Source organism: Anaerobacillus alkaliphilus, assembly GCF_004116265.1.
Classification (GTDB): domain Bacteria; phylum Bacillota; class Bacilli; order Bacillales; family Anaerobacillaceae; genus Anaerobacillus; species Anaerobacillus alkaliphilus.
Genome location: NZ_QOUX01000032.1, coordinates 57,672 through 115,342, shown reverse-complemented (window position 1 = coordinate 115,342; position 57,671 = coordinate 57,672). Strand labels below are relative to the sequence as shown.

The following is a 57,671-nucleotide window of genomic DNA, read 5'->3' as shown; positions in this document are numbered from 1 at the left end:
GTTACAGGTGGCGCTGCATGAGTTTGTCCACTACGAGCTGCCTCTTCAGCTTGACGTTTCCGCTCTTCTTCTAATCGTTTTTGACGCTCCTGCCATGCAATTAGCTCTTGTTGCATCGCTTTTTCCTGAGCAGCAAGAATTTCATCTGCCTCCTCAAGCTCTCCTAATTCAGCATGAAGTTGCCCTTCCTGCGTTTTCAATTGAGCCATCAGACGGTCTTTTTCCTTGCGTTGTTGCTCTAGTGTCGCTTTTAATCCTTCTAGCTCCGATAATTGATCCTCTAATGCAATCAACTCATCTTCCATCTGCGCTTTGGCTGCCTCAACAGCTAGCTTATCATTATGATGAGCTTCTAAGATATTACGGTCTTGCTGAGCAATCGTACTTAAAGCTGAAATTCGATTTACTAGATCACCAAAGCTTCTCGCTCCAAGAATTACTTCTAGATAGTTTACCGATCCACCATTCTTGTACATTGAACGAACACGACTTTTTAATAAATCATCACGTTCAGCAATTCGCTCTTCTAATTGTTGGATCTCAAGCATCAAATCTTCAATTCTCTCTTTTGTACTCTCAATCTCTTTATCTTTTTCACGAATTTGTTGATTTGTTGTTGCTGTTTGATGGTCAATAACTTTAATTTCATCATTCAACAGTTTCATTTTTTGTTCAATTGCTTTAATTTCTTTTTCCTTTTGATCTAGCTCTGACTGATTTTCTTCACGTTCCTCTTGGATTGATTTGATCTTCTTTTTCAAAGTCGAATTTGCCTCAACATGATCAGTTCCAAGCGTCGTTAGAAAACTTCCAGCCGCTAGTAGTAAGATTGTAAAAACAAGAAAAACTCTACGCTTCATATTCCCGGTTTCCTCCTCTAAAAAAATCGAGTTGGTGTCTTGTAATTTCCTCCGTGTCTATACCTGGTGTCTATTAAACTTTTAAAAACTTTCTAACTGATGTCATACTTCCCCAGATACCAATGAAGGCACCAATCCCGATCAGAATACCACTAACTTGATATACTAGAGGGTCCATCGGAAGTAAATCAATAAACATAAATTCTAGTTTTTGACCAACGCCATCATAGAGCTTGTTGTATCCAAATGCTAAAACACCGACTGGAATTAACGAACCAATAACACCAAGAAATAGCCCTTCAATAAAAAATGGCCAGCGGATGAAACCGTTCGTTGCTCCAACAAGCTTCATAATTCGAATTTCTCTTTTACGAGCAATAATTGTTAGCTTAATTGTGTTTGCAATTAGAAACATTGTGGTAAACATTAAACCAATGATAAGAAAAAGTCCCACTTGTCTAGCAAAGCCAGTAAAGGCAAACAGCTGCTCAACAACATCTTTTCCATAACCAACTTCTTCAACATAAGGAAAAGGTTCGATACGGTTAGCAATTCCTTCTGTTTGTTGCGGTAACACAGCTCGTACTACAAACACGTCGTAGAGAGGATTTTCAGAACGAAGTGTTTCAAATATCTCACCTTGTTCTCCCAAGCTTTCGATAAACTGCTCTAACCCTTCTTCTTTCGGAAGATAGGTGACTGTGTCTACATTGGGTACTCGTTCAATCCGTTTACGAAGCTCTTCTTGTTGCTCTGGAGTTGCTGTTAAGTCAATAAAAACCCTAACCTCTACATCTTCTTCAACAGAGGTTGCAAAGTGGTTTAAATTTAAAATTAATAAAAGAAACACACCTACAATTAAAAGCATAATTGCAACGGCACTAATCGAAGCAAATGTCATCCAGCCATTTCGTGCTAGATTTTTGATCCCTTCTTTCACGTGACGAAAGAGCGTTCTACCTTTCATAGCCGTATAACCCCCTTGCCTCGTCACGGGCAATACGCCCACCTTCAATCGCAATTACACGTTTGCGAATCGTATTTACGATTTCTTTATTGTGTGTCGCCATCACAATCGTTGTGCCTCTGTTATTAATTTCTTCTAGTACTTTCATAATCCCCCAAGAAGTGTCTGGATCTAGGTTCCCAGTAGGTTCATCGGCAATTAACAAGGCTGGATTGTTGACGATTGCTCTGGCAATTGCTACACGCTGCTGTTCTCCCCCCGAAATCTCGTGCGGATAAAATCTCGCTTTATTTTTCAGATGAACGATTTCTAACACATTCATCACACTTCGTTTAATCGTTGATCTTGGTTCTTCGATAACTTCTAAGGCAAATGCTATATTTTCATATACAGTTAACTGAGGTAATAGTTTAAAATCCTGAAACACAATCCCAAGACTACGTCGTAAAATAGGAATACGACTTTCTTTTATTTTGCCAAGGTTGAAGTTGTTAACAACAACGGTTCCTTTAGTTGGTTTTTCTTCACGGTACATTAATTTAATGAACGTCGATTTCCCTGCCCCACTCGGCCCAACTACGTAGACAAATTCTCCTTTGGAAATGGACACATCAATACCATTGATGGCCATGACACCATTAGGATAGGTCTTCCAAACATCTTTCATTTCTATCATGGCTTTCACTTCCTTATGTTGTTGCAGAATATCTCTTTATTCTACAAGATCTAGTATTCTATCTATATATATTTTACAGTATTAAACAATTTTGTACAGTAAACGTCTCAAACTTCATTATATCATCATTAATCTACAAAATAAGCTGAAAAATATTACATTTTTATTTCAGGGGAAAATAGTGCTATAACTACAGGTCTTTATAGAGGAGGAAATCTTGACGATCTTTAGAACGACAGCAGTTCCGTTATTTTCTTGAAAAAGACCGTTTTTTTGATTTCGAGGACACAGATTCCGTTATTATGCGTTTTTTGGGACACTTTGCACCCAAAAATAAAGAAATAACGTACCTGGCGGCCGCGAAAATTAGAAAATGATGTTTTTAGCCGATATAACGGAATACATTTCCTCGAACTAAAATTCGAAGCTAAAAAAAATCTTTGGACACCAATTCAGTTTCTGATAACGCGGACAAAGATACCGCTTTTGCTCCTTTTCACAGTGACAAAAATTCACACTTGCCGCGATAACAAAAAATCCCCTAGCATGACTACTAAGCTAGGGGATTTTTTATCTATTTAATTAGTAAACACCAAATCTTCAAAATTAATCGCATTGTCAATGATTTCTTGTGGTATTTTAATAGATTTTATACTATTAATATTACTGAATTTAGCCGTCATTTTTTGCGTCATTTTCAATTTTTCACCATCAATCGCAATTGTTAGTTTTGTGATTACTTCCGAAGTAAGAGGGAAGAATGTTTTTTTATCGTAGTAGGTGACAGCCTCAAATTCGTCAATTGTGATCATATCAAAGATATTAATTTCTTCGTCTTCCCCCATAAGTGGAAGTAGCATATCGAGGACATCTTCCATCATTGCTGCAAAGCCTTCATTTGTAAGCTTCATTTTCATTACATAGTGGTTTTCTGTTTCAACCGCAACAACTTCTTGGAGATAATTGATCATCATTTCATATTGTGCTAGTGGGTCATTGCTTATAGTTGCCGTTAATTCATCTAAGTTAGTAAGGAATTCATCTGGATATTTCACCCACATACCTATTGAAGGGTCATGAATGTAATAACCTTCCTTTGTTAAGTACTCTTCGCTCACTACCTTTTCTCCTAGAAGAGTCATGGTTGAGTTCGTATGCATTTGCATTGGCTCAACAATAAAATCGCCTTTTACCCTAATATTAAGATCTACTTTTTCTCCTGCCATTTCCATTAGCTGTTGAATGACCATCTCAGTTGTGTAGCTGTTTAATGTTACAGAATTTACTTTTTGCATTAATAAGCTTTCTAACGTTGTAATATTCACTGTATGTTTAGCTTGATCCCAAGTAACTTTTCCACTTAGGCCCTCCGCTACAAATCGTAAAGGAACGAAAGTACGATTGTTGATTAACTGTGCTGGTTCAGAAAGCTTTATTTGCTTTCCATTCACAACAGCTACATCACTACCAATTGTTAATTTAATTTTTGTAGATAGCTTTTCTAAAGTGATTGATTGTGTTTTCTGCTCCCACGTTACTTTTGCACCTAGCTTTTCAAAAATCCCACGCAACGGCACTAATGTACGACCATTCTTAATCATCGGACTTACAGCTAATGTTTGAACTTTACCATCAATAACTACTTTTACAGGTTGTTGTGCATGCCCCATTCCTGGAAAAAGTAATGTAAACAACAAAACAAATAATACAGTTAATTTAATTAATTTTTTCATTTCTACCTCCTAGAATTTTTATCATTTCAACCGTCTGCAAAATAAGTTTAATAAGTCATCATATTCCCCCTTTTTAACAACTACTATTATACTCCAGAATCTACCATAAAGTTTCATAATTTTTCCAAAATAAATAATCTCCTACCCACATTTGGATAAGAGATTTGACTACTACTGTTTTGAAATCCATTCAGCAAGGTTCTCAGCGGCTTCACCTGTGATCATATCTTTAGGCATAACCCCAGGACCTTCTTGAATTGCTGTTAAAACTTTTTCTTTTGCTAAACCACTGATTGGGCGGTCTAACCCAGCTCCACCCTTGCTACCTTGTAAGTCGGAACCATGACAAGCAGCACATACTTTGTAGTCGTTCGCAGCTTTTTCAGCGTCAAAACCTCCAGTTGAGGCGGAGTCATTTGCATTTGCACCACCACAGGCTGCTAGTATAAACATCGTACCAAGTATAACAATCATTAATTTTTTCAATTTGATTACCTCCCCAGGTAAAAATCCACTTTTTCTCTCTATACCTTAATACTATTAAGCGGAGTAAGGGATATCAAGTTGAGGAAATGAAAATTTTGTAAACTTTTACTGAGCTGCAATCCAAACGGCTAGGTTTTCTGCTTCTTCTCCAGTAACTAATCTCGCAGGCATAAGACCTACACCTTCCATAATCGCCACATACATCTCTTCTTTTGAAATTCCTGTAATTGGGTATGGATAAGCGCCTCCACCTTGTAGATTGCCACCATGGCAGGCAGCACATGACTTTTTGTAGGCCGCTTGAGCTCTTGCTTCGTCGTACGTATCAGGTAAAGAAATCTCAGAAACATCTAATTGTGCATCTGGAGTATTGCCTCCACAAGCTACTAACAAAAATATAAGGCTTATAAATAGTAATTTCTTCATGTTGTTGTCCCCTTTCAAAAAATAACTATAGTTTAACTATACCGTTTGTTGAACGCTTTACCCAAAAACTTCATGAACGTTTCATGAAAAAAAATCTCCTATCCTATGGATAAGAGATTTTTGGTCGTTTTATTATTGAGCTGCAATCCATGCTGCTAGGTTTTCTTCTACTTCTGCACCGTCACGAACTAAACCTGCTGGCATCGTTCCTTGACCCTCACGTAGGATTGTTAAGATTTCTTCTTTCGTTAATCCTGTGCCTACTAATGTAGGAGCAGATGCACCTTGAAGATTGGCACCATGACAAGCTGCACATGATTGCTTATACGTTGCTTCTGCTGCTGTTGCATCAAATGAACCGGCAACTGCATCTGTTGCTGGTGTTTCTGCTGGAGCTGGAGTAGCAGGAGCTGCTTCATTACCTCCACCACATGCACCAAGAACTAGTGCTGCACCAACTAATACTGTAAGTAACTTTTTCATTTCTAAGACCCTCCCAGGCTTGTTTTTTTATATTCGCAAGGTTTAGTTTGTCCTTGCTTCTTTATTTCTAGTATCAATAGTATAAAATAATTCATGAATTAGCAAGTATTTCCTATTTTATTTCTTGAAGCCTTCCCCTAAAACTTCTGTAGCATTTGTTACAATTACAAACGCAGTTGGATCAATATTTTTAACAATCTGTTTCAATTTCGTGACTTCTGTTTGATTTACGACACACATCAGTACAGGACGCTTGTTATTCGTATAACCACCGTACCCTTCGAGCTTTGTTACACCTCGATCAACGTCTCTTAATAACCCTTGTTGAATATCTTCTTGTTTCTCAGAAATAATTAGGGCAATCTTCGCATAACCCACGCCCAATTGAACGAGATCAATCGTTTTTCCTGTAATGAATAAAGCAATGAGAGCATATAATGCCAATTCTATGTTAAAAACAAGCGCTGAAGTCAAAACAATTAAGCCATCAATGATAAAAATACAAGCACCTAAAGACAAGCCAGTATATTTATGTATGATCTGAGCTGCTAAGTCTGTTCCTCCTGTCGAAGAGTTCGAGCGAAAGACAATTCCTAGTCCAACCCCGACACCAATTCCCCCAAACAGAGCCCCTAGGAGCGGATCCAAGGTTACTGGCTCCATATCTCTTGTTACGAAAACGATTAATGGAATAAGAACCGTCCCCACTAACGTTTTCGCTCCGTACTTGAAGCCACCGAGGAGAACAATCCCCGCAACAAACAACGGTATATTAAATGCCCATTGTGTAAACGCTGGGGTAATTCCAAATACATCATAAACGATCGTACTGATACCACTTACCCCACCCGAAGCAATACGGTTTGGTAATAAAAATAAATTAAATGCTAATGCTACAAACACCGATCCAACCAAGACATGCGCATACTCCCATAATGTCTGTCTTAGCGGAGAGATCGGCTGTAGTAGACCTCTTCGTTTTCCGTTATTATTCATCGTAAACACCTACTTTATGAAATTCATGCCGTAAAAATCCTTCCGTAGTATAACACCTCTCTAAGAAATCTGTAAACGCGACCCTATTAACGCTTTAGCAGAGGAAATTACTTGGTGCGAGGCACTGTTCACTTGTGGTGCCAGGCAACTTTCGTGGACATTTTCATTTTATTGTCCATATGAGGAGGACGATTGTGAGTTTGGACTGTAAAGTACACAATTTGGACTGTAAATGGTCGATTTCCGCTCATAACTGTGTGAGTTTGGACTGTAAATGTCTTAGTTTGGACTGTAAAATTATTTTGCACGTCGAGATTAGTATGAAGATGTTTGTTTCGACTAATTTTTATAATAAAAACAATTGTAAAACAAATTAAAACTAGCTTTTTACAATAAAAAAAGAGCAATGACAGTGTCATTACTCTTAGCTTTTTATTTGTGAGCGTAAATATGCATCAATAAATGGATCGAGGTCACCGTCCATGACTGCTGAGGAGTTTCCAACCTCAAAATTGGTACGATGATCTTTCACAAGACTGTATGGATGGAAGACGTAGGATCGAATTTGGCTACCCCAACCGATTTCTTTTTGCTCACCACGAATTTCGTCTAATTCAGCTTTTTGCTCATCTAACTTCAATTGAAAAAGCTTTGCTTGTAACATTTTCATTGCCCGCTCCCGGTTCTTGATTTGCGAGCGCTCTGTTTGGCAAGTTACAACCGTGTTCGTTGGAATATGGGTAATTCTGATTGCCGAGTCAGTAGTGTTAATATGCTGCCCACCCGCTCCACTTGCGCGGTATGTATCAACCTTTAACTCATCTGGAGAGATATTAATTTCAATATCATCAGGAAGCTCAGGCATGACTTCGCACGAAACGAAAGAAGTATGACGTCGGCCAGACGCATCAAACGGTGAGATCCGTACTAAACGATGTACCCCTTTTTCCGCCTTCAAATACCCATACGCATTGTGCCCTTTAATTAACAGGGTCACACTTTTTACTCCAGCTTCATCGCCAGGTAGGTAATCAAGTGTTTCCACTTTAAACCCTTTCCGTTCGGCCCAGCGTGTGTACATACGTAATAGCATTGATGCCCAATCCTGAGACTCGGTACCACCAGCACCTGGGTGTAATTCTAAAATGGCATTATTTTTATCGTAAGGTTCACTCAATAAAAGCGTCAGTTCAAACTCATTCAAGTCATTAGCAAGTGCTTTCACACCGACTTCCAATTCTTTTTCCAAATCCGAATCTGGCTCTTCTTTCACTAGCTGGTAAGACACATCTAAATCGTCATAGCGTTCCTGCAAGCTTAAATAGTTATCTACCTGCTCCTTCAAACCATTTGACTCATTAATAACTTCTTGAGCCTTTTGTTGGTCATCCCAAAACGTCGGGTCAGTCATTTTTTCCTCAAGCTCCGCAATTCGTTCTTGCTTTACTTCAAGGTCAAAGTGACCCCCTAAAGTCCGCTAATCGCTTAGCCATCATTGTAAGCTCTTGTTTTATTTCGACAAGTTCCATGTAAACCACCTTTTATAATTGTTAATTGTCAATTTTGAATTGTGAATTGGAATGAGGGCTTAGCCTTCGAAGCCTCACCCCCACGATAATTCATAATTCATAATTGATTTTAATTTCTCCCACAACACTGTTTATATTTTTTGCCGCTTCCACAAATACAAGCTTCGTTACGACCAATCGTTTCACCTTTACGAACTGGTTTCTTTTTGTCTGGCTCTTTGCCTGAGCTTGCGTGAACTGCTTTTCCTTCAGCCACTTGCTTACGCTCTAGATTTTGCTCGATTTGTGCCTTCATGATATAGGTTGCTACCTCTTCTTCGATTGAAGCGATCATTTCCTCAAACATCTGGAAGCCTTCAAAACGGTATTCACGTAATGGGTCATTTTGACCATAAGCCCGCAGATGAATACCTTGACGAAGCTGATCCATTTGGTCGATGTGGTTCATCCACTTTGTATCAACAGAACGAAGTAAAATTACTTTCTCAAATTCACGCATTCTTTCCTCTTGGAAGTCAGCTTCTTTTTGATTGTAAGTTTCTTTTACTTTTTCCATGATCAATTCGATCATTTCCTCAGGATCTTTGCCTTTTAGATCCTTTTCAGTAACATCACCTTCATTAAGCACTGTACCCTTCACATAATCAGCAATCGCTTTTACGTCCCAGTCCTCATGAACCTGATCTTCCGGTGTATGAACATGAACATTACGTTCTACCGCAGATTTAATCATATTTTCAACAATGTCACGAACGTTTTCAGACTCAAGAACTTCTAAACGCTGCTTATAGATGATCTCACGTTGCTCACGCATAACATCGTCATATTGTAAAATTTGTTTACGAGCATCGAAGTTGTTACCTTCCACTCGTTTTTGTGCCGTCTCAACAGCACGGCTGACTAATTTACTTTCAATTGGAGCATCGTCCATTCCAAGTCTTTCCATCATAGCTTTCATATTATCTGAACCGAAACGACGCATAAGCTCGTCTTCCATCGATAAATAAAATTGCGATGAACCTGGATCTCCTTGACGACCAGCACGTCCACGAAGCTGATTATCGATACGACGAGACTCATGGCGCTCGGTTCCAAGAACGTGTAATCCGCCTATTTCTACTACTCCTGCGCCAAGCTTGATATCCGTACCACGACCAGCCATGTTAGTGGCAATTGTTACTGAACCTTTTTGTCCAGCGTTTTCGATAATTTCGGCTTCTCTTTCATGGTTCTTCGCATTTAACACATGGTGTTGAACGCCTTTCTTTTTTAACAAAGTAGAAATTAATTCAGATGTTTCAATGCTAACCGTACCAACAAGCACTGGTTGACCAGTTTTGTGAAGCTCGGCAATTTCATTAACAACCGCTTTAAACTTTGCTTCCATTGTTTTAAAAATTAAATCAGGACGATCGTCACGGACAACTGGTAAATTCGTTGGAACAACCATTACATCCATTCCATAAATATTACGGAACTCTTCTTCCTCTGTTTTCGCTGTACCAGTCATCCCAGCAAGCTTTTGGTACATACGGAAGTAGTTTTGGAACGTAATCGTTGCTAGCGTCATACTTTCGCGTTGGACAATTAATCCTTCTTTTGCCTCAATCGCTTGGTGAAGTCCGTCAGAATAACGACGACCTTTCATCAGACGACCCGTAAATTGGTCAACGATGACCACTTCACCGTCTTCTACAACATAATCTGTATCACGGTGCATAACCACATGAGCTTTTAACGCTTGGTTAATGTGGTGATTTAACTGAACATGCGTTGAATCATACAGGTTCTCGATGCTAAACGCATTTTCAGCTTTTGTTACTCCATCTTCTGTGAGCTGGACATTCTTTGTTTTTTCATCATACGTATAATCAACTTCTTTTCGAAGCGTGCGAACAAAAGAGTTAGCCACTTGATAAAGCTTCGTCGATTTTTCCGCTGAACCTGAAATAATTAACGGAGTACGTGCTTCGTCAATTAAAATTGAGTCAACCTCATCGACTAAAGCAAAATGTAGTGGTCGTTGCGCCATTTGCTCTTTGTAGATAACCATGTTATCACGTAGGTAATCAAAGCCAAATTCATTGTTCGTTCCATATGTAATGTCACACGCATAAGCGTCACGCTTTTCCTCTTTTGAGAGACCACTCACGTTTAAACCAACTGTTAGTCCTAAAAAGTTATAAAGTTGCCCCATCATTTCAGAGTCACGACGAGCTAAGTACTCATTGACAGTAACAACATGTACGCCTTTACAAGTAATCGCATTTAAATAAACTGGAAGTGTCGCTACTAACGTTTTCCCTTCCCCTGTCTTCATCTCCGAGATATTTCCTTCGTGTAGAACAATTCCCCCAAGTAACTGCACTGGATAATGGCGCATATTCAATACACGTTTAGATCCTTCACGTACAACAGCAAATGCCTCTGGCAAAATAGCTTCTAACGATTCGCCGTCTTGGAAACGTTTTTTGAATTCTTCTGTTTTTTGACGTAGACCATCATCTGAAAGCTTGGCGAAGTCGCTTTCGAGAGCTTCGATTTGATCCACAGTCTTTTGCATTTTTTTCAATTGACGTTGGCTCGGATCACCAATCACTTTTTTCAGAAAACCTATCATTTAGACTGCTCTCCTTTACGGGAAAATAAATTCCCTTTCTTTTGTAGAAAAACTTGCGAATATGGTATAAGTAAATAATTTCCTGATTTCAAGACTCCGCTTTAATTTTAACAGTTTAGAGTGTTTGATACAAGGATTGGAGTGTACAAGCTATAGTATGTATGAAAAGAGAGCACAGCTACTGCTGCGCCCTCTATAAATCGTATGTTTATTGTGGTTCAATAATGCCATAACGGCCATCTTTACGACGGTATACTACGTTTGTATCGCCATTTACAGAATTGGCGAATACGAAGAAGTTGTGACCTAGCATATCCATTTGAAGAATTGCTTCTTCAGCGTCCATTGGCTTTAATGAAAAGCGCTTCGTACGAACGATTTCTAGTTCATCTTCATCTTCAAAAGTCGGTACATTTTCCACTTCACTGCGGAACATATATTTTAAACTGCCTTCTTGACGGAATTTTCTATTTACCTTTGTTTTATGCTTGCGAATTTGCCTTTCAAGCTTTTCAACAACAAGATCAATCGCTGCATACATATCAGTATGAGTTTCCTCAGCTCTTAAAAGTAATTGAGGCATTGGAATAGTGATTTCAATGATCTGCTGGTTGTTGATTACTTGCAGGTTTACATGAACTGGTGAAGTTGGGGTCTCGTCGAAATACCTCTCAAGCTTGCCCACCTTCTTCTCTACGTAATTCCTAATTGCTGGAGTTACTTCAATGTTTTCACCACGAATGTTAAAGTTCATATAAACTCCTCCTTTCTCTTATGTATCTAATATTCTACATACCCTTGCCAGAATCCTTTAAAACCTTCTTAATCCTAAAAAAAAATTGGAAATTGTGAACAATACGTTAACTCTTAAGGCTCTTTCCGTAAACTTGTGGAAAAACCACAATTGCTATTAAGATACATGTCAAACAACGAAAACAGCCTAACTGAAACAGCAAACTTATTATTCACTAATAGTTTTCACATATTTATGGAAAAAAAGTCCTATTTAGACCGCTTACCGGTGAAGAATTGGTGAATTATTTTTTTAAATAAAGCTGTTTTCGCAAAGTTTATTGCTTTCGTAAAAATCCCAAAAGCCGGATAGTATGTATTGCTCTTTTCTTTCATAATTAGCTGATATCTTCATCTAGTGTATTTTTCCGATTACTTTAGGGTAAAAAGACAAAATGTTTATGAAAAGAGCCTTTAAATAAAAAACCCTGTCATTGACAGGGTTTTATTGCTCATATTCATTTCCCTTACTTAGTGCTATAGTAAAAAAATTACTTTTTATAATAACTTACCAAATTGGGAATGTGGCCTAGCGCTTTACAACGTTTGCAGCTTGAGGTCCGCGAGCTCCTTCAACGATTTCAAATTCAACTTCTTGTCCTTCTTCTAATGTTTTGAATCCGTCAGAGTTGATAGCTGAGAAGTGAACGAATACATCGTCTCCGTCTTCGCGCTCGATAAATCCAAAACCTTTTTCTGCGTTAAACCATTTTACTTTTCCTAACATACTTACACATTCCCTTCGTGTTTAAAATCATGTGGTAATTCATCCACAATTTAACTATAGCAACGGATGAAAACGTAGTCAAACTATTTTGTTTTTTCAATTTCGACAATTTTCAAACGGCAATTTTACTGTTTTTCCATAGAAATTTTTAACTCAAAAGTTTTTAATCAACAAAATATCCTAAGGAAAAAAACAGCTTTGTCGAAAATTATTTTAACTATTTTACGTATGAAATTGCTTGGCTCCCCATTTGTTGCCAAGCAGCCTTAAATTGTTCCTTTAAAATTGGGCGATTTACTTCTTTTGATGTTGGGTCGTTAAAATAAACGTATCTTTCGTCGAAACCCGTAATAAGCACGGCATGCTGGTAAGGAGTTACCTCAATTTCCCCTGATGGTGTCACTATTTTTTGAAAGGAACTCTCTGGCAAGGTTCTAAATTGAGTATGAATAAGTGCCCAAACAGGAATTCCCTGATGGATCGGATGTAAAATATCTTCAAACTCAGCTCCAGTCATATCCACCATTTTTTCAGGCAAAAAATTTTCTGCTAACTCTAGAATCGGCTTGTGAAAAACACCTATTCCTGGCTGGTTTGTTGAATAGATGTTTCCTACAAACCCGTCATTGGGATGCCCGTAAAAAATCCTCTCACCGTCTCTACTTAATGGTGTTTGATCCTTCCTAATTAATGCAGCTAGTTCTAGCTTGCGCACTTTAACTCCAGCATAGTTTAGCAACATTGTTAAACTAGTGACTTCCGAGCCCCTAGCTAATTCCGGTAACTGTAAGATTAAAGGCACCTGAATGATTGTCGACGGAATATCATTCGTTTCATCCCAAGCCAAGGTTTCGAAGAAATAAACCGGGACAGGACTTCCCAGAGATCTTGAAAAGGCTACTGCCTCTGAGAACGTTGGAAAATAGGTAACCTGATCATTCGCCTTTACAACGTAAGGCTTTTCCTCTGTAATTACTTCTTCTACTTCCTCTTTTGTAAATGGGTTGCCACCCAAATATACGTAAACTCCACCTCCAACAAATGCAAGGAGCAGACTAAAAGAAAGAATAGCTCGACCAACTAGTTTTTCTGTTCCTACCATTTTTGCAATCACATAAATTGCTATAAAAGAAATGACGATAATTGCCCCAATTCCTATATATAAAATGTCCATAAATTCTCCTTATTTTTAAAAAAATCATCTTGTTATTGGATAAATCTTCCGTTAAAATATTCTTAGCTTCGACTCTCTTCTTCAAAAACAGCACTTCCTCGACAATTACTTCTATTTTATCAAACTTTTCATCCTGAATGGAGCTTTTGAATGGTAAAAAAACACCCTGTTTGGTTTCCAGGAGCCATATATCATGTCAGTTGCTTTGGCACGTGGAATGAGAGCATTTTTTTTGATGAAAAGGATTATATTTATTATTTATCAAGTGTAGAAAATGTTCGTTACCAATTTCCCTTTTACCTTCATTCATACTGCCTCACTTCACACCAAGTTCACCTATTAATAGAAACAATTCATGTACCTCTGCAAGATGTGATTACTTCTATTAACTCCGAGTATCTCCACTATTTTCAAGATAAGTATCCATGCTTGCTCGAACCAACACATCATGATTTTGCTACATTAATTGATTCTGTCGCTAGTTTTCTTAAGGCTAGTAGATCAATTCATCTTGCTTCAATTGGTCATAGTCAGGAATTAAAAGACTATCGTTGGAGTAGCTATCCATCCTTTATTAGTAAAATCCCAAACGATCATGTAGTAACTTCAAGAGTTTTAACCTATTTTCAATGTCCAAAAATGGACAATTATGCACTCTTTGTTGAAGGAGAAGAATTTGAAGCTAAATTTATCTATCACTGTTAAAGAGGAGGCTTTTCATGAATCAAGTTATTCTCACTGGTAGACTAGTTAAAGAACCTGAACTACATTACTCTAGCGAAGGAATTGGTGTCACCTCGTTCCACTTAGCAGTTAAACGTTCTTTCAAGAATGCAGAAGGAACATATGAAGCAGATTTCGTACCATGCGTCTCATTTCGTAGAACTGCAGAAAATATTGCAAGCTACTGCGACAAAGGCTCATTAGTCGCTTTATCTGGCCGCCTACAGACTCGAAGCTATGAAAATAAAGACCAAATAAAAATGTACGTAACCGAAGTCATTGTAGATAGTATCGAATTTTTACAAAAGAAACGAACCGACACTCCTAAAGAAAAGGCACTTGCTTAGAGGAGGAAGAGTCGTGCAACGAATTATTATAAATAAACGCCAACACTCTACTATCGAAGCACAGCTAGTCTCATTGAATAAGAAGTACGATGAGTTAAGAAGAAAAATGGAAGAACAACAACTAGAAAATATTCAAAGTGACGAATTATTGTTAAAGTATCTTCGTAAACATCTATAGGACGATAATTGTCGAGGGAAATTGTCCAAAAATGTTGATTTATGTCATTCGTGTGAAATCGTACGAAATACCCAGTAATTCTTGTAAAATTCTGTTGAAATTACTATATTGAACAAATAAAATGAAATCGTATAGAAAACTAAATATCAAAGGAAATTGTAGCAGCAAGCGTATTTTCGACTTAGATCAAATTTCTAATCGCCATACTCAATTACTTGGCCGCTTTCCGTCCTTTAGTACCATAGTCCTCCTCAAACATCCCATCCTCTTAGGACTATGACACTAAGGGACGAAAACAGAACAAGGGTGGGATACTCTTTTTTAAAGGCTCTTTTCGTACACATTGCTCCTGCGGTTACTCGCTTTTTTACCCAATATAATCGAAAAAATACCCTAGATGAAGATAGTAGCCAATAAATTTAGTAAGAAAAAAGCAATACTTACTAAATTAGTGGTGAATTCTTAGTATCTTGTATGAAAATCCAGTTTTTGGTATTTTCGCGAAAACAACAAACTTTTTAAAATTAATAAAAATTTACTTAACAAAAAAATCTGTAGTTGTTATAATTTAATTATAAAATTAGAAGGCACTGCTACCAGAAGGTACAACCTCGTTTCAGCCTAAGAAACCTTGGTTGTTTTTTTATACCTATTTTGCGAAATCGTTTGCACAAAGGTAGTAATGTAGATTATTTCTAATAAGTGTTAATACTAGCAAATGGATATTATTCTAAGGAGGTCATTCCTATGTTATTAGAAGCTATTTACCACCGCCCAAAATCGAATTATGCGTATGCATACGACGAAAACACGGTACATATCCGCATCCGTACGAAGCGTGATGACATGGACCAAGTGTTTCTACTTCATTGTGATAAGTACAATCTTCATGAAACCGGCTTCACAAAAGTTGAAATGAAAAAGATTGCCAGTGATACACTTTTTGACTACTACCAAGCAGAAGCTTCACCTGAGCATCGCCGATTTGCCTATATGTTCCAATTCATTAAAGGGGATCAATCGGTTGGGATGAATGAAGTTGGTTTTGTTACTGACAAGCAATTTGATGATGCAACGGTCTTGTTTGCGACTGGTCTATTTGAATATCCATTTTTAAATGCCATCGATGTCAACAAACCACCGCAATGGGTGAAGGATGCAATTTTTTATCAAATCTTCCCTGAGCGTTTTGGTAATGGTGATACATCAAATGATCCTGAAAACATTGACTCATGGGAAGAAGGAACGCCTGAACGTGATAATTTCTTCGGTGGTGACTTGCAAGGGGTGATTGATCACCTAGACCACTTAGTTGAGTTAGGGATTAATTGTATTTATTTCACACCAATTTTTGAAGCAACAACGAACCATAAGTATGACACGGTTGATTATATGAAGGTTGACCCACATTTTGGAGATAATGACCTAGCGAAAACGCTTGTTGATAAATGTCATGAAAAAGGCATTAAAGTAATGCTCGATGCAGTATTTAATCACTCTGGGTATTTCTTCGGACCATTCCAGGATGTTGTGGAAAATGGTGAAGCTTCCAAGTACAAAGATTGGTTCTATATTCGTGAGTTTCCGGTTGTGGGTGACCCGAAGCCAAACTATCATACATTTGCTTTTACTGGACAAATGCCAAAGCTAAACACTGAGCATCCTGAAGTAAAGGAATACCTTTTAGAGGTTGCACGCTATTGGATCGAAGACATTGGTTGTGACGGCTGGAGACTTGATGTAGCAAACGAAGTTGATCACCAATTCTGGCGTGAATTCCGCCAAGTCGTGAAAAAAGCGAACCCTGAAGCCTATATTTTAGGGGAAATCTGGCACAACTCACTTCCTTGGTTACAAGGAGATCAGTTTGACGCAGTGATGAACTACCCAGTAACAAACTCAATCTTAGAGTTCTTCTGCAAGGATGTCATTGATGCTGAACAGTTTATGGGACGTTTAGACGCAATGTACTTAGCGTATCCGTTAAATGTAAATGAAGTAGCGTTTAACTTGTTAGACTCGCATGATACTGCTCGTTTGTTGACAATTTGTAATGACGATAAAAAGCGTATGAAACTTGCTGCTACATTCCAATTAACGTACATGGGTGCTCCTTGTATCTATTACGGAGACGAGATCGGTATGAATGGTGGTAACGATCCTGATTGCCGCAAGCCAATGGTGTGGGATACAGAAAAACAAGATCATGAGCTATTTGACTTCTATAAAACAATGATTAGATTACGTAAAGAAAACCGCGCATTACGCGATGGTTCATTTAACTTCCTAGAAGCAGCTCAAGGCTCTAAACATATCGTGTTTGAGCGCTCTGCAGATGGTGACCGTTTCGTAATCGTCATGAACGCAGGAGAAGAAGCTGTAGAAGTGACGTTGCCTGAAGGAAGCTATGAAGTAGCAACCGGTAACGGAACTGTGGATGGCGCGAAGGCTTCTGTTGATAAGTTGGAGTTTGTGGTGTTGAAGGCGAGATAAATAATGATTATCCACAAAGAAATTGATTCTTTGTGGATATTTTTTATGTTTTAAACATTACTCTCTGAAAGTAGTGTGCTTAGTACTTAAAGCAAAAACCTCCTAACCATAGGTTAGGAGGTTTAATTATATTTTAACTAGTTCATGAAGTTAACTTTAACTAAGAAGCGCTCTAGAAGTGTCGCCATTTCAGCACGTTGTGTACCTGCTTTAGGAGCAAATCCATTAGGACGTCCTTCAGTAATACCTAGTTGAACTAGAGTAGTTACCGAACTCTTAGCCCACGGAGCTACTTTATCTGCGTCTTGGAACTTAGTTAAATCTTTAGTAGTATCTAACCCGTCCTTATCAAAGTTTACTAGGTTAAGAGCACGTGTAATCATGACAGCAGCCTCTTCACGAGTTACAGGGTCATTGTAACCAAATGTACCATTAGCATGTCCTTTAATAATACCAGCTTCAACAGCAGCCATTAAGTCTTTTGCAAACCACTCAGTACCTTTAACATCTGAGAATTGTCCTTTATAAGTAGCAGTAGTAGATAAACCTAAGCTACGAGTTAATAAAGTAGCAAACTCTGCACGAGTTGTTGTTGCAATTGGATCAAACTTACCGTTAGCTTTACCTTGAACAATATATTTAGAACCTAACTTCTCAATTGTAGCTTTTGCCCAAGCACCTGGTTTCCCAGTAGCTACATCTGAGAATGTTACTTCGTTTTCTACTACAGCATATTTACTGTTAGAGAAGCTCTTAAATACGGCTTTGTCACCTTTGAATACAGAAGGAACAGCTGTAAACGTACCGTCGTCATTTAAACGAACTACAGAAGATTTTGCAGCATTAAAGTTTGCATCGCCAGAAATTTCTCTTTCAAGATATTGACTGAAACGGTTCACTTCAACTGTCTTTTCACCAGCAGTAGCATGAATCTTGAATTCTACTACGTTAGAAACAGTTTTTAATTTATTTTTAGTTACTACACCCTTAGTATCTTCTACCTTGTTTACTGAAACTGTAATTTCAATCTCAGTACCAGCTGCTACACCAAGAGCTGCAGCAAGTTTTGCATTACTAACTTCAGCTACTGGAAGACGTAGAGTTCCTTCTTTCGAAGCTACTTCTACCTTAGCATTAGGGTTCTTCGCAGCAATTACAGCAATTGCAGCATTTGGAATTTTTGCTTGAGCTACTTGTCCAGCTCCAGCTTCAATTGTAACTCTTACAACTTCAACTTTTTCTTGACCTTTTAGTGCTTCTTCAAGCTTACCAGTATCAATAATTGTAACACCTGGAGTTACTGGCGGAAGAATTGGAGCTACCACACCTGGTGCTGGCGTTGGTCCTGGCGGTACTGGCGTTGGTCCTGGTCCAGGAGGTGGCGTTGTACCCGAAGCACTTACCGTTACCTCTTTACTCAACACTTCTAAGTTTAAAAGCTTAGCAGTAACTGTAGTAGTACCTGCAGTTTTCGCTTCAAGTTTGTTTCCTACCACTGTTGCTACAGCTGTATTTGAAGATGCCCATTGAACTTTCGTACCTAATGTAAGATTACTCTCTCCTACAGTAAGATTAAATGTTAGGTCTCTCGTAGTTCCTACTGTAATAGCATCTGAAGCATTTGTAGTTACTTTCCCTCTAACACCTGCTTGAATAACAATGTCACGTACATTATTTTCAGCGTCAACTTCATCTCTAACAGCTCTAGTAATATCAAATAAGTCAGCAACGCCTAATCCTAGGTTTGTGAAAAGGATGCCATCGAATTCTTTATATTTTGCGTTAGTACCATCAACTAGATAGATAACAGTTGCTAAAGCTACTTCTTCCACATTTTGAGCTGTGTTAAGTAGTGTTGCAGCACCTAACTCAATAAAGAAACGATTTTCAAAGTCCACTGCAAAATTAATAACCGTATCAACAGTTACTGCATTACCAAATAATGCATGGAATAGATCTCTATTTTTGGTACGGAAACTATCAATGCTAGCTTTTACATAAACTTCTTTATCACCGACATTTGTAGCACTTAATAATCCTGAAATATCCTTTATAGCTACTAATAATTGTGCTTCAGTAACGCCATCTTTTTCAGCAGCTTTATTGAATACATCTTGTCCAACAATTTCAATCCACTTAGCTTCCTCAAGTTCATCTAAAGCTAAACGAACATCTTTAACAATTGCCTTTTCTTCCGGTGTCATGTAGTTATAAGCAGTCACTAGACGGCTCACATATTGAGCAATTTTCTCATCTTGTGTTAGTTCTGCAGCCTCTACCACCGCTGTCCCAGTTACTGGAGCAAGTGAAGCCAATGGTGTTACAACTAACGCTGTTGCTATCATTACATTAATAGCTTTTTTACTAAAAGGAAACTTTTTCATTCTTTTCTTTCACCTCATAAAATATTTTAATACCCTACATTAAATGTATTTCGGGCTCGACCTACTAAAGTTGGATAAAAGCAATAGAATTGTAAAATGGTATATGTATATAAACCCATTTTCTATTACTATTATCTTAATAGATTGTTAAATAGATAGCAATCTATTTGAAAAGATTCCACTAAATAATATTACTAGAAAAATATTCCTCATAGTGACATATTGCCTAATTTGTCGAATAACTTAATAGACTTTTTCTTCATATACCTTTTTAAGATAATCTTTCTATGAAAAAATAACAAGGTACTAGATGCCCAATATTTGGACTATTTATTGTCGATGATTTGACAAAATTGTAAAAGTACGTTGTTACCTTACACGTTCATCACTATTTCAAAAAAATAAAACCCCGTTAACTAATAGTAATAACGAGGTTTTTACTCTTGAAAAGAAATAAGTTGTGCAACAAACTTCATTTGCGTATCAACTGAAATTTCTTCAAATAATAGCAAGTATAAGAAAGTATCACTTTCGGAATAGCCATTGTCTACTAGAGTAGTTACAAGTTCTTCGTAAATTTTAAGGTACTCCTCTTCCGAAGAGTTATAAATAGAGTCAAATTCATTCATTTGGAAAACTACAAAATTTCGAAATTCATTTGGTTCGGGTATGATTTTCTGAAAATAGGCATTCTCAGCTTTTAGCAACTGCTCGTTTACAGCTTCTTTATAGTTGACAATAACATTCACAAACTGGTCTTCGTAATCTAATATAAGTTCTGAATACTTCAACGCCCCTGAAGAAGTATCTTTCCTATCAGACTGCATAACATTATTTATTTTATTAAAATTTTGACTTTCTGCATAAACAGCCATTTCATTCGCTTGTTGCTTCCAATGAAATTGTCCTGCTAGTATCATAAAAAAAGTAAAACAGACTACCGCTACCAACTTTACATATATCCCCATGGTACACCTACCATCGTTTTAGTTATATAGTTGCCTTAAGCATACAGTTAACATCATAACACAAATTGAAGCTAAGTAGCGGTAATATCATTTTAGTAAATTGCGGTAACCAATTTAGTTTATCGTTACTATGCTAGATGATGCTAACTCTCGATTTTTCGAGTCCATGATTGCTACCTTCACAGAAAGGCCTTCAGAGTCGTCCACGTATTTGCTCGGCAATTCAGCAGCAATTAACCGTGCCGTATGAAAGGTTGTTGGCAAGACATTACCCTCAAGATAAACCTTTGTTTTATATGTGAAGTTTTCTCCTTCTACTAGTATTAAAGGATCAGTTCCACTTTGAATTTCTACATCTTTAATGACTAAAGATGGACCACCTAGTTGATAGTGCTCGCTGACAATATCCCCTTTTTCCTGTTCGTTTAACGCATATACCTCGCCAAAAAGCTGGTCATATTGTAGTAGCGCGTAGTGATTTACCGCCTCAATTGAATGTGTATTTTCTCCTTCTCTAACAGAAAATACATTGCCATCTTCCATAAACATTTGATTAAGATATTTAACTAAAGGAGTTTGTGGTTTGTTATAGTTTTCTAAAAGATAAGGCATTAAGAGTGAACTACTCAACTTTTGATTTCTTTCTTTTGCTTCAGAAAATTTATCCCAAATAACAAATGGAACACTATACATTTTTTCATATTCCTCTTTACTCCATAAATCTAGATTAGCATCGCTAATATAATCTGTCTCTGTATATCCTCTGTAACCTGCACCTAAATAAGGTAAGTGGTCACCAAAAAAAACAACAACGGTGGGTTCTTCAATTTTTTCAAAATAATGTACTAGTAATTGCAACGAGTCGTCTGCGTCTTTAACTCCGGTTGCATACGTATTGATAGCTTTCATCATATCCTCAGAAATATTACCCGTAACAGTTATTCGGTCTTCAGGATAATGCCTCGCGTTATACGGACCGTGGTTTTGCATGGTCACAGCAAAAACAAACAGTGGCTTATCCGCACGTTGATGTTGCTGAATAATTTGTTTTGTCATTTCCTTATCTGAAATAAAGTCCCGACGATACTCAGGATTTTCAAAGAAACTTTGGCTAATAAACCGATCAAAACCAAAATACTCATAAACTTGGTCTCGACGATAAAACCAATTATGATAGTTATGAACAGCTACAGTGTCATATCCATCATTTCTCAAAATAGAAGCAATCGATGGAAGTGGCCTTAAAACGTATTGCGAGTATGGAATCGAACCTTGAGGCAAGAATTGCATACTACTCGCAGTTAATACTTCAAACTCAGTATTTGCTGTACTACCTCCAAAAACAGGAACAATCAATTCACCTGAATTGTGGCTTTGTTGTAAACTACGAAAAAAAGGCATTGGATCCTCATTAAATTCTAAATTAGGAAGCCTTGTCGGGTCCCAAAACGCTTCATTCATTACAATAATAATATTTGGCTTCATATCGTTCGGTGATTGCCCGCTCTCCAATTTACCTAATAGACTTTCTAACGTTTCCTTCGCATATCCCTTCGGTGGTTCAATCTTTAATAACTGTAAGGTATTAAGGAACCCCACCTGCACTCCATTCCTTTGATAAGTAATACTTTGATCCCAAAATACGTGATTGACCTCACCCACCTCAAGCAGCGAAAAAGGCTTTTCAAAATACAGCAAGGAAAAAACTATTAACGGAACCAATAAAACAGCAATTCGTGATCTAACTGATAGTAATTCAGGTCTGAAAAATAGTGGTGTAACTACCAAGAAAATCAAGAAGAGTAATAATAGTACGATATCCTCCCAGGCCATAAGGATAAAATACTCTCTTATATTGGCTGCTTCATTACCCAAAAAGACGTCCCATGGAAGTAATGGCTCTCCCTTTAGACTCATTTTCACCCTACTGATTGTAAAGAGAGTTAGCATGCTAACAGTTACTAACCACAATGACAACCTGCGCCTACCTGTAAGCGCCAAAAGTAGGAACACACCAGAAGTTAAGATTAGAAAATTTAAAAACACTACATATGGTTTTTCAGATATCCAAGTGAAAACATTATTGAAACTAGATCGATGCCATGCTTCGAGTAATAACAAACAGATGAAAACATAAATAATCATAAAAACCTCTCGAATGCCAACTTTCATTCGTTAATCACCTCACTATGATCTGATAACAGATAACATTTATAGGTAATTTGTGGAAGTTATTAACACTTTATACACTTATATTATGGAAGAAGCAGAAGACAGTAATTTTATGTAACCTTACGTGTGTTATCCAGCATGTTTGTCAATACTGCATACTACAACTATTGCTGGAGGGAACTTGTTTTGAAATACTTATATGGCGGTGTACTGATTTTAATTCTAGGATTTGTTGTAGCAGCTGCTGAACATCATTTAAATGTTACTAGCGAGAAATCAACTGAAACTATTGAATTTCAAGCTGAAAAAAACATACCTTTAAATGCGGCAGAGACTCATGGAGTTCCAACAGAATTCTTAGCAAATACTAATAAGGAGTATGTCTCCCCACTTACTAGCGAGCAGATCAAGGAACCTTATCTAGAACAATTTGAAGTTTTACAAGCAGATGCACTAGAAGAAATCTCATCGCTTATTAAAATTGTTTATGAAGATTACGTAACCAAAAAAGAAAATGATGAGCCAATCTCATACTTATATTTTTATAGGAACTACTATCCAAAACTAAAACAATTAGAAGAACAAATAAATCTTAGCTTCACCGATATGTATAAACAACTTGAACAAGAACTTATAAAACAAGGCTACTCAGCAGAAAAAGCTTTACCAATCAAAGAACAATTTGAACAGACAAAAAAAGACCACCTTAAAGAATTAATGGCTCTTGTTACAAATGGGTTTTAAAATAGCAAAAAGTCCAACTAATGTTGGACTTTTTGTATTTTAAGATATTTTCTTAATAAACCCTTTATAATGACGCTTAATTAAGTTACTTTCAATTTGTTTCATTGTATCCAATGCTACACCTACAACGATCAGTAAGCCAGTTCCACCTATTTGTACGGCAGCTGGAAGTTGCATAAAAACAGTGAACACTACTGGAATAAGAGAGATAGCCGTTAAGAATAATGCACCAACAAATGTTAGACGGTATAAAATTCTTGTCACATATTCTTGTGTTGTTTTTCCAGGGCGAATTCCCGGAATATAGCCACCTTGTTTTTTCAGATTTTCTGCCATTTGTTCAGGATTTACCTGGATAAAAGTATAGAAGTATGTGAACCCAATAATTAATGCAGCATAAACGGCAGCACCAAACGGCTTTTGATACGTGAAGTTTGCTGTAATCCAACTTGCAATCGCATTACCATCACCAATAAAGCCAGCAACAGTTGGAGGAAAGATAAATAATGACATTGCAAAAATAACTGGAATAACCCCTGCAGCATTTACTTTTAATGGTAGGTGTGTTGAACCTCCACCTTGAGGACGTCCCGCAACAATCTTCTTCGCATACTGGACTGGAATTTTACGTAACGCTTGTTGAACGTAGATTACACCAACAACAATCAATAACACTACTAAAAGTAGTAAAGCAACTTTAACAATATTTATAAATAATAGGTCGCCAGCATTTTGAATTTGAGTCGCATACACTTGATTGACAGCATTAGGAATTGCCGCTGCAATACCCCCAAAGATAATGATAGAAATACCATTGCCTACACCTTTAGCAGTAATCTGCTCACCTAACCACATTAAAAAGGCTGTACCCGCTGTTAAAACTAAAGCGATAAATATATACTTTCCAATACTAGGATTAGGAATTAATCCTGGCATTAAACGATTAAACCCAATTGACATTCCAATTGCCTGAATAAAACCTAATACAATTGTTCCATATCGAGTAATCTGTGCTAACTTACGTCTACCAGCTTCCCCTTGTTTTGCCCATTCAGCAAATTTCGGAACAACATCCATCTGCAATAATTGTACGATAATTGACGCTGTAATATATGGCATAATTCCCATTGCGAAAATAGAGAAGTTTTCTAACGCTCCGCCACCGAACGTATTAAGAAAACCAAATGCATTCATTTGATCTTGGAATTGTAAAACTTCTGCATTTGCTCCTGGTACTGGAATGAAGGCTCCAATTCTAAAAACTACTAACATGAGTAAGGTAAAAATAATTTTATTTCTTAATTCTCCTACCTTGTAGATATTTCTAATAGTCTGAAACAAGAAGCTACACCTCATCTTTTTTTCATTTTTCTTTAAAAAGTATATTAATATTCTATTAATTACTACTATACCTATATTTTATGGAAATTTCCATAATTATTTGAAAAAAGAAAAAGACCACAGCATCAAAGCTTATGGTCTCCTCCTTTTTAGTAGAAATTAGTTTAGTAAGTTTAATAGATTAGCAATCACTTGAACACTCTCTGCTCTTTGTGTAAAACCAAGTGGAGCAAAGCGGTTATTCGCACGACCGTTTACTAGACCTAAGTGAGCAGCTTGATTAATGTAATCTTTTGACCAGCTACTTGCATTGCTAAGATCAGTAAATGTAGCATCGTTCACTTCAGCTAATTGCTGACTTTGAGCATATTCGTAGGCACGAACAATCATAGTGGCCATCTCTTCGCGAGAAATAGTTTCTTCTGGAGCGAAGCGTGTAGCACTCTTACCGTTAACAATTCCTGCTTGAGACGCAGCAGCGACAGCAGATGCATACCACTTGGTAGAAGCAATATCTTTGAAAGTAACATCATTGCTTGAAGCCTCTATTCCCAACGCTCTAACAATTAATGCTGCAAATTCAGCTCTTGTTACATTACGTGTTGGTGCAAAGTTTTCGGCATCAATTCCTTGAACAATGTGCTTCGCTGACATCTCTTTAATTACATCATGTGCCCAATATCCTGATTTAACGTCCTTAAATTCTTTGTCAAATTCTAGAACTGCATATTTACTAAAGTGTGAAAGTTCAGCAGTAATCTTACCATCCTTAACCTTACCACCTACGTAAACTAACGTTCCGTCATCTTTAATATTGTAGACACCAATTAATTTCTTGTTAGCAGTTTCAGAAACAGCTAGGCTAATCGTAATTGGTTCAGAGAAGCTTGTTAGTTTCGTTACCTTACCATCTTTATCAACTATAGCTAGAGTAAAGTCATATACTTCACCAGCTGCTTTCACTTTTGCTTTTGCTTTCGTTGCAGCTGCATTTGTTAAAGTAGCTACTGTTGCATCCTCAACCTTGTTGAATGAGAAAGCAATGTTTGCATTTTCCTTGCCTTTAGCTAACTCTTGTAATTGTTTTAAAACGGCTCCTGGAACATCTGCAGTTAACTTCTCATTTGTTACTTGTAGTGAGTTCTTGCCATCAATTACTGCAGCATTTGCAGGTAACAATACTTGTTTTGTCCCTTGTGCTACCGGAACAGCAATCTTACCTTTATCAGCTTGTGGATTGTTTACAATTACTTGATCTCCAGGTCTTGGTGTTGGAACTGGAGTAACTGGTGATGGTTTTACTGGAGCAGCTTGCTTAATGACAACAGTCGTTAAGGCATCTACTGTAATCTTCTCACCTGTTAAAGTAAATCCTGTTCTTTCTTTAACTTCAACAATACCAGCCTCGTCATTGTCTACTAAAACAATTCCACCAGATAAATCTTTACCAATTGTAAATGTTCTAGAAGTCATATCAGCATTGACAAATACATAATATGCATCTCCGTTTGTTGCTTGATTGCGGTATGCAATTACTTTGTCGTTGGTTTTAACTTCTGGAGCTTTAATTAATGTTACATTTTGATCTACTAACTGTTTTGAGCCAAGTCTAAATGCATCTGTTGATCTTCTTAATTCAATCAGACCTTGCGTGTACTCACGAGTTACGTTATTGATAGGATACTTTTCAGCATTTGTCGCTTTTTCCCAATCAATTCTGTTAATGATATCTGAAGAGTCATAAGAGTCATGGATGAAGTATGGGTTCTCGAAAGGATTACCATCTTGGTCTACCATGTACGTAGATTTGTATGGCTCCGTTTCAGCTGGAGCTAACCATTGCTTCGTACGACCAAATTCTTGACCAGCATGGATAAATGCTGTTCCTTGTGCCGTTAACACCATTGCATTACCAATTCTGATACGCTTATGAATTTCTAAATCATTTGCAGGAATTGCTGGGTCTTTCTTAATTGATTGTGCAATAACATCATATACAGTTAGATTGTCATGCGCTTCGATATAAGGGACAACATCACCTGGTTGATCAGCCACAAAGTTATGTGGTTGTGCTTTGATGTTATCAAATATTTGTTGAACATTACGTGCACCATCTGTGATAAATCTAGGTTGACCTTCACTACCGAAACCAGATTTTAATTCATTTCTGAATTCATCAGAGAAGCTACCTACCGCTTCTGTGTATTGCATCCAATCTTGGTCAGCTGCTTGAACAGGGTCTCCCTCGTCACCAGCAAACGTTCTCCAACCTTCACCGATCATTACAATGTTCGGATTAATTGCTTTTGCTTTGTCAAATGCAATTTGAATACTTTCGGCATCATGGTCACCCATCATATCAAAACGGAAACCATCAACTTTATACTCATTCACCCAATGAAGGATTGAGTCTACAAGAATTCTTCTTGCCATTTTGTGTGTTGTACCTAAACGGCCACCACCAAAGCTTGTTCTCGACGTACCATCAGCATCCATGAAGTGATAGTAGTTAGGAACTAGGTCTTCAAAGATCCCTACTCTTGCAGTATGGTTGTAAACAACATCAAGGATTACTCCCATGCCACGGCTATGAATTTCGTTAATTAAATTCTTAAATTCTTTTACTCTCAACTCAGGATCATTCGGATTTTCTGAATACATCCCTGAAAGTGAGAAGTAACTGTGTGGGTCGTAACCCCAGTTGTAATTTGTGTTTGTAGATGCATATTCTAGCATTCTTTCACCGTTATTGAATTCATCACTAAAGAAATAACTCATAACTGGTAATAATTGAACGTGTGTAACACCCATCTCTTCAATGTAATCTAATTTCTCAATAAATGAAGCGAATGTACCAAATTGAGCTTTTAGATCATCTGCAATGTTTGGATCAGATGTAAAGTCACGAACATGAATTTCGTAAATGATCGCATCTTCACGTTTTTCGTATCCAGGTATATTAGCAAAATCTAACTTTGGTCCAATCTCAGATAAATCAATGATCGCTGCTTTTCCATAAGGATAAGCATCATTTGCGTCAGCTGAATTCCAAGCCGCCATTGATTTTGCATAAGGGTCAAGCGCTAATTTCGTCTCATCCCCATGAGTAATACTGAAATGGTAGAAGAAACCTTTTAACCTATCAATTCCTGTATTTTCTTTATCAAGCGTTACAGACCAAACACCACGATCGCCAAGAGTCATCGGAATATTTTCTTTTACAACCGTATATTGATCGTCTTTGTCATATAATACGACCGAAACGCTATCTGCTTTAGGAGACCATAATTTTAACGTAGCCGTTCCATCAGCATGAAGTTTGGCACCAAGCTCACCATCGTAGCCGTACATTTCATCGATCAATCTCCAGCCTGCCTTTGCAGATACTGTTCTTTCACCATACGTGATAGCAAATGGGGCTTGATCTAAATCGAATTCACCATGAATTGTAACTCGCTTATCATCCTCAATTGTTATGTTATCAAAAGTTACTGCGCTACCGTCTTTATCCACAATTGTCATTTCCTCTTTCAAAGCATCTACATCCAAACCTTCTGTTTTCGAGAAAACTAAACTAATTTTCTTGTCAGATAGTAATTCCCCTGAAATCAGAGCAATCGGTACTGCACCAAACGGATTTGTGTAAACTTTGTCGTCTCCATCTTTCATAAAGATTTCTTTATATTGAGCCAATAACTCAAATTTGTAATCTCTAGTTTGTGCGCCACCAATTTTATTTACAAAAAGGAATTTGATTTCTTGTGCCGCTTCATTTAAGCTAATGTCGTAGTAAGCACCAAATTTGCCTACACCAGCTTTATCAGTTGCGCCATTTGGCCAACCCTCTGAAGGTGCAACAACATCTCCCCAATTCCATACAGCCCATCCATCATAGTTTTTATCAGTTCTATCATAATGAATACGAACCGTATTTTCAGGAAGCTCTACAGGTTCCCAATAGAATACTTCGTCAGAGCCTTGTTTAATCCAAACTTCATTAATTTCCGATGAGAATAGCTCAACAACTTTATCGCCGCCGTCTTTATCTCCGTTTGTTACGTTTAAAACTAGGAAGCCTACTTTTTGTGCCCCAGTATTTAACGGAATGTCAACATATGCACCATAATCAGTAGTTTGACCTGCAACAAACGGCGTTCCGCCTGATGGCCAGTTACTAGAAGGTTGTGCTACATCAAACCAAGTCCATAAGCCTAAGTTTGAAAAGTTGTTGTCCGTTCTTTGATAATGAACTCTTAGAGTGTCTTCAGGAATTCCTGCTTCTTGATCAGGATTCTTGAAGAATACTTCGTCTGATCCTTGTTTTAACCATATATCAGTTGTTCCCGCTGGTAATTCAAACTCTTTATTACCACCATCTTTATCTCCATTTGTTACATCTAGAACAATTAAACCGAAATCTTTAGCATTTGGTTTAATTGCAATATCAGCATATACTCCATAGCTTGTTAACTCACTACCAAATGGAGTACCTTTTGGCCATTCTTGTGAAGTTGTTACAACGTCTCCCCATAACCATAAGCCTAAGTTTGCATAATCATTGTCTGTTCTTTGGTAATGAACTCTTAATGTGCTTTGAGTTCCTAATATTGTTCCACCTTCAGCTGTAAGAAGGACTGTACCACCTGCAGCCATTGCTGGAATTGTAAAAGTAACTTCGCCATTCTCAGCATTAAATGTATTACCTGAATAATGATCTGTTACAACTACATCTGAAGAACTTACTGCAACTGTAACTTCTTTGGCTTGTTCAGCAACGTTTAAGCCTACATACACAGACTCACCGTTGTAATTTCTTGAGAATAGTTGATACTTCTCTTTATCAGACCCAGCTAATTTTACACGATCACCTTTAGCAAAGATTTCTGAGTTTGCACCTCTAAATGTTAGTAGCTCTTGATAGTGAGAAAGAACATCATTTCCTGCTATCTTATCCCAAGGCATATTTGGTCTATTAGTATAATAAGGATAATTTGCCTCACCAGATAATCCTAGTTCCTCACCATAATAAATAACTGGTTGACCTTTAGCTGTAATTTGTAATGCAGATGCAATTTTTAGTTTCCCTTTATCGCCACCAACAGAACTTAAAAATCCATTCTCATCATGGCTTCCTAAAAATTGGCCTAAAGTTGCACTGTTTGTTAACTTATTATTTCTTGCAACTAGCGTGTTATGAACTTGATCAAGTTGACCATTCGCAAAGTTACGCGCATAGTTTTTAAAATCAAAGTCTAATAACGAGTCCATCATCCCGCTATTTAGATAGCCATGATCATCATTTTGTGAAGCACCCCAAGATTCACCAATCATTTTGAATTCTGGCATTACTTTTGTTAATTCGTTCTTAAATGCCATCCAAGTAGTATCTTCTACGTGTTTTACTGTATCAACACGGAAGTAATCAATGGTGTTTCCTTTTGCTGTGCGAGATTTATTAATCCAGTCTACTTGCCATTGTACAATTTGGTTACGAACTGCTGGGTCTTCTGTAATTAAATCTGGTAGTGAAGCTAATTCACCACGAACTGTAGCACTACCAACATCTTTACCTTGACGTAACATGTCTCTGAATTTTTCACGCTCTGCGTCAGTTGGATAACCTGGAGGACGTTTATCAACAGCTAGTTCGCCGTCAACCATTTTTAATCCATAACCAGTATGGTTTAAAACAACGTCGATCATCAGTTTCATGCCGCGTGCATGTGCTTCGTCAATTAGCTCATGAAAATCTGCCATTGAACCAAAATGCGGATTTAACTTTTCAAAATCACTTGCCCAATAACCATGGTACCCATAGTAAGGCGTGATATAAGGTGTTGTGCTATGACGCACATCGTACTTAATATTTTCTACAATTGGATTGATCCAGATTGTGTTAATTCCTAAATCTTTAAGATAATCTAACTTTTCCGTAATCCCTTTAAAGTCTCCACCTTGGTAAGCACCAGGTAACTTTGTATCATAATTCATTCCATAAGGATCGTTATTCGATGAGTCTCCATCAAAGAAACGGTCTGTTAATAAGAAATAAATTAATGCTTCATCCCAATCAAAATCTGCTTCACCAATAAAAGTACGCGCTTTCACTTCAAGCGTTACTTCACCTTTGTGAGTACCTCCAAATGCGTCAACAGCAACGATTGGTAATTTCTTTTGACCTGCTGTCGTTTTGTGATCAATGTTAAGTGTAACTTCATTTAGTTCAGGATCCACTTTAAGTTTCTTTGGACCACCAACTTCAGTTGCATCAACATATAACTCACGAATTTCAATATCGTCTTTGTTATCAAGATCTACTGTAACAACTGCATTTTGATTGTAGTTAACAGCTTGAGGCGTAACAGTACCAGCTACTTCAATATCTGCTACGATATACGATAACGTTGACTTTCCGTTTACAGTATTGTAAGGATCAGAAACTTCCTTTGTAGCACCATCAACAGTTACTAAATAGGTATACTCATAAGTTCCAGGTGCTAAATTTTCGTATGTGTAAACAAAACGCTCGTTTTTTGCATCGTATGTCATCTCATAAAGAGAATCAGCGATACTCAGCTCAACTTTTGCAATTTTATCCATTTCAAAGTTATTGTATAATCCTTTGTCACGGAAGAAAAAGCTAGCGTTTCCTTCTTCAATTACAGGTGCAGTAACTTCCGCAACTGTATGGAATGGAATTTCACCACTTGTTAAGTAGACTTTTGTTACTAAATCATTCTTTAATAAATTAATAAAACGGTCAGGCTCTACGTCTTTTTTCGCAGTATCCCAGTTATCCGTACTACGTAGTACAAAACCTACTCGGTCAGCGTTTGGACCAACCTCAATTTTCGCAATTGCTTTGCCATCTTTAAATTCAGTAAAATCGATTTGATCGTTTTTAGCTCCGGTACCCCAAACCCATATGTTCCAACCTTCATATTCTGCATCTGGTCTATCGTACACCAAGTGAATATGACGAGTAACAGAACCAGTTGTTCCTGCCGCTGCTACTGCCGGAATATAGCTAGTAAAAACGGAAAACACCATGATTAGTGATAACCAAAACGATAAAACTTTTTGATATTTCTTATTAATCATTCGCCATCTTACTCCCTTCAAATTTTAATGAGTAATTTGCACAGTTTATGAAATCGTTTGCACAACTTTAATAAAAAATACAGATAGTCATTCATTCATAAACTCCTATCCGTGCAAGCGCTGTCATAAACCGCCTAATTCTAAGATACTATGTTTCTCTTAATTAGGCAACATATAAATTATTATAATAGGTAAACTTTTTATGGTTAAAGCTAAAATTATTCAATCCTTTTACATTAATCTACCTTCACTTCTATTGTTATGGTAAAAATGTGCAAACGATGCCATTGTATGTCAAATTAAAAGAGGAACCCTAGTTGGGTCCCTCTCGCTTATTAAAACTTATGAATTAAACGGTAAAGCATCGTAGCTGCTTCAGCTCTTGTTGCAAGATCTTTAGGAGCAAACGTTGTAGATGTTTTACCATTTACAATTCCTAAAGAATTAGCTGCATGAACTGCATCCGTTGCCCAAGAAGCAACATTATCTTTGTCAGTAAATTCTAATTCGCCTTCAACTGTTACACTTTGTTTTGCTTTGAATTCATAAGCTCTTACAATCATAACAGCCATTTCTTCTCTAGTAATCTTACTATTTGGATTAAATTTCCCTGCGCTACCTTGAACAATGCCCACTTCTTGAGCAGCTTCAACTTCTAATGCATACCAAGCATTAGAACTCACATCAGAAAACGTTCCTTGGAATTCACCTTTTTTCAGCTCTAAAACCCTCGCAACTAAGGCAGCAAATTCTGCTCTTGTAATATCAGCGTTAGGAGCAAAAGACGTTTCCGTTTTACCATTGATAATTGAACGAGTAGCTAAAAACTCGATTTCAGCTTTTGCCCAATGGTTAGAGATATCCCCAAACGTTTTTACAGAAGGCGCCTCAGGTGTTGTTGGTGGTTGCGGCGCTGGAATTGGAATGACTGGTCCAGGTCCTGGTTGGACAGGGGCCGGAGCAAGTCTGTGTACATCAATCACCTTTGTTGTTGTATGACCAGCTAGATCAACTAATTCAAATACAAACGTATTATCACCTAGATCAAGGTCTAGTGTTACTGGTATAGTCTTAGTTAACGAACGTCTCTCATACGGAAGACCCATCGTACTATTGAAATACTCTTCACCATTAACTGTAAAACGTAGCTCATCAAAATTGTCCACAATGGTAACATTTAGATTTAATTTCTCTTGCGTTACATTTGCCGGAGGAGCTGTAAATGTAATTTCACCAGGTGTCGAATCTATGAAAATTGTTCTTGCAAACGACATTTCATTTCCAACAACATCCTTTGCTCCAACTGGTACCCGATAGACACCATCATTTTCAAATGTTTTTTCATATGAATACTCATATCGGTTAAGTTCGGCATTAAAAGTGAACTCAATCGGCTCACCATCAACTGTTACTTCAGCAATTGGCGAAGCATTTGTAACATAACCTTTAAATAAAACTGTTTTTGAGTCAAAGATACCAAATGGTTCAGGGCTTTCACCGATAATTACTGGAGCATCATTATCAGTTCCATAGTAAAGTTCAGCAAATCCACCATTACCAGCATAATCGTACGCCACAACTGTAATAGTCGTACCTTCTGCTAGCGCTTCACCGAATGTAAATTCTGTTTCTGCTGGTGAGATTAATAGAACTTCCTCTTCCTCTTCTTCATTCATTGTCATTAATGGTTGGCCATCAACAAAGATCACAAAGTGAGATAACCCAGATCCAGTATCCTCAGATGCCATTGTTACTGCGTTTGTTTCAGCATCGTAACTAGCTGATACTGTAGGCGCAACTGTATCAACCGTTAATTTAAATTTATGACTTTGCCAGTTAGCTCCTGGGAAGTCGATTTTTGATTTTACTTCGTAGTAATAAACACCATCTTCGACAAGCTTGTTGTTGACTCTTCCATCCCATGCAGCATTACTTAAAATTGAATAAGCAGCTCCATTACCACGATCAAAGAAGTGTTTTCTAACATTGTTTTGTGTACGAAGCGTACGAAGTTTCCTACCATCCTCAGCCAAAATGTTGTATTGAACCTCAGATGCATTTCGTAACATCGAGATAATTGGGAATACAGTTGTCTTTTTTGGAGAGAAGGCAAAACGATCATCTGCACCTTCATAACCAACAAATGGATCAAAACCAATGAAGTTAAGGTCTTGATTTAACATCCCGGTATACCCATAGAACGTTTCGGCTGTATACCTAGAAGCATCCACGATTGGAACGTCTCCCCACTGGCCATTAAAGCCTACGAAAGGAACAGATAGTGTAGGATTTGAGTCAGTTGGGTCAACAAATTCTACGAAACCTTCAGCAAAGTAGCCGTTCGGGAATTCTTCTTTTGCTAGACCTCCTGGCCAGCTAAGTTCAGCTTCACTTAAATCAATTTCAAAAGAAACCGTCACCGTTTGGCCTGCTGGCACTTCCACTGAATTTACTTCTTCACCATTTATTTTCGCAACAAAGGTTGTTCCAATTAGTTCAACCGCCTCTAATTCATCTGGGAAATAACCTATTTCACCCCATCCTGCTAAATCAGTTTGTAGCCTCTTTTTAATATCGTAGTTTACTACATCATCACTAAAATTCACTACATTTAACTGGAAAGTTACATTGTCATTAATCTGACGTAATGCTACTTTTGCTTCACCATCAACGGGATTAATTACATAAGCAGGAGTTGAACTCGCTGCATGTAAGTCCATTTGTCCCGCACCTTGACGACGAGGTGAGAAGTAGTTATCCCAACCCATTCCCCCACCTACCTGGGGGTGAGTATTAATAGAACCAATATCTGTTTTAGGTACCGCTGTATTCATCATTAAAATCTTAGCCATTAATGAACGCTCAGCACCTGTTAATTCGAATTCTGTATCAACACGTTCTAGAATTAATGCTGCACCACCAGCTACGTGAGGTGCTGCCATTGATGTACCACTCATTAATCCGTACGAGTTATTTTCAAGTGTTGATAAAATATTTCCACCTGGAGCTGTAATTTCAGGTTTGAAGTCTAGAGTTGAAGGTAGACCCCATGATGTAAAACTAGATAATTTACCAGCCTCAGGGTTTGGGGCTTGAGTTTCATTGCCGTTGAAAGAAACTGTAACCGACTGACCATCAGCCAATAGATCACGTAACATGTCACCATGTGACTTAGCTGCAAAAAGGTGTGGAATAACAATCTCAGGTTCGCTAGCCATATTTAAGTAACCTGCAGCGTTATTGAATACAATAACACCTTTCGCACCACGATCTTGAGCATTTAATGTTTTGTGCGTAAAGTTGATTGCGCCACGTTGAATGAGAACAAATTTCCCTTCAACATCAATACCTTCGAAGTCATCTGGAAGACCTGGATCACGATCCGGAGAACGTCCTAGTCCTGCAAAAACAAGTTCAAACTCTTCTCCCTTGTAAGTGATTGGGTGAGTAGACCCTGAAGACAGGAAAGGAATTAATCCCGTTTCATCACCTGATTTAAAATTAAATGCATCCATTTGAATATACGTATTCTCACTAGAAGCTACTGAAAACGACTCATAAGAAACAGATGGCGTTCCTGTAACACCAATATCTGGATTAGTCATTAGAGGCAACCCATACCCATTCCCTAAGTGTGCTGAGTTACCTGCAGAAATAGAGACAATAACTCCACTTTCTTGAGCACGTCTTACAGCCACTTGCTCTGGAGCAGTTGGTTGTACAAATCCCGCAGTAGATCCTAGAGATAAATTAAGTACATCTACTCCTAATTTTAAAGCATCATCAATTGCCGCAACATATATATCACCATAAGTAGTTGCTAAAGATGGATCGTTACCAAATACTTTTAACGCTAGAATTTGTGCCTCTGGAGCAACACCTTTAATTCCACCATTTTCTTCATCACCGTTTGCACCAGCTGTACCACCTACGTGCATACCGTGCATTGATGCTCCTGGAGCTAAATCACGAATTTCCGTATTTAAATCCATGTAGTTGTACCCGTAAGGAACTTTGTCAGTAAACCAAACTCCTGGTACATCCTCACCATCAACATCTTCTTTGCTAAGTTTAGTTTTTACTCCTTCAGATAAAACGAAATCTCGGTGAGATGGGTCAATACCAGTATCAATAATACCAATTACCATCCCTTCACCAGCATACCCGTATTCATCCCAAGTTTTTTGAGCTTTCACCATTTCTTTACTAAATAACATTTCAGGTTGAGCGACTGGACGCTCATACTCATTAACGATATGTACCTGTTTAACACCAGGTAAATTCTCTATTTTTTTAAGATCACCGTATTTTACAGTTGCACTAAATCCATTCGTTACAGTTGTGAAACTATGAATATAGTTAATATCAATGCTTTGATTTGAAATAGCAGATTTAACTGCATCTTGAGCACTTAGTGCATCATCTGTAATTTTTACTTGTTGAGATTCTGGTAGTTCATTAAATTTAACTCCTGATTGAATAGCGTATGCAATACCAGGGTCTTCATTCATTTCTACTACAATACGAACCTCTTGATAATCATCATAGTGTTTTTCATTGTTTGAAGTAATACTTTGAACACCTTTGTTATTTAAAATATCTACCGATGGACTTTGACTAGGGGTTTTCCCCAAACCATTAGCGGCACTTCCGACAGGTGAAAATGCAAATAGATTTGACAGAACTAGTAAACATACTAATAAGAGACTACAAAAAGATTTTTTCCTTTTCCTATTCAAACTTCTTCCCCCTTAAATTGTAATTATAGATAAAGCTAAAAATTCTCCTCCCCTCATTCTATTTGACAGAATTCTACCATTACCAACTCTATTCGGAATAATTAGTATTTTCTGCCTATATAAACATTATTAGCTTATCTCATTTAAATGTCAATATTTTAGAATAATTATTAAAGGTGAAACGTTTGACAAAATAAGTAGCTTTCTATGTCGACAAAAGACGATTTAGCCTGAAGAATGATTGATATTGCTCTTTTTTGTAGAACTCTTCATCACTTTGTGGTATTAAACTATCTTTAACACTTAAAAAATATTATTATATCAATATAAAACCATTAGGCAAAACAAGTTACAATGAAGAACAGAACAAAAAAGAGAGTGGCCACTAAGACCACCCTCTTCCCAATTAAAACTTATTAATTAAACGGTATAACATTACCGCAGCTTCAGCTCTTGTTGCGTGGTCTTTTGGAACAAACGTTGTTGCCGTTTTTCCAGTTACAAGACCTAAGGCATTAGCAGTTTGGACAGCACTCTGCGCCCAACCAGAAATTGCTTGTTTATCAGTAAATTGTAAAGTACCACTTACTTGCGCTTTCCCTAATTGGTACTCATATGCTCTTACGATCATAACAGCCATCTCTTCACGTGTAATCTTACTATTTGGATTGAACTTACCTGCATTCCCCTGAACAATACCCGCTCTTTGAGCAGCTTCTACTTCAAGTGTAAACCAAGCATTCCTTGGAACATCTGAGAAATTACCACTAAACGTTGATTTCTCTAAACCTAATGTTCTAGTAATTAAAGCTGCAAATTGAGCTCTTGTAATATCAGTATTAGGTGAGAATTGGTCGTCCGATACCCCTTTTATGATTGTACGAGAAGCCATGATTTCAATCCCATCTTTTGCCCAATGCTTTGTAATATCTGTAAACGTTTTGTTAAATTCTAGTACGGCAAATTTAGAGAAATGTCTTGTATTAAATACAAATGTTTCATCTACTAATTTACCGCCTACATAATCCCAGGTAGTATCATTTAAATAGAAAGCCGAAGCTTTACGAGTATCTGTAAATTTCGTTTTATCAACTGCTACACTTACAGTTATCGGTTCTGCAAATTTAGAAATTTTCTCTACAGTTCCATCTAATTTTTCCATTGAGATAGTAAAGTCAAAAATAGGCGATAATAACTTTTGACCTGACATCGCTACTGGTACAGTGATATTTTTATCAGTTAACTCTAGTGTTGTAATAGAAACTTTATTCCCTTTTGCTGCATCAGCAATCCCTTTTAGTGTTTTTGAAGGAATAGCTAGAGAAGATTTCTCACCTTTAATAACAAGTGCTTTGTTACTCTCAGCAACTTGTTTTAATAGTTCAGGCGAAACCTCAGCGCTTACATTACTATTGCCATCTGCATTTAATCCCACATTTATAACAACTTCTTTTTGACTAGGGTTTTGAATTTGCTGAGCAACATCCTCTGGTTTAACAGGAACCACAACTGGCGGTGTTACCGGAACTACTGGCGGTGTCACCGGTGGTGTTACTGGTGGCGTTACCGGCGGTGTTACCGGTGGTGTTACCGGTGGTGTTACCGGTGGTGTTCCACTACCAGATTGAACCACTTCGAATGTTGTTGTAGCAAAAGTGTCAATACCTCTTACCTCAACAGTGTATTGACCAATTTTCGCATCACTTTTAACCACATAGTTAAACGAATATTGTCCATTGCTATTTGTTTTTACTTGTCCTACTCTTTCACTATTGCCTTCAAAGGCTACATGAATTGTTACATCTGTAGATCTTACAGCTTGTCCGTTTAATTTTACTTCACCAGTAATAACTACTGTTTGACCTTTATTGTATGTAGACTTATCTGCAGAAACAGTCACTGACTTTTTATCGAGTGAACCAACAACGTCAAATGTTGTTGTTGCAGTAACTTCACCTGCAATAGCTCTTACTGTATATTTTCCAGCAGAAGCATTAGCAGCTAATGTGAAATTCCTAGCAATTGCTCCACTTGATGAAATATCATTATCATTCCATTGATAGCTATCTACAAGATTTCCCTTTTCATCCCATACAGTAACAGCAGGTCTAGTACCTTTACCAGCCTTACCATCTTTTAAAACCAAACCACTAATCTGTACCGTGCTACCCGGTAAATACTCTGCTTTATCAACATTAACAGTTAAGCTAATATCTGCTGCAAAAGCAAACGGGACTTGGACAAAGAATACGCAAAACGCTAAGAAGATAAATGTAAGTCTTTTTTTCATTGTCCTTCCACCTTTCTTTAAATTGTAAAAATTGATGAAGGAGGGAAGCAGTAACTTCCCTCGTCCCTAAACCTTAATTATTCAACGATAAATGTAACACCTTTATTTGCTTCCGCTAATGCTTTCATTTCCCAACCATTCCAAGCAAATACTTCTACATGGTAAGTACCTTTCTCAAAGCGGTTTAATGATAATTGCATTCCTAAACCGTTTGTAGCACCATTTTCTAGTGTATTAACTGTCATGAATGATCTCTCGACAACACGGTTACTGCTATCAAGAACTTGAATGATCAGCATAGGTCTTTGTAATGCTGTTGGACCAAGATTTGTAATATCAGCCGCTACATAAGCAAAGCCTGTTTGTGTAAATGTAGAATTTGCTTCACCATTTACATCAAGTACACTTACTCCACTGATTACAGCATCATAATTGTAAACTGTGAAAGTAGTTTCATAAGGAGCAACTTCCTTACCTTGAGCGTCTACCCCAGTTACTACTAATGTGTACTCACCATTTTCAGCATACTGACCAGGAGTCCATGCTGCTTGGTATTCAGTTCCAGTTGAAGAGTCTAGTGTAAACTCATCTTCTGATGGAGAAACTACTTTTGCAGACCAAGTGATTTCTTCATTGCTTGTTGCATGAATTACAGCTGGGCGTTTGCTACTAACGATATCTTGAGGAGTAACTGTAACTTCCTCAATCTTAGCCGCAGCAATTTCTTCACCTTCAGCTAATTTGTAGATATTCACTACTTTTGTTGTTACGTTATTAGCATAGTCTAATAGACGTAATTCAAATGTGTTATGACCTTCTTTAAGAGCAAGAGTTGTATCAAACGTTGCAGATGCACCATTTAAAAGTCCTCCAGCCACGTTAGTAGAAGGTAATAAGAACTCGTGACTACCATTAATAAAGAATGATAAGTAGTGGAAGTTGTCTTCTAATAGGAAAGAAGCTGGTACCTCTTCTACTTCATTATCTACAATTTTCGGTAGATCAACAGAGATTGTTGGAGCTTGTGTATCAAGATATACTCTTCTTGCAATTGAGAATTCATTACCAGATGCATCAAATGCAGAAATTGTAATTTCTTCGATTCCATCTTGTGCAAATGTTAACACTGTACTAAAGTTGTAACGTTTATTTTCAGAATTATAAGTTAATGCAACTTCTTTACCGTTAACAAATGCCTTTTCAACACGGTGGTTATCAGTGATATAACCTGCTACTGGTACATTATGAGTATTATAAGCCCCGAATGCAGTAGGATTGCTTAAGAAAATTAATGGCTCAACAGTATCACCAACAACAACTGCAGAAGAACCTACGTTGTTTAATTGATCAGCAGCAAGAACTTCAATATCAGTTGCGCCAACTGAGTTTGCAAACGTATAACTTGTAGCAGTAGCTGGAAGTGTTGCAACTGGAGTTGTACCTTGTCCTACAAATACGTAAATTTGCTTAACCCCTACACCTGTATCTGTAGCAGAGAATGTTACTGTTTTAGTTTCCTTGTTGTAAGATTCAATCTCTACCACTGGAGCAGTTGTGTCAACGACTACAGGTACCTTAATTGATTGGAAAGCAGCTCCTGGAGCATCAACTTTACCTTTGATCTCATAGAAATACTTACCGTCTGGAACTAACTTACCATTTACTGTTCCAGTCCAACTTCTAGCACCAATAAAACTAAATTGGTTTGCTCCAAAGTTTTTACGTACGTTTGCTTGCGTTAAAATACGACTTAACAATTTGCCATTCTCATCTAACACATTATAGTGAACCTCACGTGTATTACGTAAGAATGCAGGAATTGGGTTAACACCTGTTAATAAAGTATCTTTTGGATTAATTCCATAGAATTTCTTCCCATCAGCACCTGTAAATGCAGGTGGTAAGAATTGACCTCTTTCATTAACAACATCGCGCTCCTGAACTACACCTGATATAGAAGCACGGTGTGCAAAGTAGTAACGATCTTGACCAAAGATTGATAGACCATCTAAGAATGAAGGACGATCCCATTTACCATAGAAACCTAAGAATGGTACAGTTATGTCAGGATTAGATGCACTTAATAATGATACGAATCCTTCTACAAAAATATCTTCAATTAGGTTCATTGATGTTTTTTGTCCGTTGGCTGTTAAACCAGGAATTTTAGCATTTGAAATATCAATCTCAATAGAGAATTCAACTGACTTACCAGCAGGAACAGTGATTGTTGGTGGTGCAGTAACTTTAGCACCAATCAAATCACCAGCGATTAAAGCATTACGTTTAGGAGCATTAGCAACCTCTCTAAATGTGTCTGTTAATACAGAAGTATCAACCACATACGTAACTGACTTATCTACTAAACTTTGAGCAACTAACGTAAAGCTAATTGTTTTCGATGTGAAGTCATATAATTCAACTTTCGCTTCTCCTGTAGCTTTGCTAGTCACAACAACTGGTGTAGTTACAGCATCGTATAATGACATCATACCCGCACCTTGGTGACGTGGAGAGAACGGTTGACCATTTAAGTCATCAATTACATAAGCAGTATTCATTAATAACACTTTTGCTAGACGAGTACGTTCAGAAGCAGTAAGGTCTGCGTATCTCTCATCTGTCTTTAAATATTGTTGTACAAGTGCAGCACCACCCGCAACGTGAGGAGCAGCCATTGATGTTCCACTTTTCACACCATAAGTATTCCATTGCTCTGTAGAGTAAATTCCACCACCAGGAGCTGTAATTTCAGGCTTAAGCTCTAAGCTCGGAGTTGAACCCCAAGATGTGAATTCAGTCATACGTCCCATTTCAGGACCTTCTGCTGCTAATAATTCATTTACATTTAGCGTAGGTGTTTCACCAGCAGCAATCGCATCAGCAATTGCTTTTTGTAGTGCTTTACCTTCAGCAAACTGAACTTTCATAAAAGGAACTAATCTCCAACCACCTTGGTTGTCAAAGAAAAACGCCGCCGGATCATGGTTACGAACAATTATTCCAGCTGCCCCTGCTGCCATAGCAACTTGGTTTTTCTCGATAAAAGGAAAACCTCCACGAGGAACTACAACAATTTTACCCGCAACATCAAGTCCTGCGTAATCAGCAAGGCTTCCACCAAGCTTCTCACCAAGATCAACTAGCTCTAAACCATCTAATTTAGTCCAGCTATCCATACCATAACCTACCGCTGAAAAATCTGCGTTTCCAGCTACCGTTATTTCATTTTGGTATTGGTAAGCTACATTACCACTTGCAGCTACTTGAATTGTATCGTAGTTTAATCCTGGAGCTCCAACCACCCCAATGTCAGGGTTTTTGAATAGAGGATTTGCATAGCTACGACCAATATGACCAGAGTTACCAGCAGAAACAGCTACTACTACGCCATTATCTACAGCTCTCGAAATTGCTACATCTTCTGCACTTAGAGGATCATAGAAAGAAGCTGTAGATCCTAAGCTCATATTTAGAACGTCTGCACCTAACTTAATTGAATCATCAATGGCAATTAAGTAAACGTCTGACGTTGTAGATGGATATTCAGGGTCATTAGAGAATACTTTCATCCCTAATACCTGAGCTTCAGGAGCTACACCCATAATTTGTCCATTTGCAACTACTGTACCAGCAACGTGCATTCCGTGATGAGAAGCATGTGGCCCTAAATCTAAGATTTCGTTATTAAGGTCAAAGTAGTTATAACCAAAAGGTACTTTTTCGTTAAAATACTTCCCTTTAATATTGTTATCAGAAAGAATTGCACTTACCTCTTCTTCAGTTAAAGCAACTTCAACACCCTCAGAAATGTTAAAGTCTTGATGATCTGGATCTACTCCAGTATCAAGAACTGCTACAACCATTCCTTCACCTTTGAAGTTAGCATCACCCCAAGTTTGGATTGATTGAATGAACTGATGACTGGTGTCCATGTTCGGCTCTACTTCTGGACGATTGTATACATTCGCTAAGTAAACTCTTTCAACACCAGCCAAGTTTTCGATTTTTCCGATGTCGCCAAATAGAACGTCACCACTAAAACCATTGAAACTTGTTGTGAAGTTGTATTTGTAATCAAAGTCAACACCCTGTGATGCAATTGCATTTTTCACAGTGTCTTGCTCAGCAATTACTTGAGCTTCTAAAGATTCCTTTACTGTCTCAGATAATTCTTTGTATAGTACATCTTGCTTTGTTGCGAATTCAACTGGTGTTTCACCTGCTAATTCGACAATAACACGCACGCTGTCAGTTGCAGCAAATGGTGCCTCTCCCTCATTTAGAGAAACTGCGTCTACACCCTCTTGTAGTAGGCTTCTAACTGTTTCTAAGTTTGTATTCCCTTGTGCAGCTGCAACAAAGTGAAAGTTTGAGAAAACTAGTAAAAATACTAATAAACTCGCAAAATGTTTACGAAATTTGCTCAATAGATTTCCCTCCTAGGTAATAGTGGATAATAATTGCCGGTGTTGCGTATTTCTACCATCCCTCCCAAGTTTATGTAAAATTCGACTTGCAATGTTAATTTTACGAACAATTCTAAATTTAGTCAATTGTTTTGCTATAAAAATATTTTGATAATTCATTTTAAAAGAATATTTTATTAATAACAGAAAACTCACTTCAACAAAAAAAAGACATAGAAACACTACGTTCCATATGCCCTAGGTACTATAAGAAATATGCTAATATGCAAATCCATTATTTTTTAAAAATAGCTTTCCATCCCATGTCAAAACTTCTTTGTCAGAAAATGTATCAGCTTTTTTCATTTTTATTATGACCGTAGGATTTATAAACGCCATCGTTACCAAAGCATCTGGTGGTGGCTGGTGCTCTCTTATTCTTATGACGGTCTTGCTACCTTCATTTGAAACTTGAACAACTTCAATCCAGTGACCACCTGTATTTTTCAGGCCACTTGAAATGACGATGATCTCATAGCCATCGGTTTCAAAAATCCTCCAATCTCGAATATCATGGTTGATGATTGACTTGTTATATCGATAAACGTCGTAATGTTGCTGTACTTCTGTCATAGAGAGAATTTCAAATTCAGGGTAACCTGTCATTTTTACTAACACCTTCTTTTCTTCAGATTTAGATTAATTTCCCACTAGCCCTACTTCAAACCTATGTTTATAATATTACAAAAAGTAAGAGCGCGTTCAAAAAGTTTCCTTTTTAACGCGCTCTCCCTCATTAAATCAATTTATTTCCCTTGCCTAAATGGCGCATGCACTGTAGAGAAAAATGAATTTGTTGCTCCTCTATGACAAGTAACGCAAGAGGTGGCTCTTAACGTATGCCCCTCAATTACTTCACCCTCAACATTTGTAGCCGGATACGCCACCTTTATTCCGTACATTTCAGTTGAATTGTTATGACAACTCAGACAAACTCGTCTTTCATAGTCAATTCTCTGGCTAGTTGTGGTCCAAGGTATCTGCTGTATAAACTTAGTTTCTATGTTCTTCGGGTTATGTCCAAAAGTCTCTTTTAACAGTTTGATATTACTAGCTCCATGTGTTTCATGACAATCTGCACAAGGCATATGTCCGTCAAGCAAACTACCATCCTCAATCCGATCATTTGGAATAAAATGCCCTGAACTTTCATACGTGTTTGCGTATAAAGATTTTACATCTCTTACCTTCGGATTCGTTCTTTGTACTTCACTGTTATGACAGCTAAAGCAAAGTGTATAATCTTCTTCTTTCCCAAAACTGATCTCACCTTCTCGCAAATCTTCCTCATTATTGTTCCAATTGCTATAGGTAAATGTACGATAAACAACTCGTTCATCGAGCTTTCTCACTAACGAGTCATTTTCATGACAAGACTCACACAACTGACTACTACTGTCAATTATACCTATATCTTTTGCTTCTTCCACTTCACTATGATCAAAGACGAAATGATCTCTTACTAAGTTGGGGTTACTTTCCTGCCAGCCTAGGTGTACATCGTGACAACTACCACAGGATTGAAATTGGACATCTGGGAGCTTCAGCTCTTTATTATTGTGGTTTGAATGTCCACTCATTTCTGGCATCTTACTAGCAACAGTGCCATCGTGGCAGGCCATGCAATAGCTCGTTACTGGCTCAGTCAGTTTATTTAATGTTTCCTTAAGCTCATCACTCGGTTCAATCATGCTGGACTCAGATGCCACATGAACATTGTGACAAGTTTTACACGTATTCGTATTTGCCTGATAGTTCCCATGAGGATTTTCAAAATGTGCATTGGATTTAGTTGTAAATGTCCAGTTTCTAGCATGAAGTAAGTTTCCTGCCTGATCAGTAATCATATGATTTACAAACACAAAATACTTTTTACTAGGCTTTAAGTTTTCCTCAGGGGTAAACAAGATGTGGCCTTCTTCATCATTATACGTAACGAAACCCCTAAGAGGGTCTGTTGCACCGTCTTCAAAAACTTCAATTGCATTCGTAGGAATGTTTTCTGCTAAAATCGGATTGTTATCGAATATTTCGACACTTATCACTGTACCAACAGGAGCTTGTGTCATATTAGGCCTTGGAAAAACTCGAGGTGAAATAAAAGGTCGTTTCTTATCAATCACAAAAGTAACTTCAGCCTCCGCTTTGTTTCCTGCCACATCATGTGCAACGACCATTACACCATATCCATTACCGTCTTCAACGTATTCATTTAGATCAAAAGAAAATTCACCTTCAAAGTTAGAGATAGTTGTTAATACATCATCTCCAACGACTAGCGAAACTTCTATTTCAGCTTCAGTCTTACCATTTACAAGAGCATTGTTAACAAATTGAGTATTTGGTGTAAGTATTTCTATTTCTGGAGCTGTTCGGTCAATTTCAAATTCTATTATATTAGAATAGTAGCTCTCCCCGTTGGTTTGTAGCAGCAGTGCTTGGAGTTTATAATTTCCTTCACCGTACGAAGAAATTGGCAACACTACAACATTTCCAACTTCAGCTTCAACTCTATCAACTTCATTTTCACCTTGAAAAATAACAATAGAAGTTTCTTGAATTTCTTCGCCACTCGTTTCTATGCTAAGTAGGACTTCACTTACATTAAATGATGATCCAGTAGAAGGTTCAATAATAGATAAGTTCACTTCTAGACTTTGGTCTATTCCCTTTATATCATCTTCATTATTTTGTTGGGTAGCCTCCCCCTCTCCAAAAACTACTGAGGTATACACTTGCACGTTAAAAGGAAGAAGTAAAAGACAGAATAATAGTATGCACCCTTTGCGTATATCCCCTAGATTCATCATTCATAATCACCCTTTAATGTAATGAATATCAAACTAATTCATTAACACCCTATTGATTTTTCTTACATCTGTGACATTGTTCACTGCATGACTGTTCATTCTCAATTATCCTTAGTAATAGAGCGACTAAAGGATGAACTAACTTATTCACCCTTTAGTCTGGGTTTACCTTTTTACTACCATTTAGTTGCAGCTATTTGGTAGTATCTTATTGTTTCGTAATTGCATGCTTCGCTACATAACCCAAAGTATTATTATGATAAATTAGATAAAACGTCTCATCACTTTCACCATAGATATCTACAAATGTATTTGGAGCAATTGTTCCTATCAAAGGTGCACTCATACTCGGTTCCGTACGGAAGTTTACTGCCGTAGAAAATGTTACTTTCCCAAGTGCAATTGGCTGCTGTTCGTTCTTTGTAGACGGATCAGGCATCATACCATTCGGATGTTGTGGGTCACGGTTTGTATTCTTTAATGAACCAGCCTTAGAGCTGTTATGACAAGCCCAGCATCCAGTCATGTTGGTAGCTTTCTTCAATGCTGATGAAGGATTTTTATCTTTCATGTATGCAACAGCTATTTCACGAGTCCACCCTTTTCCACCTAGATCGACCGATTTTTGTAAATCACGGATATTGTCACCATTGGCATCAATCATAATTTCCACATCAGTACCATGTGCGTAGTGACAGCGTAAGCAAGTGTAACCCGCGCTACTTGTCGTGTGCCCAAAATACTCTTGGCCATTATAGTTGCCATGAAGACTTGTTCTAGATCCGCTGATTGTGCTTCCGCCACTTGAAGAATATAAGTAGTCTGTATGACAAGTTGTGCACCATTGTGATACCGCTACACCACTTCCACCTGATCCCCATAAAGCTGAAACATTGTGCTTAGTAACAACATTTGACAATGCTCCTGGAACTGGTTGAAGATCAAGCTTCACTGCATAGGCACGACCGATATGACCACTCTTTGCATTATTTAGTAGATCTACACCTCTTGTATCAACTGTACCGTCAGCATTGGTTTTTGGATATGCATAAACTAACCCTTTATCATACTTAAACGAAACAATACCTGATCCATTTAAGTAATCATTTTGATCAATGACTGCATTTGTAAAGTTTTGAGCTGCATTAAAGTTACGGATTGTTCCAAATCCTTGACTCCAGTTAATAATTGTATCAATTTCGTTTTTTGTAACTGTAAATAGTCTTGAATAATAATCTCGTCCATTAGCAGTTGTAGTATAACCATACAACCACGGGTTTGTTGTTTTAGTATAAGCAGTACTACCAGCATTTTTCTCATAAACCATAATAATTACTGCATTTGCCGGAATGCTCTCATAAGCAGTCCCCGATAACGCATGTTGTGTCTTAGTTCCTCGTACTGCTCTGAATTTATCCGAAGAAACTGAAACACCTCCGTTTAGATTTGCAAAATCAACTACATCAATTCTTGAAGCTAAAATACCACCTTGATCAGGTGTAGTTAAACCCATGTTATTTGGATTGTAGTGTAATAATCGATCACTATAAGAACCGTGTGGCGCATGGCAACTGGCACAAGTAAATTGTCCATCCCATGAACCAGTACCATTTGCGTTTCCACCTGGTGCCGCTTTAATTTTCACCGCACCATTCGCTAAGTGAACACTCATGTTACCTGAATGTGTTCCTCCAAATGTACCTGCAGTTCCTGCTTTTGAACCGTTAGCAAAAACGTTATAAAATCCTAAAGTACCGTCATGACAAGCAGAACAAGTTTGATACGAACTGTCTGCAAAAAGTAAGTTTCTTGCCTTCGCTGTATGTGTTTGGTGACAGCTCGCACAAGAGTTTGTGTTATTTTGGTAAGAAGTATGTGTTTTTTGATCACCTAGTTGCCCATGGTTATCAATCATACCTTGCGACTTAATGACATCTCTGAATGCATTTGGATTGTTAATTCCTGAACCAGTACCATTTGCATTAGGATTTAATCTTCCTACATCCCCTGCTGGATCAATAATCTCGTTATGGCCACCAGTTGGATTAACAGTCCCGTTTGCAAAGGCTGAAGTTGCCAGAATGCCTAGGATTGCAAACGCAAACATTAGACTAAGACTAAGCTTCTTCATAGATTTTCCCTCCCCGTTTCTAAATTCTATCTCTATCAAATGAGTTCCCCCTCGGCCGGACACCACCCCCTTAAATAAGTTTGTCTTTTCTATTTAAAAATGGAAATTCTTTGATTTAACGTATCTGTTACATAAATTGTATCTTTCTCATCAATAAATAATCCGTTTGGCAGATACAAGTCACCAGGGCCATCTCCCATTCCTCCAAATTGAGAAAGATGGTTTCCTTCTTTATCAAACCGATGAACAATGTGAGTAAGATTACTAACGACAAAGATCGTTCCTTTAGAGTCAATCCCAATACCTCGTGGGTTAACAAACAGTGACTCTCCTGTCCCAACTGGGTAGCCGTTAAACGTTGATATGAAATTTCCTGCAGCGTCAAACACCTGCACTCTTTGATTTCCTGTATCAACAACATAAATGTTACCTTCTGCATCAGCAGTAACTGCATTAGGTGCAATAAATTGCCCGAAATCCTCACCTTGCTCACCAATCGTTAGTAACAAATTTCCTTCTAAATCTAAAACAAATACTCTACTAGTTTGGATATCAGTAACATAAACGAGATCCTTAATAATTCTTAACCCTGCCGGTGAACTGATTACGTCGTTTTTGGTTAATTCTTGAGCAAAGTAGTCAATAAACTCACCCTTGGCATTGTGAATAGAAATGACACCATTATACATATCAGCTACGTATACTTGACCTTTATTATCGCCTGCTATTCCGTATGGAAAATGAAACTGACCCGGCTCACTTCCTTCTTCTCCAAACGTAAAAAGAAATTCTCCAGCTAAATCAAACACTTGAACTCTATTGTTATTCGTATCCGAAACGTACATAAATTCATTCGTTTTCATCAAATCCATTGGCTTTTCAAGATTTAATGCAAAATCACCATACATATGGTTAATAAATTTCGCTTCTGCACTATCGCTATTAAAGCCTTGGATTCCTGAAGGCAATGCTTGTGATTGGTTCGTAAATAATAATCCAAATACAACGGTATTTACTAATACAATAATAGCCATACCGATGTATACTTTAAGCCTAGTCATCTCTACTCACCTACCTTTACATTCATTTTTTCCAAACGCTCTAATCCATCTAATGCGTAGGTAAAAAGCGGATCGTATTGAAGCGCATTCTTATAGATCTCTATCGCATTCTCATAATCTCCTTGCTCTTCTGCTACTAGACCAATTTGATAGATTATATCTGCATTGGCGGGAGCAAGTTTTGTTGCTTCTATTAAAGAACTGATCGCCTCTTCATACATATTTAAATGACGATATGCAATTCCCTTTTGGACATGCCCTTTAAAATCTCTTGGTGCAATCTCTACCGTTTTGTTGAACATCGATAAGGCTTCATAGTATTTCTTCTCTTCTAAATAGACTAAACCTAGGTTGTAGTAAGCATCATAGTATTGATCATCTTGTTGAAGCACAAATTTAAATTCGTTTACTGCGTGGTTGTTATTCCCCTTTAAATAATGTGTGTAGCCTAGAACGATTCGATCTTCTAGATTACTAGGATTTATTCTCACCCGTTCTTGATAATACTCAAGCTGTTCGTTAACTCTTTTCATCTCTGCACTATTCCAAAAGTGAAAATGTCCTAATGCAAATCCTCCACCAGTACTAAAAAATAAGGTAATAGTTAGAAGGACAATGCTTTGGATTTTGGTGAATTTCTTTTTTGATTTAAAAACTGTTAATTCCTCTTCACGAGAAGCATTACGACGTTCACCCTTTTCTCTCAAATATGCTTGATTTAGCTCTTCCTCCATTTGTTTCGCTAAACTTTTTGGTTTTTCTTTGTTCGGTTCCATCTTAGACCCCTCCTTTATTCTTCGGTTCTATTCCCATATGTGTGGCATTTTGTACAAGTAGTTTCTACATGACAACTCAAGCAGGTTTCATCGAATTTTTGTGTATTCGAAATTGGAATTGGATGTTTTCCCTTCCATTCACGTTGGTGACTGCTTGGATGGCACGTAGCACAAGTCACTTTAGTCACTGGCGATTCGGAAAATTTACTATTATCATGACATGTAAAACAATTTTCACTCTCTTTGTTGGCATTATTCCCATGTTTCAAAAAAAACGTTGCGCTCTTATGACTCGTTGGTCGCTCACTATGACAATCAATACAAAACGTATTTGTTTTAGCATACTGTTTAACAGTCAACTTCTTTTCATTAGCATCTTGCTGAGTATACTTCTCATAGTGAGTCTTTTCTTGAAATTCCTTTATCACTTTCTTTGACATATAAGAGTGACAGCTCTCACAATACATCAGATTTTCCGAAGCCGTTAAACCGTGTTCCCCCTTTTTAAACCGTTCTTCGCGATGGTCGTCGGGAAGCATTTCTGTTGAGTGACACGTCTCACAGGTTAAAGGTGCATTACGAAGTTCATGACAATCCATACATTTTTCCATATTAGGACGCTGATATTTCTTATCGGCCATAAATCTTTCAGCAACCTTCGTATTCCAACGATCGTAATCACTTTTGTACGTTACCCTTTTTTCTGAAATCTTTCCGTGGGCAACACCGTCATGACAGGTCACACATTTTATTTCTTTTTCCTGATGGATTTGATGATCAATTAGAATATCTCCTGATGCGGAAACATCTCTAGTCCTCATATTGTGACACCGTAAGCAAGATTCATCAGGGATTAAACTCGGCATTCGAATTGGCGCAACATAACTGTCAGTTACAGTGTGATACAATTCACGGAGACCGCCAACCTTGGCATCTACTAAATTTTCAATACCAGGAGCCACATGACAATCTTTACATTCAACTGAGCTATGGGATGACACTTCCCAAGTCAGAGCTTGTGGGGTCATCATGTGACAACTTGAACAAAATTGTGAAGTAGAAGTCGCATGAACACCAAAGTTTAAAGATAATGCAAGAACAATGATTCCAGCTATTAAAAGTGTCGCTATTTTTACCCTTTTTAGGCTCTTCCAATACTTATTTTCATTCGTCAGTTGGTTTTCTTCATTTCTGTGATCATCCATGCTCTCCCACCTCACTTCAAAACTACTACGTTATTTTTTCAATCCAGTCCGATGACAATATTCACAATAGACATCCGTTGGAGCCGTTAGTTTCTCTTCTTTTTCTGTATCATGACATACAAAACATTCTCTTTTTTGTTCTTCAGTTTCTGCGAATTTCGCATGTCCTGTAAGCCATTCATCGCTAGTTTTATGCCCTTCAGGTCGCTCACTGTGACATGTGTAACAAAATACTAATTTTCTTGATTCACTTTTAACTACAAATATATCTGGAACGTAGAAATCTAAATGAGGCCCATTTTCCTTTAGTAATTCTTCCATTGTTTGTGGCTGAACTCTTCTAACCCATTTGTCTTCTTCATGACAAGTTACGCATTTATTTAACTCTGTCAATGCCGTTTTTCCGTGGTTGTTATTCCAATTTATATAATTATGATCTTTTGGTGTATCAATATCAGAATGACATGTCGCACATTCCATCGAAACCTCGACATCCGTAATTTGCGAACTAACCTCACGGAGGACCACGTTGGAAGGAACAGTTTCATATGTTTCGTCTAATTTATTCGGTGGTATTGTTAACGCATAATTTTTATCTCGCCAAGGCTCTAACCCTTGATTGTATTTCTCGTGACAGTCAATACATGTCCCCATGTTTGGGTTAATATATTTACTAGTAACCAACGCTTTTGCGTTATCCATCACCCAGTAATCGTAAAGATCATGGGTGTTTAAGCCACGTTCAACCGTTTTAGCATGAGCTACACCACTGTGACAAGTTACACAGGCTATTTCTTTATGGATGTGTTTTTGGTGGGCAACGATTAAATCTCCGTTCGGAGTGACATCCCGATTTTCAGAGTGGCATCTTAAACAAACAACATCGTTGACAGTATGTGTCACAGCAATAGGATTTGGCTGAGTTCTAGTCACATGACGGTATACCTCTTTTAGTGCCATGACTTTCCCTTTTATTGTTTGTGGGAGACCTGGCTCTATATGACACTTCGTACATTTCACTTCGCTGTGTGATGTAGATAAATGTGTAACATTTTCTGGAGCCATCTCATGACAGCTGTTGCAAAAAGTTTGGGTGGAGGTTACTGCTAACACACCATACGTCGAAAAGGCAATTCCAAAGAAAGTAACGATTAGGAAAAATAAAAACTTCCATTTATTTATGGGATCCTTCCAGTTAATTTCTTTAAAACGGATCCACAATCTTCTCACAAATCCAACTCTTTGACTCTCAGATAGTTTTTCATCATTATCCATCGCTTTTTCGCCTCCCGTTCAGCTACTAAACTATGTAAAAACTCTAGTTAGCAACTACTTACAAACTAACTATACTCTAACAATGTAAAAAATAATGGTGAACAAAAGGTGAACTGTGTATTTTTGTGTGAAAGTTTGAAAAGTATGTGAATGCAACCTTTTCTATGGTTGAATTAGTGAAAATAGCAATAATATAGTTAATTACTCATAGTAAAAAAGTACCTTGTTTATCAAGTGATAAACAAGGTACTAGTTAAGACAATAGAAACATGAATAGCCCAGTAAAAATAGCAGAAACCATTAGAATTAATACTGGTATGAAAGTAGAAAAGTTCATTCTCTTTTGGAAAACACGTTGATGTTCAATAAATTGCCTTTCATGTGCATGATTTTTATGCTCGAGTTTCTCCAGATCCCCTAGTTTGTTATACCATTCAATAAACGTTTGGTAGTTAGTTAGAACCTCAGCTGTTTTGCCAAACTCCCTTACTTCTCCATAATGTAGCCAAAGAACTCGATCTGTAAATGAACGAACCTGTGATAACGAGTGGCTTATAAAAAAAATGGTTTTTCCTGATGCTTTAAATTCATTCATTTTTTCTATACATTTCGAATTGAAAGTTTGGTCACCTACTGAAAGTGCCTCATCAATAACAAGTATATCTGGTTCAATAAAAATGGAAATTGCAAATCCTAAGCGCGATTTCATCCCACTTGAATAATTTTTTAATGGCTGCTCTAAGAAACTACCAATATCGGCAAATTGTATTATTTTTGGAGTAATCTCTTTAACAGTTGCCTTATCAAGTCCATACATTAGACATTTTAATTCAATATTCTCTCGTCCTGTTAGGCTATTATTTAACCCTGCAGAGATGGCAACTAATGATGTTTGCCCGTTGATGTTCATGTCTCCAGTTGTTGGCGAAATAATATTGGCCAATACATTTGAGAGCGTCGATTTACCAGCTCCATTAATTCCTATAACTCCAATACACTCTCCTGAATAAACTTCAAACGAAACATCCTTTAACGCAAAAAAATGTCTTGGTTTTTCTCTTTTAAAACAGAATAAATCAAACACCCTGTCCGATCGCCTCTTATACATTTGGTAGCTCTTAGAGACTCCTACGAACTTTACTTTTGGTCCCATTAAATTAGCCTCCACATCTACAAATAATCAACAAATCTATGCCTAAATCTTATATGAAAGATGGCACCAACAAATAAAAAGAGAAGTGTGATAGACCAAAAATAGCCAGTATACACAAGATCATCGAAGAACCATCTCTGACCCAATAATGTATACCTAAATCCATCAATAATATAGGAAAGTGGATTTAACTTTAACAAAGCTTGCATCCTTTCTGACAATCCACTCGCATCCCACATGATTGGTGTTACAAAGAATAACATTCTCATTATTGCCTGTATAGCCAATTGAAAGTCTCGTACAATGATAGAGATTGTTGAGCAGAACAAGGTAACAGAAAATAAAAAAATAAGCGTCGCTGCAATGTAATAGGGTAACTGTAAAAGATACATACCTGAATAAATTTCGTTTAATACCAGTATTAATCCCAGGAATAGAAACATGATTAGAAAATGGATTGAATGCCTCAAAATGGTGATCGTCGGAATGACACTTAACGGAAATTTCATCTTTGATACAAAATTCAGTTTCGTATAAATACTATTTGAGCCCTGAATAATCACTGGACTAATAAAAAACCAAGGGATAAGACCAGCAATTAGCCACACAAAAAAAGGGACATCACCTATGGGTTGTCCTCCTCGAATACCAATTCCAAAGACAAACCAAAACACCATGACTTGTGATAGTGGATTAATAAATTGCCAGAGGATACCTAAATAATGCATTTGATACATGCTTCTCAATTCAAAAATCGTCAATCTCTTTATTAAATGAAAGTTAGCCATCTGTTCGTGAAGAATTTTGAAGACATATCTCATACAAGCGCAGTTTCTTGCCTTAATAGAAATTTTGGCAAATTTCCATAATTAAGATACGTAAAGTCTTCATGAGAATTTTGAACGACATTCCTTGTATCAAATACAATTTTCGTAGTCATAGTGCCTAAAAGTTCATACTTTAAGTTCCTGAACTCGCTATGATCAGTTAAAACCAAAATCAAATCAGAACCTTTGACAGATTGTCCTATGTCTCCATAAACCATTTCGTTTTCAATATGAGGATCATATGCACGAATATCATAAGAACCCTGATTTTTAAGAATATGATAGATTTCTATAGCTGGGCTTTCTCGAATATCATCTACATTCCCTTTGTAGGTTAGTCCAAAAATAGTTACTACCTTCCCATTACAACGTTTCATGATTTCATTAACCTTCTCTACTACATAATGAGGCATGGAGTTATTAATCTCTCTTGAAAGGTGAATTAACTTTGAGGTAGTTGGTGCCTTTGACACAATAAAATAAGGATCTATTGCGAGGCAATGTCCCCCTACACCTGGACCCGGATTGTGAAGATTAACTCTCGGATGCTTATTTGCAAGCTGAATAACCTCTAATGCATCAATCTGCAACTCATGACATATTTTTGTCATCTCATTCGCTAAAGCAATGTTTACGTCACGGAAAGTATTTTCCATAAGCTTTGACATTTCTGCTGTCTTAGCATTTGTTTTTATAATCTCTCCTTGAACAAAAGTACGATAAACACGAGCACCTGCTTCTGAACACGCAGGAGTAATTCCCCCCACAATTCGATTATTGTAAATGAGCTCATCGAGAATGTTTCCTGGCAATACACGTTCTGGGCAATGAACTAGGAAAATATCTTGACCAACAAGATAACCTGTTTTCTCTTCTATTATCGGTTGGATAAAATCCTCCATACTTCTTGGAGCGATTGTAGACTCAACAATAACAACATTCCCTTTTTGTAGGTATGGTAATATAACCTTAACTGCTGATAATACATATGATAGATCACAAGATTTGTACTGATCTTGCTGATTCGGTGTTGGTACGGCAATGATAAACACATCTGCTTCCACCACATTTAGGGATGCGCGAAACATCCTCTGATTAATGACTTCTAATAACTCCCGCTGCAAACCTGGTTCTTCAATATGAATTCTACCTTCATTTAATAGATTTACTACTATCGGGTTAACATCTACTCCCAATACATGAACTCCATGTTTAGCAAACATGATTGATGTTGGTAAACCAATATATCCCAAACCTACCGTACAAAGTCTCATGTAAACTCCCCCACCCTAGATTTGTTTTGAAAATGGGCTACTCCACGAAATGTGGTTTCTCTCTATTTTTGATATTTCGTTAATATCTAGTGTTTTAATAATTAGTTCAGCTGCTTTCCCCCAGTTCCAGGGTTCACAATTAAATAGCGTTTCTATTTTTATCGTTATTTTATGCTCCTCTGATGTTGATTGAAAGAATAAATGAATCGAATTCTCTTTATCCCAGAAGGCTATATCTTCTTCTAATCCACCACACATATCAGGTAAGATCTTATACTTAAATCGATTTTTGTAAATTGGCGAAGTGTATGGAGATAAAATAGTTACATGCAAATGGTAAAATCTATCTTTTATAAGATTGTTAAAGCAGTAGGTTAGCTCAACCATATCCCCTTTAGCTGGAGCAGACTTGTTAATATAGAAGCTTACTCCTCGATAGTCATACTTTTGTTCAAAAGGTATTTCATTCATAGTTTCAAGATTTCGAGCAACAACCTGACTTTCGTAGCGTGTATGAAATTGAGGAAGCGACTTTTGAATAATTTCACTACTAACAACGTCATTTTTGTTTGTGGCATTCTTAATGAAACTAAGTGGATACTGTAACCGGTAATCTATTTTTACCGAATTATTTCCGTAGAGTATTTCTAAAACTTCAGAATCATCTGGTGTAGTATGTTGGTCCAGTATATTAATCATTTCTTTCTCAAATGGCAATTCAAGGGCTTGAAGCGCTTCAAGTGAATAGCTGTCAAGAATACGATAATCCCTAGCACCAAACCAATCTATCAACTTCCCTAAATTTCTTATTGCTTCTTGAGAAAGCTTGTCCCTCCAATAATTTAAATCAATTGAATAAATGATATGACAAAAAGACATATAGTGAATAGGCGAGATTAGCCCCTGAAACCAATGGATATTTCCATCTTCATTACGCGCACCTGTTTGATCTTCAACAATTCGGATAATATTTTTTATAAACTCACTTTCCGTTAGGAAATGATCAAAATTCAAACTTTGATCCACATACTTATTTTTCAAACAATAAAGAACATATTCTCCGCACTTGTAGCACTTTTCACACCATTTTTTCGTCACAGAAGTTTTCGCTTCACACATCATTAAATCATTTAGAGCCTTATATCTTTCATGAATCATTTGAAAGGCTAACGTCTCTGATAAGTAGTAATTACTATTGAAGATCGTTACCTGCTTTCCAAATCTAGAATACATATAGTTAGAAAGAAACTGATCAAACTCAGGTCGTGATTTTTTAAAATGAAAAAAACGTTCGCCATCAGAATTTACGTTCCAATAATGAGTAAACTCATAACTATAGGTAAGATACGAAAGATTATATTTCACATAAAGCGGATAGCTCATTAAAAAATACAACTGTGTATGAAGCGTATTAAAATACGTATAATTTGAAAAAATGCTACGAAAATCTGTATAGATCTTTTGCGAAGTTATACCTGCTTCCTTGACGTTTTTTAGTGTAAATGAATCTCTTCGAATATCAAGGTCATTTTTCATAGAATAATCAATTGGAAAAACAAACGAGACCACTAAAAGATTTTCTTTACCGAATAACTCTTCATTTAACTTTAGGGCGAATAATGAATCTTTACCTCCGCCAAGTAATATTCCTATTTGTTTAGTCTCAACCCGTTCTCCCCATAGTAAGCTTTTCTCCTTAACCGTCGGGAAAACTGTAATATTTGTTGCTTCGTTAATACTT

At 37.3% G+C, this 57,671-nt stretch carries 37 protein-coding genes (2 of these 37 cut by a window edge); 5 read left to right on the top strand and 32 right to left on the bottom strand.

What is annotated here, in order from left to right; genetic code table 11:
- The 13 genes from DS745_RS25375 to DS745_RS09395 all read right to left on the bottom strand — a co-directional run.
- Window positions 1–860: the 5' portion of a murein hydrolase activator EnvC family protein gene (locus DS745_RS25375; protein WP_129078009.1), read on the bottom strand. It extends 412 nt beyond the left edge of the window; only the first 860 of its 1,272 coding nucleotides appear in the window; the start codon lies at window positions 858–860; the stop codon falls past the left edge of the window.
- Window positions 861–933: 73 nt separating this feature from the next.
- The gene (gene ftsX / locus DS745_RS09450; protein ID WP_129078008.1) at window positions 934–1,827 is read right to left on the bottom strand and encodes a permease-like cell division protein FtsX; all 894 of its coding nucleotides are present in this window, start codon (window positions 1,825–1,827) and stop codon (window positions 934–936) included.
- Window positions 1,817–2,503: a cell division ATP-binding protein FtsE gene (ftsE, locus tag DS745_RS09445; protein WP_129078007.1), complete on the bottom strand. Its 687-nt coding sequence runs from the start codon at window positions 2,501–2,503 to the stop codon at window positions 1,817–1,819. The genes ftsX and ftsE overlap by 11 nt, the downstream gene beginning before the upstream one ends.
- Before the next feature lie 578 nt (window positions 2,504–3,081).
- On the bottom strand, window positions 3,082–4,236 hold the full coding sequence (locus DS745_RS09440; protein WP_129078006.1) for a copper amine oxidase N-terminal domain-containing protein: 1,155 nt from the start codon (window positions 4,234–4,236) through the stop codon (window positions 3,082–3,084).
- Window positions 4,237–4,407: 171 nt separating this feature from the next.
- Window positions 4,408–4,722 carry a c-type cytochrome gene (locus DS745_RS09435; RefSeq protein WP_129078005.1) on the bottom strand — a complete coding sequence of 105 codons (315 nt, stop codon included), beginning with the start codon at window positions 4,720–4,722 and terminating at the stop codon, window positions 4,408–4,410.
- Window positions 4,723–4,827: 105 nt separating this feature from the next.
- Window positions 4,828–5,148 carry a c-type cytochrome gene (locus DS745_RS09430; protein ID WP_129078004.1) on the bottom strand — a complete coding sequence of 107 codons (321 nt, stop codon included), beginning with the start codon at window positions 5,146–5,148 and terminating at the stop codon, window positions 4,828–4,830.
- Between the two features lie 132 nt (window positions 5,149–5,280).
- A complete protein-coding gene (locus DS745_RS09425; protein ID WP_129078003.1) occupies window positions 5,281–5,631 on the bottom strand; it encodes a c-type cytochrome in 351 nt (116 codons plus the stop codon).
- Window positions 5,632–5,748: 117 nt separating this feature from the next.
- Entirely contained in the window at window positions 5,749–6,627 is an 879-nt protein-coding gene (locus DS745_RS09420; protein ID WP_129078002.1) for a YitT family protein, read from the bottom strand.
- Window positions 6,628–7,051: 424 nt separating this feature from the next.
- Window positions 7,052–8,156, bottom strand: a protein-coding gene (gene prfB / locus DS745_RS09415) for a peptide chain release factor 2 (RefSeq protein ID WP_129078001.1) whose coding sequence is annotated in 2 segments (ribosomal slippage) — window positions 7,052–8,083 and window positions 8,085–8,156 — 1,104 coding nt in all. Because the reading frame shifts where the segments join, the coding sequence is not laid out codon by codon here.
- 109 nt (window positions 8,157–8,265) lie between these two features.
- Entirely contained in the window at window positions 8,266–10,776 is a 2,511-nt protein-coding gene (gene secA / locus DS745_RS09410) for a preprotein translocase subunit SecA (protein WP_129078000.1), read from the bottom strand.
- Between the two features lie 208 nt (window positions 10,777–10,984).
- Window positions 10,985–11,530, bottom strand: a complete 546-nt coding sequence (gene hpf / locus DS745_RS09405; RefSeq protein WP_129077999.1) for a ribosome hibernation-promoting factor, HPF/YfiA family — start codon at window positions 11,528–11,530, stop codon at window positions 10,985–10,987.
- A 567-nt stretch (window positions 11,531–12,097) separates the two neighbouring features.
- A complete protein-coding gene (gene cspD, locus DS745_RS09400) occupies window positions 12,098–12,295 on the bottom strand; it encodes a cold-shock protein CspD (protein WP_129077998.1) in 198 nt (65 codons plus the stop codon).
- A 217-nt stretch (window positions 12,296–12,512) separates the two neighbouring features.
- Window positions 12,513–13,469: a C39 family peptidase gene (locus tag DS745_RS09395; protein WP_129077997.1), complete on the bottom strand. Its 957-nt coding sequence runs from the start codon at window positions 13,467–13,469 to the stop codon at window positions 12,513–12,515.
- A 150-nt stretch (window positions 13,470–13,619) separates the two neighbouring features.
- Here DS745_RS09395 and DS745_RS09390 point away from each other — a divergent pair, with 150 nt between their 5' ends.
- The 4 genes from DS745_RS09390 (at window position 13,620) to DS745_RS09380 (ending at window position 17,210) form a co-directional block, all read left to right on the top strand.
- A complete protein-coding gene (locus DS745_RS09390; RefSeq protein ID WP_129077996.1) occupies window positions 13,620–14,174 on the top strand; it encodes a hypothetical protein in 555 nt (184 codons plus the stop codon).
- Window positions 14,175–14,188: 14 nt separating this feature from the next.
- Window positions 14,189–14,539 carry a single-stranded DNA-binding protein gene (locus tag DS745_RS09385; protein WP_129077995.1) on the top strand — a complete coding sequence of 117 codons (351 nt, stop codon included), beginning with the start codon at window positions 14,189–14,191 and terminating at the stop codon, window positions 14,537–14,539.
- 13 nt (window positions 14,540–14,552) lie between these two features.
- Window positions 14,553–14,717, top strand: a complete 165-nt coding sequence (locus DS745_RS24565) for a hypothetical protein (protein ID WP_161568222.1) — start codon at window positions 14,553–14,555, stop codon at window positions 14,715–14,717.
- A 747-nt stretch (window positions 14,718–15,464) separates the two neighbouring features.
- Window positions 15,465–17,210, top strand: coding sequence for a glycoside hydrolase family 13 protein (locus DS745_RS09380; protein WP_129077994.1), 1,746 nt, complete (start codon window positions 15,465–15,467; stop codon window positions 17,208–17,210).
- 137 nt (window positions 17,211–17,347) lie between these two features.
- Here DS745_RS09380 and DS745_RS09375 read toward each other — a convergent pair whose 3' ends face one another.
- From DS745_RS09375 to DS745_RS09365, 3 genes are all read right to left on the bottom strand, one after another.
- The gene (locus tag DS745_RS09375; protein WP_129077993.1) at window positions 17,348–19,594 is read right to left on the bottom strand and encodes an S-layer homology domain-containing protein; all 2,247 of its coding nucleotides are present in this window, start codon (window positions 19,592–19,594) and stop codon (window positions 17,348–17,350) included.
- Between the two features lie 437 nt (window positions 19,595–20,031).
- Window positions 20,032–20,562: a hypothetical protein gene (locus DS745_RS09370; protein WP_129077992.1), complete on the bottom strand. Its 531-nt coding sequence runs from the start codon at window positions 20,560–20,562 to the stop codon at window positions 20,032–20,034.
- Window positions 20,563–20,676: 114 nt separating this feature from the next.
- The gene (locus tag DS745_RS09365) at window positions 20,677–22,734 is read right to left on the bottom strand and encodes an LTA synthase family protein (protein WP_129077991.1); all 2,058 of its coding nucleotides are present in this window, start codon (window positions 22,732–22,734) and stop codon (window positions 20,677–20,679) included.
- Between the two features lie 186 nt (window positions 22,735–22,920).
- On the opposite strand from DS745_RS09365, the gene DS745_RS09360 reads away from it, so the two are divergent.
- Window positions 22,921–23,478, top strand: a complete 558-nt coding sequence (locus DS745_RS09360; protein ID WP_129077990.1) for a hypothetical protein — start codon at window positions 22,921–22,923, stop codon at window positions 23,476–23,478.
- A gap of 39 nt (window positions 23,479–23,517) precedes the next feature.
- On the opposite strand, the gene secY is transcribed toward DS745_RS09360, so the two are convergent.
- The 16 genes from secY to DS745_RS09280 all read right to left on the bottom strand — a co-directional run.
- Window positions 23,518–24,819, bottom strand: a complete 1,302-nt coding sequence (gene secY, locus DS745_RS09355) for a preprotein translocase subunit SecY (protein WP_129077989.1) — start codon at window positions 24,817–24,819, stop codon at window positions 23,518–23,520.
- A gap of 159 nt (window positions 24,820–24,978) precedes the next feature.
- The gene (locus DS745_RS25150) at window positions 24,979–31,920 is read right to left on the bottom strand and encodes a pullulanase (RefSeq protein WP_129077988.1); all 6,942 of its coding nucleotides are present in this window, start codon (window positions 31,918–31,920) and stop codon (window positions 24,979–24,981) included.
- A gap of 335 nt (window positions 31,921–32,255) precedes the next feature.
- Window positions 32,256–36,659: a S8 family serine peptidase gene (locus DS745_RS09345; RefSeq protein ID WP_129077987.1), complete on the bottom strand. Its 4,404-nt coding sequence runs from the start codon at window positions 36,657–36,659 to the stop codon at window positions 32,256–32,258.
- Between the two features lie 406 nt (window positions 36,660–37,065).
- Entirely contained in the window at window positions 37,066–38,949 is a 1,884-nt protein-coding gene (locus DS745_RS09340) for an S-layer homology domain-containing protein (RefSeq protein WP_129077986.1), read from the bottom strand.
- Window positions 38,950–39,026: 77 nt separating this feature from the next.
- Window positions 39,027–43,379 carry a S8 family serine peptidase gene (locus DS745_RS09335; RefSeq protein ID WP_129077985.1) on the bottom strand — a complete coding sequence of 1,451 codons (4,353 nt, stop codon included), beginning with the start codon at window positions 43,377–43,379 and terminating at the stop codon, window positions 39,027–39,029.
- 258 nt (window positions 43,380–43,637) lie between these two features.
- Window positions 43,638–44,024, bottom strand: coding sequence for a protease complex subunit PrcB family protein (locus DS745_RS09330; protein ID WP_129077984.1), 387 nt, complete (start codon window positions 44,022–44,024; stop codon window positions 43,638–43,640).
- Window positions 44,025–44,164: 140 nt separating this feature from the next.
- Window positions 44,165–46,228 (bottom strand): Ig-like domain-containing domain, encoded by a 2,064-nt coding sequence (locus DS745_RS09325; protein ID WP_129077983.1) that lies wholly within the window; start codon window positions 46,226–46,228, stop codon window positions 44,165–44,167.
- A 208-nt stretch (window positions 46,229–46,436) separates the two neighbouring features.
- Entirely contained in the window at window positions 46,437–48,359 is a 1,923-nt protein-coding gene (locus DS745_RS09320; RefSeq protein ID WP_129077982.1) for an SH3 domain-containing protein, read from the bottom strand.
- Window positions 48,360–48,448: 89 nt separating this feature from the next.
- Window positions 48,449–49,420, bottom strand: coding sequence for a 6-bladed beta-propeller (locus tag DS745_RS09315; protein ID WP_129077981.1), 972 nt, complete (start codon window positions 49,418–49,420; stop codon window positions 48,449–48,451).
- Between the two features lie 2 nt (window positions 49,421–49,422).
- Window positions 49,423–50,196: a tetratricopeptide repeat protein gene (locus tag DS745_RS09310; protein ID WP_129077980.1), complete on the bottom strand. Its 774-nt coding sequence runs from the start codon at window positions 50,194–50,196 to the stop codon at window positions 49,423–49,425.
- Window positions 50,197–50,210: 14 nt separating this feature from the next.
- Window positions 50,211–51,401, bottom strand: coding sequence for a cytochrome c3 family protein (locus DS745_RS09305; RefSeq protein WP_129077979.1), 1,191 nt, complete (start codon window positions 51,399–51,401; stop codon window positions 50,211–50,213).
- A 30-nt stretch (window positions 51,402–51,431) separates the two neighbouring features.
- Window positions 51,432–52,676, bottom strand: a complete 1,245-nt coding sequence (locus tag DS745_RS09300) for a cytochrome c3 family protein (RefSeq protein WP_129077978.1) — start codon at window positions 52,674–52,676, stop codon at window positions 51,432–51,434.
- Between the two features lie 253 nt (window positions 52,677–52,929).
- Window positions 52,930–53,829: an ABC transporter ATP-binding protein gene (locus tag DS745_RS09295; protein WP_129077977.1), complete on the bottom strand. Its 900-nt coding sequence runs from the start codon at window positions 53,827–53,829 to the stop codon at window positions 52,930–52,932.
- 17 nt (window positions 53,830–53,846) lie between these two features.
- Entirely contained in the window at window positions 53,847–54,650 is an 804-nt protein-coding gene (locus DS745_RS09290; RefSeq protein ID WP_129077976.1) for an ABC transporter permease, read from the bottom strand.
- Window positions 54,647–55,930, bottom strand: coding sequence for a nucleotide sugar dehydrogenase (locus DS745_RS09285; RefSeq protein ID WP_129077975.1), 1,284 nt, complete (start codon window positions 55,928–55,930; stop codon window positions 54,647–54,649). The genes DS745_RS09290 and DS745_RS09285 overlap by 4 nt, the downstream gene beginning before the upstream one ends.
- Window positions 55,931–55,945: 15 nt before the next feature.
- A protein-coding gene (locus DS745_RS09280) for a hypothetical protein (protein WP_129077974.1) crosses the window boundary here: on the bottom strand, window positions 55,946–57,671 show its 3' portion. 260 nt of this gene lie beyond the right edge of the window; the window shows 1,726 of its 1,986 coding nt (coding positions 261–1,986); its start codon lies beyond the right edge, outside the window — the gene reads right to left on this strand; it ends in the stop codon at window positions 55,946–55,948.

Bases quoted from the DNA above. Each gene is read 5' to 3' on its own strand.
- ftsX (WP_129078008.1), bottom strand. From the start codon at position 1,827: ATGAAAGGTAGAACGCTCTTTCGTCACGTGAAAGAAGGGATCAAAAAT.
- ftsE (WP_129078007.1), bottom strand. From the start codon at position 2,503: ATGATAGAAATGAAAGATGTTTGGAAGACCTATCCTAATGGTGTCATG.
- DS745_RS09440 (WP_129078006.1), bottom strand. From the start codon at position 4,236: ATGAAAAAATTAATTAAATTAACTGTATTATTTGTTTTGTTGTTTACA.
- DS745_RS09430 (WP_129078004.1), bottom strand. From the start codon at position 5,148: ATGAAGAAATTACTATTTATAAGCCTTATATTTTTGTTAGTAGCTTGT.
- DS745_RS09425 (WP_129078003.1), bottom strand. From the start codon at position 5,631: ATGAAAAAGTTACTTACAGTATTAGTTGGTGCAGCACTAGTTCTTGGT.
- DS745_RS09420 (WP_129078002.1), bottom strand. From the start codon at position 6,627: ATGAATAATAACGGAAAACGAAGAGGTCTACTACAGCCGATCTCTCCG.
- secA (WP_129078000.1), bottom strand. From the start codon at position 10,776: ATGATAGGTTTTCTGAAAAAAGTGATTGGTGATCCGAGCCAACGTCAA.
- hpf (WP_129077999.1), bottom strand. From the start codon at position 11,530: ATGAACTTTAACATTCGTGGTGAAAACATTGAAGTAACTCCAGCAATT.
- cspD (WP_129077998.1), bottom strand. From the start codon at position 12,295: ATGTTAGGAAAAGTAAAATGGTTTAACGCAGAAAAAGGTTTTGGATTT.
- DS745_RS09395 (WP_129077997.1), bottom strand. From the start codon at position 13,469: ATGGACATTTTATATATAGGAATTGGGGCAATTATCGTCATTTCTTTT.
- DS745_RS09390 (WP_129077996.1), top strand. From the start codon at position 13,620: ATGGTAAAAAAACACCCTGTTTGGTTTCCAGGAGCCATATATCATGTC.
- DS745_RS09385 (WP_129077995.1), top strand. From the start codon at position 14,189: ATGAATCAAGTTATTCTCACTGGTAGACTAGTTAAAGAACCTGAACTA.
- DS745_RS09380 (WP_129077994.1), top strand. From the start codon at position 15,465: ATGTTATTAGAAGCTATTTACCACCGCCCAAAATCGAATTATGCGTAT.
- DS745_RS09375 (WP_129077993.1), bottom strand. From the start codon at position 19,594: ATGAAAAAGTTTCCTTTTAGTAAAAAAGCTATTAATGTAATGATAGCA.
- DS745_RS09370 (WP_129077992.1), bottom strand. From the start codon at position 20,562: ATGGGGATATATGTAAAGTTGGTAGCGGTAGTCTGTTTTACTTTTTTT.
- DS745_RS09365 (WP_129077991.1), bottom strand. From the start codon at position 22,734: ATGAAAGTTGGCATTCGAGAGGTTTTTATGATTATTTATGTTTTCATC.
- DS745_RS25150 (WP_129077988.1), bottom strand. From the start codon at position 31,920: ATGATTAATAAGAAATATCAAAAAGTTTTATCGTTTTGGTTATCACTA.
- DS745_RS09340 (WP_129077986.1), bottom strand. From the start codon at position 38,949: ATGAAAAAAAGACTTACATTTATCTTCTTAGCGTTTTGCGTATTCTTT.
- DS745_RS09330 (WP_129077984.1), bottom strand. From the start codon at position 44,024: ATGACAGGTTACCCTGAATTTGAAATTCTCTCTATGACAGAAGTACAG.
- DS745_RS09325 (WP_129077983.1), bottom strand. From the start codon at position 46,228: ATGATGAATCTAGGGGATATACGCAAAGGGTGCATACTATTATTCTGT.
- DS745_RS09320 (WP_129077982.1), bottom strand. From the start codon at position 48,359: ATGAAGAAGCTTAGTCTTAGTCTAATGTTTGCGTTTGCAATCCTAGGC.
- DS745_RS09315 (WP_129077981.1), bottom strand. From the start codon at position 49,420: ATGACTAGGCTTAAAGTATACATCGGTATGGCTATTATTGTATTAGTA.
- DS745_RS09310 (WP_129077980.1), bottom strand. From the start codon at position 50,196: ATGGAACCGAACAAAGAAAAACCAAAAAGTTTAGCGAAACAAATGGAG.
- DS745_RS09305 (WP_129077979.1), bottom strand. From the start codon at position 51,401: ATGGATGATCACAGAAATGAAGAAAACCAACTGACGAATGAAAATAAG.
- DS745_RS09300 (WP_129077978.1), bottom strand. From the start codon at position 52,676: ATGGATAATGATGAAAAACTATCTGAGAGTCAAAGAGTTGGATTTGTG.
- DS745_RS09295 (WP_129077977.1), bottom strand. From the start codon at position 53,829: ATGGGACCAAAAGTAAAGTTCGTAGGAGTCTCTAAGAGCTACCAAATG.
- DS745_RS09290 (WP_129077976.1), bottom strand. From the start codon at position 54,650: ATGAGATATGTCTTCAAAATTCTTCACGAACAGATGGCTAACTTTCAT.
- DS745_RS09285 (WP_129077975.1), bottom strand. From the start codon at position 55,930: ATGAGACTTTGTACGGTAGGTTTGGGATATATTGGTTTACCAACATCA.